Genomic DNA, 56092 nt, shown 5'->3' on the forward strand with positions numbered 1-56092 from the left:
GGATTAAACGAGGCTTGGGAGACCGACGACACCAAAATCGCTGCCGCTTGGGTGAGGTGAAAACACCCTTCCGGTAGGGTGGTCAGAACACACAGGGAACCCACGACCCGATTCACTGCCTGCTCGGTGCGATCCACCTGTGCCTCGACGAGACTGGGGGGGCGGACGGTGCGACTCTTGCGCAGTTTCTTCAGGGCTTGGGCAAACTCGTTGGCGGCAATTTGGCATTTTTCAAGATCGCTCGCCGTGGGGGTAAACTTCACCCGCAGCGTTTCAAAGCCAAGGGTATAACCAGCATCAAGCAACTTTTGTTCAATGTCATCAATGGCCTCACCACTCCAGCCGTAGGAGCCAAAGACCCCCGCCAGCTTGGTTTGGCTGCCCTCCGCCAAAATAAACCCCAAAGCGGTCTGCACCTGTGTCGGCATGTGTCCCCCTAGGGTGGGCGAGCCAATAATAAAGCCGTCGCTACTGTGGATCAGGGCTTGCATTTCTGCTGGGGGTGTGGTTTCACAGTTAATGGCCTCCACTTGCACACCGGCTGCCGTTAGGGCTTGGGCGATCGCGTTGGCTAGAATTGCTGTATTGCCATAGGCAGAGGCATAGAAAAGTGCTACCTTGGTGTCCTGTTCCGTTTGGGCTTGGCACCAGTCGCGATAGTCCTGAAAGAGGCGGCTACGGCTAAACTTGACGATCGGGCCGTGGGCGGGGGCATAGAGGCGCGGTGGCGGTGTCAGTTCTACCAAGCGATCCAAAATGCTTTCCACTTGGCGGGTTTGCGCCGCATGCAAACATTCAAAGTAGTAGGCACGATCCGCATCGAGTTTTTTCCACTGCTCATCGTAGAGGCTATCGCCACAGACATGGGCACCAAAGAGCTTATCGGTAAACACAATTTGATTCTGAGGATCAACGGTGATCAAGCCATCGGGCCAGCGGGGCGTAGCAGCAGCAATAAACTCCAGTTGGCGATCGCCCCCTAACTCTAGGGGTGTTTCCGCACGGGGAATCCAGAGATTCAATTGCTCGCCAAGGGTGGAGCGCAAGGTTACTGCCCCTGCCTTAGAGCAGACGATAATGATCTGGGGCGCTTTTTCCAGCAAAACCTTGACGGTCGCCAGACGGTTGGAGTTGACATGACTAAGAATCAGGTACCGCAGTTGACTCAGATCAATGTGCTGCTGGAGTTCCTGCAAATAAATTTGGGTAAAGGATTCCCCTGGCGGATCCAGCAGGGCGGGTTGGGGTGCTCGGATCAGGTAGGAATTGGAGGTGGTTCCCTGCTGACGGCCGTACTCCACTTCAAACTTCAGCCGATCCCAAGTGCGCGATCGCAAGACCAAAACCCCGGGCGCAATTTCTGCGACTTGAACATCACGGGGACGAGTTTCCGTGAGCATTGGACACCTCCTGAAAACCTATCTGCGGTACTGCTATCGAAAATATCGAAATAGCACTGCCACTATAACGTAGTTTAATCGCCTAGGGAATTACCAGTAAAATTTTTATTCTTGATCATTGATGTTTTATTTGATCATTTTTCAAATCGCAGGGTTATTAAAAAGGCTATTAAGTAATTGGAATTCAAGAAATTGGTTAACGCTTAAAAACTTTAATAATTTTTTTAATCTTATCAAATAAAGAGATTCAATATTATGGTTTTTAATCTTTGTTTTTATATTTGCTTTATAATACCAATTCAATTTGAAGATAGGGTTAATAAAGGCTGTGTAATAAATGACCAGCCCGTCAAAGAACGAATCACTGCCGTCGTCAGTTGTAACAATACAGCTTGCAGGTTTTGACGCAGGGCTTCCAGCGCCTCGAACGACTGCCATGCTCATGCTGCTCGCAGATTTTGCCACAACCGCTCCATGGGATTGACCTCGGGGGCAAACACAGGCACAACATTCCGTGGCTTCTTGAGTGATATTCATGAATTTTTGAGTATAGCTTATCCCTCTTGAAAATATCTCACTCCCTTTCGAAATAGCCATAGGTAACAACCAGCAGCTCGCTAATCTTACCGCGTTTGTGGCGATTGGAGTTGATCACACGGCTGGCCTTGAGTTCAATACAGTGCCAAGAGCGATACAGGTGCAGCATGGGTTCAACCCAAGCATTGCTAAGCATGACGTAGCATCCCCGTTGAGCCAACTCAGCGACAACGTTGGCCAGGGCAATCTGTTCTGCCTCGCCAAAGGGCTGATCAGTGTAACTGGTGAAGCTGGCTGTTTTAGAAAGAGGATAGTAAGGTGGATCAAAGTAGATAAAATCCCCCGCCGTTGCCCAAGTTAAGACCTCTTGAAAATCCGCCACACTCAATGTCACCTTTTGCAGAGCAAGGCTCGCTTGGCGCAGAGCCTCTGGATCAAAAATTTGGGGATTGCGATAACGACCCATGGGAACGTTGAACTGCCCGGCACGATTAACACGATAGAGGCCGTTAAAACAGGTTTTGTTCAGATAGATGAAGCGAGCTGCTCGCGTGAGGGGATCAAGTTGCTGCTGATCTAAGCTACGAATGTGGTAGTAAAAAGCTTCGCTGTGCTGTTGGCGATATGCCGTGAGTTCTTGAATTAAGTCCTCCACGCGATCGCGCACAATTTGGTAGCAGTTCATTAGTTCAGGGTTGCGATCGCTCAACCGCACCTGCTGAAACTGAAATTCCCCCTGTTGGGCTTGGCCAAAGAGATACCAGTAGAGCGCTGCACTGCCACAAAACGGCTCAGCATAACAGCGACATTGATGGGGTAAATAGGGAGCCATTTGGCTCAACAATTGCGACTTGCCCCCCGCCCACTTGAGAAATGGCTTCGGGCTGAGGATCGTTGTTGTCCCCACTAGACCGGTGGAAACAGGATGAACAACAGTCCCTGCTGCCCCACGAGCAATTCCCGTAGGAGCGTGACAATACCCACCCAGATAATGGGACTAATATCCACTCCCCCAAGGGGCGGCACAACGCGGCGAGTTGGTGCCAGCACAGGCTCTGAAAGCCAGTAAATCACTTTCAATGGCCCTTGGGTGAGGTTAATCTGGGGGTACCACGTGAGGACAATCCGCACCAGAAAGATCAGGGTAAAAATGGCGAGGATGATTCCCAGTACCCAATTGATGACAATAACCACAGGCATTGGCATCGCTTACACTATCCCAAATCATTATCCCAAAAAATGATCAAGGGCAGCTTTAAGTTCTGCGAGTTCCTGATCAATGCGTCCCTCTTGAGCGGCACGAGTCACACATTCATTCAAATGCTCATCGAGAATCAGCCGTGCCACCCGATCCAACGCTCCCCGCACTGCGGCAATTTGAATCAGTACCTCTGGGCAAGGGCGACTATCCTGCACCATCGTTTTGATACCACGCACGTGCCCTTCAATGCGCGAGAGCCGATTGACGATCGCCCGCAGCGATTCCTCACTGTGATGATGGGGATGGGAATGCAGGGAAGGAGAAGAATGGGAATGGAATTCAGTGCTCACGGCAAATAGTCCTAAACAATCAGTACAACAATCAACCTATTCAACAAAATATTCAACAGATTAGGAACTAGGGTTGTGTTGCTCCCTGTTGAAAATAATTTCTTAAATTCACTAAGCGTTGGCGATTCATAGCCGCCGGTTGTTGGCGCTGAGCAGGGCTGAGAACTTGTTGGACTTCTAAAGCAGCCGCAAAATGTGTTCGTTGCACCATCTCCCGTAAGCTCATCACCAATGCCGCCGCTCAAACGCTTGGTCTAGCCGCTTCAAGACTTGCTGCAATGCTTGGGCGTTAACCGACGCTAAATCAGGGTTGAACTGCTTTGCTTCAGTCAATCGTTGGCACTGCACGTTGAAGCTGGGGTAAGGGGCATCCGCTGGGATGATGTACTCGCTACGCACAGAGCAGGCATTGACTGGACATTTGCGCGAAGCAATCCAGTCTTTGCGTTCCCTCAGCGGATCATTCCAAACTTGGCGACACACGTCTAGATCGTGGTCGATCTGCTTGGCCTGCTGCTGGGTTAGTTTGAGTTTGTACTCGTACGTCAGGGTGAGCATGAGTGCATTATAGCGATTAGTCACGCCCGATGTTCGGTGCTAGCTCAATATATCCAGCAACAAGCTGAGATTGAGTGACTGCTCCCTGCGGTCGCCCGCCGCCTCACCACCTAACCGCTTTGCGGTATAGACGGAGCACTGCGGCGAATTTTGGTAGCAAACTTGCTAGCTGCACTTGGTTTTGGCCATGAATGTGACGGCTTTTTCCTAAATTTTCAAGTGGGCGTTTGCCTTGGGCGTCACTCCCGTAACTGTTGTCCCTAGGGAAGTCGTGATAGTATCGGGACACATCCCCCGCAGGATTCAGTGGACGAACCAACGTGACAGAACCAATTTTTTGGTTGGCGGTGTCACTGGTATTAGTGGCCGTATGCTTGGCAGCCGTTCTGGTTGCTGCGATTCCGGCGTTTATGGAATTGGCACGGGCGGCGCGCAGTGCCGAAAAGCTCTTTGATACCTTGGGGCGTGAATTGCCCCCTACCCTAGAAGCAATTCGCTTGACAGGTCTAGAGATTAGCGATCTCACCGACGACATTAGCCAAGGGGTAGAAAGTGCAGGCAATGTCGTCAAGCAGGTGGATCAAGGAATTGCAGCGGCAAAACGCCAAGTTCAAGAGGCGAAAGTGACCACCCGTAGTGTTTTTGCCGGGGTAAAAGCCGCATGGCAAACGTGGAATCGTCCCAGTCGCAAACCTTCGCGGTTGCCGCCGAGTCAATTGTCACCGCCGCCCGAGCGATCGCCCCAAGAACGCCGTGAGCAGGCCAAGGAAAGCTGAATCATCCCTTGGCGTAGAGTCGCCACTGGCTCAGCCCCTAGCTTGAGTTGATACTCCGTGGTTAAGAGAATCTGCAAACAGGCTTGAAGGGCCGGCAAAGCAACAGCGTTCACTTCTTTTTGCAGGAAATAGACCCGTTTCGGATTTCCCACTTCGGCGAGCTTGGCAATGCGTTGATGGTCGCGCTCATGGCTGAGCAACTTGACCCACAACCAGGTGCGAAATTGTTTCGTCAGGGTGGCCAAAAGGCGCAAGGGGGGTTCATTTTGGAGTAGCAAGTCCTCCAGTTGGCTCAGGGCAGTGGCTGTGTCTCCCCGCAGCAGCGTACTGGCAAGGGTGAGGCTACTTTGTTGGGTGGCATGAACAAGGGTGGTGATGTCTTCAGCGGTAAGGGGGCGATCGCCCGCAAACAAGGCCAATTTTTCTAATTCATTGTGGAGTTGGCGACTGTCATTGCCCACGGCTTCGGCAAGCAGTTGTATTCCTTCTGGGGGCAGGCGGACTGGATAGCGTTGAGTCGCCTCACGGATTTGCTGTTCAATCTCAGCGGTTTTCCAAGCGGCAATCGGACTAAATTCCTGAATCTTGCCATGCTGTTGCAGCAGCTTGACGGCTTTACTGCGGCTGTCGGGTTTTTGGCGACTGGTAAGAAGAAAATGACAGTTCGGGGGAATTTGTGGCAAGGTGAGTTCTAAATCTGCGAGTAGTTCCGCACTACAGCGTTGACCTAGCGTTGTATTCACTAGCCACACCAAGCGATCGCCTTCTCCAAAGGGCGGCGTCATCACCTGCGCCAACGCGGCTTGAACGGCCTCAGCATCCTCCCCAGCAAATTTTTCGAAGTTAAAACTCTCCCACAGGGGATCGACCACTTGTTGCCGTAGGTCTTTCACGGCCTGCTCGAGTCGGAATTGATCCTCCCCCCAATAGAAGTAAACGGGCATGATGCGGAAATTTTCCCTTATCCACTAGGATAAAGACATTGTGGCGGAGACTTTAAGGAAATGTTGCACTCTTGTTCCCGATGGCCATCCCGCCTTTTGGCGCTGGGTACACTGGGGGTAGGGTTAGCAATCGCTCCCCTCTTCTGGCAGCCCGCAGACTCCCAAGAAACGCCTTCCCAAGCACTTACCATTTTGGCCGATGTGCAGCAGGCGAATGCCGTCACAGGCGTGATCACGGCACGGGGCAATGTGCAACTGCGTTATCCCGCCCGCCAAATTCAGGCCACGGCGGCACAAGCACAATACTTTAGCCGGGAGGGGCGCATTGTCCTCAGTGGGAATGTGTATGTTTTGCAACAGGGGAACAGTCTCCGCGCTGACACCATCACATATCTTATTGAGGAAGCAAAATTTGTCGCTCTGCCCGCCCCCAGCCGCCAAGTCGAATCTATTTTAATGATCCCCGATGACCCTAACCAACAAATTCTTACACCTGTGCAGCCCTAATGGGCGGTTTGCGCTACCGACCACGCTTCGCCTAGAGGGGGTATGTAAACGGTATGGCAGTCGTTGGGTGGTGGATCACGTCAGTCTCTCGGTGGCTCGCGGAGAGGTGGTGGGTCTGCTGGGGCCCAATGGTGCAGGGAAAACGACAACCTTTTACATGGCAACGGGGATTGAACGACCGGATGATGGCCGAGTATGGCTGGATGATGAGGATATTACCCAAGCTCCCTTACATCAGCGAGCACGGCGGGGCATTGGCTATCTGCCCCAAGAACCGAGTATCTTTCGCCAGTTGACGGTTGCTGAAAATATTCTCTTGGTTTTAGAGGAGACGGGAGTGCCGCGGCGGCAGTGGCGCGATCGCTTGGATCAACTACTCACGGAATTCCGCCTCACCCACATTGCCCACACCCTCGGTCGGCGAGTCTCAGGGGGAGAACGGCGGCGCACCGAATTAGCCCGTGCCTTGGCAGCAGGTAAGCAAGGCCCCAGTTTTTTACTGCTCGATGAACCCTTTGCGGGCGTGGATCCCATTGCCGTGCATGACCTCCAGGACATGATTGCCAAGCTGCGCGATCGCCAAATGGGCATTCTCATTACCGATCACAATGTGCGGGAAACGCTGGAAATTATTGACCGCGCCTACATTTTACGGGAAGGGCAGATTTTAGCCGCAGGGAATAGCTGGGAATTGGCCCAGGATGCCAAAGTGCGGCAATACTACCTCGGTGAGGATTTTCGCTTCTAGACATGATCAGAGCACTGCGGCGGATCTGGTTGCCGACCCTTCCCAAGTTAGATCAGTATCTTCTCTCGCTACTGCTGCCGGGGTTTGTTTTTGGCGTTACAATCTTTACCACTTTGGCGCTGACCGTCGGCACGATTTTTGATCTGGTGCGACAAATTGCCGATGCTCAACTGCCCCTAACGATTTTGCTGCAATTGATTGGCTATCAACTGCCCAGCGTCTTGGTCTTGGTGTTTCCGATGGCCGTGTTGCTCGCGGTTGTGGGGGCGATGAGTCGGCTCTCAGAGGAGGGGGAGTGGATTGCGCTGCGCAGTGTGGGGATTTGTCTGCGCCGTGTCCTCGTCCCTGTGGTGGTTTTTGCATTGTTTGTGAGTGGGTTGACCCTTGCGCTCAATGAAATCGCCGTACCCATCGCCAAGTATGAATCGCAAAAACTCATGCGGGAGTTACTGCAACAGGAGCGTACCCTCGGCTCAGGCACCGATATTTTCTACCCTGAGTACGATCGCCAAGGAGATGTGCGGCGACTGTATTATGGGCATCGCTTTGATGGCAGCCGCATTCAGGGAATCACGGTTTTGGACTTTTCACAACCACAGGTGACTCAGGTCATTAGCGCTGAATCCGCTGAGTGGAATGTGCGTGAGAGTCGCTGGTTACTCTCTCAGGGGGTAGCCTATTTGATTACCCACACGGGAGTCAGCCGCAATCTCTTGCAATTTGATCAACAGGAGATCCGCTTGCCGCGGCCTGCCCAATCTCAACAACTGCGGCCAACAGATGTGGATGAACTCTCGATCACCCAAGCACGCCGTGCCCTGCAACGTCTCGATCCCAATCAAGAGCCAGAACTGGTGCGTGCCCTCAAGGTTCATCTGGCTCAGGCCTATGCCCAACCCTTCTTGGCGGTGGTCTTTGCCCTTTTGGGGGTGGGGTTTGGCCTCAGTCCCTCCCAACGACGGGGGCGCCAAGGATTTGGCATTAGTGTGGCAGTGGTGTTTGGTCAGTACGTGCTCACGTTTTTTCTCGGTGCACTGGGGACGATTGGCACCCTCTCCCCCCTTGCAGCAGCGTGGTTGCCCCACGGTATTGGCTTGGTGGTGGCGATCGCCCTACTGTGGCGCGCGGATCGTAGCTAGAGAGGTATGATGAAAAAAGTGCTGATTGCTGATCCATGCCGCAAACGTTTGATCTTCACGTTGTTGAGACGCGACCCTTGTTGACGCCTGCTACCCTGCTGGCGGATTTACCGCTGACCGAATCCCAAGCCACCCTTGTGGCCACAACCCGCGATCGCATTCGTGACATTTTTAAGGGGCGCGATCGCCGACTGCTGGTCATTGTGGGGCCTTGTTCAATTCACGATGTCAAGGCAGCCTTGGAATACGGGGAAAAGTTGGCGCGGCTGCGCGATCGCCTGCGGGATAGTCTTGAAATTGTCATGCGGGTTTATTTTGAAAAACCCCGCACCTCTGTAGGCTGGAAAGGGCTGATCAACGATCCGCACCTCGATGGCAGCTATGATATCAACACCGGCTTACGCCTCGCACGGAAGCTGCTGCTGGATTTGGCCAACTTGGGGATGCCCGCCGCTACAGAATTGCTCGATCCAATCATTCCCCAGTACATTGCTGACGTTGTGAGTTGGACCGCCATTGGTGCTCGTACGACGGAAAGCCAAACCCACCGTCAAATGGCGTCGGGTCTCTCGATGCCCGTAGGCTTCAAAAATGGCACCGATGGTCACTTAGATTCCGCAATTAATGCCATGATCGCGGCACAGCAGTCACACCATTTTCTGGGAATTAATGCTGAAGGCCGTGCCAGTATTGTTGCCACCACTGGGAATCCCGATACTCACCTTGTACTGCGCGGCGGCAAAGAGGGCCCTAACTATTCTGCCGCTCACATCGAAATGGCGGCTGCCCTCCTAGAGCGTAAGGGACTCACCCCCCGCCTGATGGTGGATTGCAGCCATGCCAACGCTGCCAAAGATGCCCAACGCCAAGTGCTAGTGTGTGAAAATCTTGCCCAGCAGGTACAGCAAGGTTCCCGTTATTTGGCGGGTGTGATGATCGAGAGCCATCTCAAGGCGGGTAATCAACCGATTCCCAAGGATCTCTCGCAGTTGGTCTATGGTCAAAGTATCACCGATCCCTGCGTGGACTTTGCGACAACAGTAACGATGCTCGAACAATTGGCTAGTGCGGTGGGGTCACAACTGGTTGCCAGATAACTGAATCGCCTATTGTAGCAGGGGAAGCTAGTTACTTGCCCCTTGGGAAGGTAGATTCAATGAAAAGAACTCTTCCTCATTTTTGAGGATGTGAAAGACCTTATCCATGCTCGTGAGTTCAAAGAGCATCATCATCTGCTTGGGAATATTGCATAGGTAAAGCTGTCCCCCACCTGCCCGGACGGTTTTTAGGGCAACAACAAGAGCGCCTAAGCCAGAACTGTCAATGAAGGTGACCTCACCACAATCCAGCAATAGGGCTTGAGTCCCCCCTTGAACCAGCTCACCAATGGTTTGACGAAATTCCTGAGCTTGGGGGCCACCAAAGACCCCAGACAGCTTAATCACTTCGACAGTATTAGCCATAACAGGATGATGGAAAGGAGTTCCCCGCTAGTATACAGCCTTTTTTTCACCGAGATTCGTCACGCGACCAACCCATAACCGCCCTTTGCTGGGTTCCAGAGATGGGGTGCTCTGTGAAATTTTGTGGAGTGAGCGTAACAGGCCGTAGTAGTCATAGTAGGCTTAACTCTAGCCGTTGAGAAATTTTTAGGACGATAACTCATGGTGCAACGTGGTTCTAAAGTCAAGATTCTCCGCCCTGAATCCTACTGGTACAACGAAGTGGGCACCGTCGCCTCTGTGGATCAAACCCCCGGCGTCAAATATCCTGTGATTGTGCGCTTCGACAAAGTCAATTACACCGGCTACAGCGGCAGTGCCAGCGGTGTGAACACCAATAACTTTGCGCTGCACGAAGTGCAAGAAGTGGCTCCGCCCAAAAAAGGTAAATAGTTTCTCAGACCGTGCCGGAATTACCGGAAGTTGAAACCGTACGTCGTGGGCTAGAGGTGGTCACCCTTGGGCAACCCATTGTGGGGGTGGAGGTGCTTCTAGCCCGTTCTATTGCGCTTCCTGAAGAGCCGCAAGCGTTTATTGATCACCTGCGCGATCGCGCCCTGCAACAATGGCAACGGCGCGGCAAGTATCTTTTAGCCACCCTAGATGACGGCAGCCACCTCGTCATTCATCTGCGCATGAGTGGTCAGTTACTGTGGCTCACTGATCCGGTGCCCCTTTGTTCCCATACCCGTGTACGCTGGTTTTTCGCAACGGGGGCGGAACTCCGCTTTGTGGATCAACGGACGTTTGGTCGCTGTTGGTGGATTCCTGCACACTGCCGCCCCGAAACGGCGATTCCCACACTGGCCAGCTTGGCACCAGAACCCCTGAGTGAGGCCTTTACAGTTTGGTTCTTGGCGGAGCGGTTGGTGCATTATCGTCGCGCGCTAAAAACGGCACTTTTGGATCAAACCGTTGTTGCCGGCATGGGGAATATCTATGCCGATGAAAGTCTTTTCTTGAGTGGTCTGCACCCCGCCCTACCCACCTACACCCTAACGATTGAGCAGATCGTTCACCTCCATCAGGTGATTCGCCAAGTGCTGAGGGAAGCGATTGCAGCGGGCGGTACGACAATTCGTAGCTTCGTCACTCCGGCGGGGGTGAATGGTCGCTATGGGGGTCAAGCATGGGTCTATGGTCGCAAGGGGGAAGCCTGCCGCGTCTGTGGCACAACGATTGAACGGCTGCGCTTGGCAGGACGCTCCAGTCACTATTGTCCCCGCTGTCAGCCGCTGTCTTCCGCAATGGGCAAATAAAGGGTGAGAATTTCGCCCGCTTGGCGATCGCGCCGTTGAATGACCTTAGCGCCGACTGCTTCTATTAAGAGTTTTGCCGCCTGAAAGTTGAGACTCAGTTGGCCGGTTGCGGGATGCCACAGGAGCAGGTGCCCCAAGGCGGCCAGATCGCTGCGGTGTTTGTACTGGGGCGATCGCAATTCTAGCTTCACGTGCTGCCCTGCCCGCTGCACCACCAATTTCAGTTCACTCTCTGGGGCAAGGGTTTGGCTATAGTATTCCACTAACCCAGTCAAGACCTGATCCAAAGACGCTGGATCACTGAGAACAAGGGGTAAATTGGGCGGATAGTCGAGAACCAATTTGACTTGACGACGCGCCGCCTGTTTTTGCCAGCGAGCCAAGTTGGTCGTGAAGAGTTCCGTCAAGTGGGTTTGCCCAAACGCAAGGGGGGGTTTGGGGCTAGGACTAGTGAAGATTTCGGCGGCATCACTCAGGAGATTAAAGCGGGTGATTTGATCCTGAATCTCTTGACCAATCTTTTGCAGATACTGGTACGTGCGCTGCGGTAGATTCTCTTGCCGTTGTAGCAATTGGATAAAGGTATTGATGGTGGTGAGGGGAGTGCGCACCTCGTGGGAAAGGGCTTGCAGCAGGCTAATATCCGCAGCCATGGGGGTAGAAGTCACAGTCAGGGGCGTGGCCGCCGGTTGACTATAGTCCAGCAGCCATTGAGCAAACTGACTCACCAAACGATAGCTGGGGGGCACCATCTCGACACTGGCCAGCCACTGATCAATGGGGTGGAGATTGGCTAAGGGAAGTTGCTGCCGCAATTGCTGCCAAAAAGCATGAATTTCCTCAGGGGCAAAGGAAAAGTGCAGTCCGCGCTCCCCTTGATAGATCAGTAAAAGATTGACCTCTGGACTCAGAAGCAGGCAAAAGGGATTCATGCCTTCTCGCGCTGCGGGCAAAAGGGTCATTGCTGGCAAAGCAGGATTGGCGTCTGTAGGGGGCAGGTAGGGCAGCGATCGCCCTTGGGGCATGAGGACATAGGTTTTTAGGGGACAATCTTGAAGAATGAGGCTGGGGAAGGAAACTAAAAAGCCCTCAATGGGATGCGTGACTGCCAATAATCTTTCTAAGGCAGCAACCCCCGCTTGCCACTGCCAAAAGCGATCGCCAGCACGGGTATCATACCGATCAATGGTGGAATGAGAGCGTCCCATAGCAGCCGATGCAACGTCCCCAACTGCCTTGACCATAGCCCCAATAATTCCAATCTGCCTAGGAGTAAAACCGTACTTAGGCAGGGATGATGCCGTACAGGTCGTAAATATCAGCAGCAGTAATCTTCACGGGGACAATTGTGCCCAAGGTGGCTCTTCCCTTCACATAGACCACACCATCAACATCGGGGGCAAATCGGGGCGATCGTCCAATCAATTCCCCAGTTTGTGGGTTTTCCTGCTCAATGAGCACAGGTACGGTTTTGCCCACTTCAGCAGCATTTTTGCGCTGGGCAATGGGTTGTTGCAGTTGCATCAGGCGATCGCGCCGCGCCATTTTGATTTCCTCTGGAACCTGATCCGGCAGATCATAGGCGGCAGTCCCTTCCTCGGCGGAGTAGGCAAAGACCCCCACATGGTCAAATTCATGGCGCTGCACAAACTGGCAGAGATGCTCAAAGTGGCTCTCGGTTTCCCCCGGAAAGCCGACAATAAAGGTCGTGCGCATCACTGCTTCGGGTAAGTCCTGCCGTAGCCGTTCAATCAGGCGATCGTTCACCCCCGCTTGCCAAGGCCGATTCATCGCCCGCAGCACCTCTGGGTGGGAATGTTGCAACGGCAAATCCAGATAGGGCAAGATATTGGGGGTTTCTCGTATCGCTGCAATCACCTCAGGCGTTAGCCCCGTAGGATAGGCGTAATGCAACCGAATCCAAGGTACATCCACCTCCCCAAGGGCACGGATCAGCGCCGCGAGTTGGGGTTGACCATAGAGATCAATGCCATAGTTGGTGGTAATTTGCGAAACAATAATGATTTCTTGGACGCCCTCGCTGGCGAGTTGATGGGCTTCCTTAACAATGGATTCAATGGAGCGCGATCGCTGGTTGCCCCGCAGATGGGGAATGATACAAAAGGCACAGCGATAGTCACAGCCCTCAGCAATCCGCAGATAGGCCACCGGTTCCGGCGTGGTGCGGTAGCGAGGAACGGTTTCATCGGCAATGTAGGTGGGCACAGCACTAATTTGTTGCACCCGCTCACCCGTTTCTACCCGCTCAATCACCTCAACAATGTGCTGGTAATCGCCACTGCCAACGACGGCCACCGCCTCAGGAAGCTCCGCCAAGAGTTCCCCTTGAAAATGCTGCGCTAAGCAGCCTGTGATCACAATCTTCTTATTGGCTTCTGCCAGTTCTACCAGTGTGCGCACCGACTCTTCGCGGGCGGCTTGGATAAAGCTACAGGTATTGACAATAACGTAGTCGGCTTCGGTTTCATCGGTACCCACCCCATAGCCCGCTGCCGCCAGCAGGCCAATCATGTGCTCCGTATCCACGCGGTTCTTATCACAGCCAAGGTGGGCAAAGGCAATTTTCGGTTTGGTTGGGTTTGGCATCTAAACGGGTCAGCACCATCTAACAGTAGGGGGTAATATCTTCACCACACTCGTCGGCCAAATAGCTGAGCGAGCGGAAGCGCAACCCCACTAATTGATCATAAAGGGGATTGAGTTTACAGAGGGGGGGAATATGGACAATCTTGCGACCAAAAAGGGTAATGTCGCGCTCAAAGGGGCATTGAGGGGGAATCAGGCGGCAGAGAAAGCGAGCCACCTTGGCATCTTTGACCTCTAAACCATCCAGCCAGTGGCGCACGGGATCCAATAGGCGCAGGGTTTGTTCATTGCTCTCGTGCTGACCATCAAGGGTGTGCTTCAGGGACTCAAGGGCAGCAATTTCCAGTCCCAAGGCGTTGCAAAAGCGTTGCAGTTCGGCATCCTCTGGTTGGGAGTAAATGCCATTGGCAAGCGCCACCATCACGGCTGTACGCACGAAATTTTCCGCAAGGGCGCGATCGCCGCCAAAGGTGGCCACCAGTTCTTCATTAGTGACTGGAGCAAAATGTTCAAGATCTATTTCTGGGGCAATTTCCTCGCGAATCAGGCTCGCAATCAGTTGCTTCTCTTCGGGATCAAAGTGACCATCGGCGCCGGCAATGCTCAAGAGACCCTTAATCCAAATGGCCGTTTGTTCCGGTGTCAGTTCTAGGGTAGATGCTGCGGTGGTTGCCATAGAGATTGCCCCAAGATTGCTGCTCACTACGACTGTACTCTAGGTCTGGGTCCTTCGTGCCATCCTGAAGGACGGATAAAATCCTTGCTACAATTGACGAAGTTTTGTTAAGCACTGTGTCCCGTCCTTGACTGTTTCGCTGTTGCCCTCCACCTGCTCAACCCCTTGGTATGCCCTTGATCCCATTTGGCAGGGGGATGCGGCGGCGATCGCCCAAGGATTACCTCATGATCTTTTAGCGCCGGCGTGGCAAATCCTGATTCTTGGGGATGGCTCCCCCACCCGCCACTTGCAACTGCTGACGGGTGAAACCACGGAAGTGGACGTGATTGATATGTCCGCCATTGGCCATGCCAGCGATCGCGCCCCGGCGCAACTGCAACTCATTCCCGGCCCGCGGCTGCGGCGTCAAGTGTGGCTACGCACCGCTTCAGGTCAACGTTTGGCCTACGCCACCTCTTGGTGGGAAGCTGCCCATGTGGATGAGTATTTGCAAAACCGTGCCATGCCCATTTGGACGAACCTCGCCCAACGCAAGGTGGAGCTTTATCGCGACATTCAGGCGGTGTATCTCGGGCACTCTGAAACCTTGGCGGCAGCCTTTGGCGAGGCGGGGCCTTTTTGGGGGCGGCATTATCTCTTTTGGCACGATCGCCGTCCCATTACGCTGATTTATGAAGTCTTTTCGCCCTACCTCTGCCGCTACCTTGGTCCGATGGGAAGTACGGCCTATTTGGCAAATTCAGGCTCAACATTAGCCTAAAGCGGCTGCCTCCGTAACGTTTTGTAAATATAATATGAACAGCTTTTTGTCCCCCTAGGGGGTTGCGTTCATCTTCGTCAGTTAGGGTAGCGTCATTCATGCGAGTTGCAATTGCCGGTGGTGGCTTAGCGGGCTTAGCTTGCGCCAAGTATCTAGTGGATGCAGGACATACCCCCATGGTGTTTGAGCGTGCCAATGTCCTTGGTGGCTTGGTGGCGGCATGGCAGGATGCCGATGGGGATTGGGTGGAAACAGGCTTGCACGCCTTTTTTGGTGCCTACCCCAATATGCTGCAACTCCTAGCGGAATTGGGGATTAGCGATCGCCTGCAATGGAAACGCCATGCCCTGATTTTTAACCAACCGGAAAAGCCGGGGGTGCTCTCGTGGTTTGATGTTCCCGATATTCCTGCGCCTTTTAATGTACTGCTCTCCATTTTGCGCAACAACGATATGCTGACGTGGGAGCAGAAATTCCGCTTTGCCTTGGGGCTGTGGCCAGCGATCGTGCGCGGCCAAAAATACGTCGAGGCAATGGACAAGTACACCCTCCTCGAATGGCTGCAACGCCAAGGGATTGATGAGCGGGTAAACTCCGACATTTTTATTGCGGCCTCAAAGGCACTGACCTTCCTGAACCCCGATGAGGTCTCGGCCACGATTCCCCTGACGGCGATGAACCGCTTTCTGCGGGAACGCTATGGTTCAAAAATTGCCTTCTTGGATGGGGCACCCCCCGAACGGTTGTGTCAGCCCATTGTGGATTATGTGACCGCGCGGGGCGGTGAAGTGCACACCAATGTGGCTCTGCGGGAGATTGTCCTCAATGAGGATCTCTCGGTGCAGTCCTTTGTCATGGCCGATCGCGAGGGACAACAGCGCTTTGAAGTCACAGCGGATGCCTATGTCTCAGCAATGTCGGTGGATGCCATTAAACTGCTGCTGCCGAAGCCGTGGCAAGACCTATCCTTTTTCCAGAAACTCAATGGCCTCGAAGGCGTCCCGGTGATTAACGTCCAAATCTGGTTTGATCGCAAATTGCCGACAGTGGATCATCTCCTCTTCTCGCGATCGCCCCTGTTGAGTGTTTATGCCGACATGAGCGAAACCTGCAAGGGCTATGCCGATCCCGACAAGTCAATGCTAGAGCTGGTATTGGCGCCTGCTGCGGAGTGGATTGGCCGCAGCGATGAGGAGATTGTTGAGGCGACCCTTGCGGAACTGGCCAAACTCTTCCCCAATCACCTACCGGAACCTGCTAAAGTGCTGAAAACGGCGGTGGTGAAAACCCCCCGCTCAGTCTATAAAGCCACCCCCGGTCGCCAAGCCTTTCGTCCGGATCAGGCCACACCCATTCCCAACTTCTTCCTTGCGGGGAGCTACACGATGCAGCCCTACCTAGGGAGTATGGAAGGTGCGGTACTTTCTGGTAAGCTGACAGCGCAGGCGATCGCGAAGCGGCTCGCAGAGAGCAACGCCCCGCAGCCCCCTAAAACCTCTATTCAAACTGCCGCCAATGCTGCAACTGCCTAGAGCCGAGTACGTCCCTCCCCTGATTTCCCTCGACGAGGCCTACGAGTTGTGTCGTCAGGTCACTGCCGCCTATGCCAAGACGTTTTACCTCGGCACGCTGTTGATGCCCCCCGCCAAGCGCCGCGCCATTTGGGCAATTTACGTCTGGTGTCGGCGCACCGATGAACTGGTGGATGGCCCCCAAGCCGCAACGACAACCATGGCCACCCTTGATGAGTGGGAAGCGCGCCTTGAGGATATTTTTGCTGGACGTCCCCACGATGGCATGGATTTAGCTCTAACGGCAACGCTGGAACAGTACCCCCTCGACATCCAGCCCTTTCGGGACATGATTGCTGGCCAGCGGATGGACTTGCACCGCAGTCGCTATGAAACCTTTGCTGAATTGGAACTCTATTGCTACCGCGTTGCCGGTACCGTCGGCCTCATGTCCCTTGAGGTGATGGGGGGAAACCCCTACAGCGATCGCCTGTGTTCCCCTTGGGTGGATCCCTATCAGGCTAAAGGTACCCTCAAGGATCAAGCCATTGCCCTTGGCATTGCCAATCAACTGACCAATATCCTGCGGGATGTGGGCGAAGATATGCGGCGGGGGCGGATTTATCTGCCCTTAGAGGACTTGGCTGCCTTTAACTACACCGCAGAAGACTTGCAGCGGGGAGTGATTGACGATCGCTGGCGGGCATTGATGCGCTTTCAAATTCAGCGGGCACGGCAATTTTATCGGGAAGCCGAAGTGGGGGTGGCTTACCTAGAGCGGGATGCCCGTTGGCCCGTGTGGTCGGCATTGATGCTCTATCGCCAGATTCTTGATGTCATCGAAGCCAACGATTACGATGTCTTTAATCGGCGCGCTTTTGTCTCTGATTGGCGCAAGCTGCTGTTTATCCCTATTTCTTGGTTCAAGGCCAGCTTCTAGCACCATGGCAGATCTGTACGTGGATTGGGACGAGTATCATCGCACCATTGAACAGTTGGCGATCGCTATCTATGAATCGGGATGGCAGTTCAATCAAATCCTCTGCTTGGCCAAGGGGGGGCTGCGGGTAGGGGACATTCTCAGCCGCTTGTTTAATCAACCCCTCGCGATTCTGGCGGTGTCCTCCTATGGCGGTGTCAATAACCAAGAGCGGGGTCGCATCACCTTTGCGCGAGATTTAACCATGACCACCGCTACCCTTGGCAGTCATGTCCTCTTGGTGGATGATTTGGTAGATTCTGGCCTTTCCTTGCAGAAAACCCTGCGCTGGCTAGAGGTCAAATATGGCTTTGCGGTGGAGGAAGTGCGCACTGCCGTTCTCTGGTACAAAGCGGCCTCTTGTATTCGTCCGGACTACTATGTTCATTACCTGCCGGAAAATCCGTGGATCCATCAACCCTTTGAACGCTACGAACAACTGACAGCGGCTGATCTTGCTCAAACCCTAACCCCCTGTCCATGACGCCTACCCTCACTCCCCCCCTCCAATGGCAGCGTCGCCACGTCCTCTCCCTGCAAGACTTTACGGTGGCGGAACTAGATATTGTGCTGCAAACAGCGCTCAGTTTTCAGGAAGTCCTGAATCGTCGCACCAAAAAAGTCCCCACCCTGCAAGCGCGGGTGGTTGCTAATCTTTTCTTTGAAAGCTCGACGCGCACCCGCAATAGCTTTGAACTGGCGGCCAAACGTCTTTCTGCGGATATTCTCAACTTTTCGCCCGGTACCTCGGCCCTGAGTAAAGGGGAAACGATCCTCGATACCGCTAAGACCCTGTGGGCGATGGGGGCAGAGTTCATGGTGATTCGCCATCAGCAGTCGGGGGTGCCCCATACGATTGCAGCAGAAATGGATCGCCTTGGCGGTCAGGTGGCGGTTCTCAATGCCGGTGATGGCTTGCACGAGCATCCCTCCCAAGCCCTGCTAGATTTGTTTACCCTTTGTCAACTCTACGATCCGCGTCAGCCCCGCTGTGCCCTGTTGCAGGGGAAGAAAATTGCCATTGTCGGGGATATTCGCCATTCCCGTGTGGCGCGATCGAACCTCTATAGCCTGAAAACGGCCGGTGCTGACGTGCATTTGGCCGGCCCCCCCACCCTCTTGCCGCCAGAATTTGCAGACTATGGAGCAACACTCCACTGGACACTGGAACCTGCCCTTGCTGATGCCGATATTGTGATGACGCTGCGCCTGCAACGGGAACGCATGGATCAGCACCTCATTCCCAGTTTGCGGGAGTACCATCAGCAGTTTGGTATCACCCATGAACGGCTGCGCCTGTGCCGGCCGGAGGTGCGGGTTTTGCATCCAGGACCGGTGAATCGCGGCGTGGAATTGAGTTCGGCATTGCTGGATGATCCGCAGTTCAGTTTAGTGAATCAGCAGGTGACCAGTGGGGTGGCGGTACGGATGGCGTTACTGTATTTGATGGGAACGTATCATGGAGGCAGGCCATGATTAAGGTCACCTTTGTGCCGGATCAGGTTTCCGTTGAGGCCGAAGTGGGTGAAAGTTGGCTGAGCGTTGCAGCGCGCGCTGGGGTCGACATTCCCACGGGTTGTTGCATGGGCAGTTGTGGCGCCTGTACGTTGGAATTGGAGGATGGCGAGGAAATTCGCGCCTGTATTTCTACGATTGCGGGCGATCGCAAGCAGGATGGCTCCATTACCGCTTATCTCTTTCGGGATCCCACATGGTAAGCCAAGGCCAGAGCTGTTAGCGCCAAATGAGAAAGCGCACAGTTAGAAAGAGTGCTGAAACCCCCAACTGCAAGGCCGTAATCGGCACCCCATAGCGCAGAAAGGTTTTGAAGCTAATGCGGCGGCCATGGAGTTCGGCCACACCCGCACCAACAATGTTGGCAGAGGCGCCCACCAGCGTGGCATTGCCGCCCAACGTTGCCCCTAGCATCATGGCATAGAACAGGGGCAGCACCTGGGGGGGCAAATCACCCCCATAACCAGGGTGGAGAATTTCTGAACCTGCTAGACCCACATCGACAAGGTATTTTTTCAGCAGTGGCACCATCGCCACCACAAGGGGGATATTGGAAATGACGCTAGAGAGAATGCCAATCGCAAATAAGAGCAGCAGGGAGCCAAAAAAGATATTTTGGCCAATGAGAATGGCGAGGAGGTGGGAGAGTTGACCAATGATGCCGGTTTTTTCTAGGCCACCGATCAAGACAAAAATGCTCATAAAAAAGATCAGGGTGGCCCAGTCCACATCCCGCAGAATGTGGGTCACCGTATCGATTTTGCTTTGATGGGATAAAAGGAGTGCAAGGGCAGCCCCCATTAAAGCGACCGCAGGGGGAGACACTTTGACGACCATGCCATCGCCAATAACAAAGAAGGTCAAGACAAAGACGATGATCACACAACCCACCGCTAGGGTGCGGGGATGATTAATTTTGGGGTGGGGCAAGTGATCAAGGGAGTTGAGTTCTTTGCGCCAAATGCGGCGAAAGAGAACCGGCAGACAAAAAACAATGACAGCGATCGCCAGTACACCCCCCAAGCTGAGACGCAGGAGATAATCGGCAAAGCTGAGATTAATGGCATCCCCGACAATATAAGTCGCTGGATCCCCGACAAGGGTCAGCAAGCCAGCGCTATTGGAGACAATCACCATCAAGATAATCAGGGGGACAAAGTCCACCCCCACTTCAGCCGCCATGGGGGGCAACAGGGGGGCAAGGAGCATCACTGTTGTGGCATTGGGCAGTACGGCACAGATGGGGGTTGTCAGAGCCACGATCCCCAGCAGCAGGCGTTTTCCCTGACCGCGGGCAAGCAGAACCATTTGGGTGGCCAGATACTCGAACACCTTAGTGGGTTCAAAGGCTCGCACCAGAACCATGACGCCGAAAAAGAGGGCAAGGGTGCCATGACTGCGGCCAATGTAGCTAATGGCCTCCCCAAGGGTCATAATGTTGAGAAAGACAAGAAGAATCGCACCCAAAAAGGCAGCAACCGTGATGTTGATCCACTCGGTGATGATCAGCAGGATCACCCCCAGAAAAATGGTGCCAGCAGCGAATGCATGCCAGTGTTCAATCAGCATTGAGATTCCTAAAAGAGTTCTAAAGTCAAAAATTCGGTCAACACCACGAAACTGCATCCTTGGAACACTGAGCAGTTGTGAAAAACAGCCAGTCTCCAACTAAATCCCGACAAGGTTAGCTGCCGGACGAGGATTTATTAGTCTGCCTTCGCGGTTGAGAACGCGCTCCCTATTAGTTAATTCCTCCGAATCTACGCCGCAAACGCTCAGATGAGGCAAAAAAAGATAAATTGGTACTCAACCTAGCATAGGCCTCTTAGAGGATTCAAGAGAAGTCCTTCTATGAAGTGAATAGAAAATCTTAATAAAAACTTTCCCAGACTGTTGCGCCGCGGTTAAATGTGTCAAAATGTTTCCTGTGTCAATTGAATAGCGGCCTACCCTTGCAAACTCCTACGGCGATCGCCCTTGGCAATTTTGACGGTGTCCATCGCGGGCACCAGGAGGTTATCCGTACGCTTGTTGAAGCAGCGCCTCCCGACTGTTACCGATCAGTGATTACGTTTTCGCCCCATCCGCAGGCATTTTTTACGGGAGAAGAGCGCCTGCTGCTGACCCCAGAGGCGGAAAAACGTGCCCTTTTGAACCACTATGGCATTGAGCAGGTGATTGTCCTGCCCTTTACCCATGCTCTTGCCCAACTGTCGCCCTTGGAGTTTGTTGAGCAGATTTTGGTACAGCAGTTGCAGGCCAAGGTATTGAGTGTGGGTTTTAATTTTGGCTTTGGCCGTGGGCGATCGGGGACAGCGGCGGATTTGCGCACCCTCTGTGCTGCCTTTGGTATTCCAGTGCATATTGTGCCCCCCTATTGTCGGGGGAGCGATCGCGTCAGTAGCTCAGCAGTAAGGGCCGCCCTCGCCGAGGGAGATGTGGGCTTGGCACGGGAGCTTTTGGGACGCCCCTACCAATTGACCGGCACCGTGATTCAAGGGGAACAGTTGGGACGGCAGTTGGGATTTCCCACCGCCAATCTAGCCCTCCCCCCAGACAAATTATTGCCTCGCCACGGCGTTTATGCTTGCCGCGTTACGGGGGCAGCGTTCGCCACTGAGCAATTGGGGGTGGTGAATATTGGGATGCGACCGACGGTGACGGGTCGGCAAGTGACCACAGAGGTGCATCTATTCAACTGGCAGGGGAATCTTTACAATCAAGAGATCACACTTCATTTAGAGGCCTTTATTCGCCCAGAGGTACGGTTTCCCAGTTTGGCTGCCCTACAGGCGCAAATTGCTGCCGATTGCCAAGTAGCGGCTGATCTTCTTGAACGAGTGGTCTCCTATGCGTGAACCCCTACAGCGACTGATCAATAACCTTGGACAGGTCATGGTGGGCAAAAAAGCTGCCATTGAACTCATGCTAGTGGGGTTGCTGGCGGGGGGACACGTTTTGCTGGAGGATGTACCGGGGGTGGGAAAAACCCTCTTGGCCAAAGCCTTGGCGCGATCGCTGGCGGGTACCTTTCAGCGCATCCAAGCCACACCCGATCTCCTGCCCACGGATTTATCGGGCACCAATATCTGGAATCCCAAAACAGCGGAGTTTGAGTTTCGCCCAGGTCCTGTCTTCTGCAATATCCTGCTGGCGGATGAAATTAACCGCGCCACACCCCGCACCCAATCGGCACTCCTAGAGGTCATGGAGGAGTACCAAGTCACCATTGATGGCGTCACCTACCCCCTGCCCCAGCCCTTTTTTGTCATTGCCACCCAGAACCCCGTGGAATACCAAGGCACCTTTCCGCTGCCCGAAGCCCAGTTGGATCGCTTTGCCCTGTGTTTTAGCTTGGGCTACCCCACCGAGGAAGAGGAACTACAAATGCTGCAACGGGTGCAGGGGGGCTTAGATGTCAATCAACTGGAACCGTGCCTCAGCTTGGCGGAGATCCAACAGTTGCGGCAGCAGGTGCTACAGGTGCGGGTAGATTCAGTGTTGCAAAAGTACATTCTTGCCCTTGTGCGGGCGAGCCGCGAGAGCGATCGCATTACCTTGGGGGTGAGTCCTCGCGGTACCGTGATGCTCCAGCGCACAGCTCAGGCCTTGGCCTTTCTCAATGGCCGTGACTATGTCCTCCCCGATGATGTCAAGCAATTGGCGCCCCATGTTCTAGCTCATCGTCTGATTACAGCAGCAGGGCGCTCAGGGCGGGCCTGTGTGGCAGAATTGTTGGAAACGGTAGCCGTTCCCTAGGGAGAGTTGGCGCGACTGTTCTCTATGAACATTTCTGCGATCGCCAACCTGTCATTGTAGTGTTAAGTCTTTTTAACATCGCGATCGCCCTCGCAACCGTCGAAGGATTTAGGCATTGATGACAACGATACTCATGACACAAGCCCTCCAACGGCAGGGAGAAATTTGGCACAACATCCTCAGCAGTCAAAACCTTACGGTCATCTGGGAAAACCTTGATGCTGACATCCTTGCTGTGCTAGAGGGCATGGAGACGGCTGGCCTAGCGTTGCCCCAATTGCTGCTGTTAGATATGGGCATGATGGGCAGCGCCGCCGTCGCTATCGTGGCTCAAGTTATTAAACTCCCCAGGCTGGATTCGAACCAGCGACCAATCGGTTAACAGCCGACCGCTCTACCGCTGAGCTACTGAGGAATATTGACGATTTTTTAATGTAGCGTAGTTCACCGCTCTTGGCAAGTCTCAACCGGACTGAAGTTTTGGCCAGCGCTGCCGCAGTTCATTCACTACGCGATCCAAGGCAACGGCATGGGAGGCCTTAAAGAGGAGGCGATCGCCCGGCTGTAAATGCTGCAGCAAATAGGCCACCAATTCTTCATGGGAAGCAAATTGCTGACTGGGAACGCGCCCTGCCCCCCGCGCAAGAGCTGCTCCCTCATCGCCCTTATCGAGAATTAAAAGGCCATCGAGGTCTAATTGGGCAACCGTGGCTCCCACCTGCTCATGGAAGGCAACCGCAAAGTCCCCCAGTTCCCGCATGGGGCCAAGAACTGCCAGATGCCGCTGACCGGGGAGCGATCGCAACAGGTGCAAGGCCGCCACCATCGATTCCAGACCCGCGTTGTAGGTTTCATCCAGTAGCCAAATATCGGGTTCGAGGCGATAGCGACCGCCCCGACCACTGGGCAATTCTAACGTCAACTGTCGGGGTAGGCGATCGCTCTTTAAGTCCAAGGCTTGCAGCACCCCAAGGGCAGCCAGAAAGTTCAAGGCATGGTGTGCCCCCGCAAGGGGAACGGTGTAGGTGCGTCCAGCCACGTGGAGGGTTTGGGGCGGTTGATAGATTCCCCGTAGGGTGCCCCCCTCAAGGCCATAGGTAATTGTGGGCCCTGACCAGACCTGCGCCGCTGTCGGCAAAAGTAGGGGACTATCGGCATTGAGCACGGCTGTTCCCCCTTGGGGCATTTCGGCAAGCAGTTCGCATTTGGCTTGGGCAATGGCTTCGCGGGAACCGAGGCGGCCAATATGGGCAGTACCCACATTGGTAATCACGGCAACATCCGGTTGGGCAATCTGGCTCAAAAGGGCAATTTCACCGCGCGCCCGCATCCCCATTTCAATCACGGCAAATTGGTGGTGGGGTTCCAGTTGTAAAAGGGTTTTGGGCACGCCAATCTCGTTATTGAAGTTGGCTTCGGTTTTGAGGACGGCGCCATAGTGACTCAGAACAGCGGCAATCATTTCCTTGGTGGTGGTTTTGCCCACGGAGCCAGTGACGGCAATGACTTTGGCTGGACATTGCTGCCGCCACCACTGTCCCAAGCGTTGATAGGCACTCAGGGTATTGGCTACCTGAAGTTGCGGCAGAGCAGAAGACACCGGCACCTCGACAATTAGGGCGATCGCGCCGGCGGCGGCGGCCAGATCGACAAATTGATGGCCATCAAAGGTTTCCCCCCGCAGAGCAACAAAGAGATTGCCAGTTGCGATTTGGCGGGAGTCAGTGGAAATGCCTGTGATTGGCAGATCTGGATGAGTTGTATCTAACCCCAAAGCTTGGGCGATCGCCCCGAGGGTGGTGTTCACGATTTTGCCCCGCCAATGTGGCTGCACTTCAAGTAAGGTTGCAGCACCGCTGGTACCCGCACCGTCCCATCGGGTTGTTGGTAGTTTTCGAGAATGGCTGCCATGGTTCGTCCAACGGCTAGGCCAGAGCCATTGAGGGTGTGGACAAACTGTGTCCCTTTTTGCTTGGCAGCTTTGAAGCGAATCTTGGCACGCCGCGCTTGGAAATCGCCAAAGTTCGAGCAACTGGAAATTTCGCGGTAACAGCCGGCAGCGGGCAGCCACACCTCTAAGTCGTAGCACTTCATGGCGCCAAAGCCCAAATCGCCAGTACACAGTTCAATCACTCGATAGGGCAACTTCAGGGCTTGGAGAATATACTCGGCATCGGCCACAAGGGCTTCATGTTCAGCGGCAGAGGTTTCCGGGTGAACAAACTTGACCAACTCCACTTTGTTGAATTGGTGTAGGCGAATCAGGCCGCGTGTATCTTTGCCATAACTCCCCGCTTCACGGCGAAAACAGGGGGTGTAGGCACAGTGGTAAATGGGCAATTGATCGGCAGCTAAAATTTCATCGCGGTAGAGATTCGTCACCGGCACTTCCGCTGTCGGAATCAGCCAGAGATCATCATCGGCACAGCGAAAACTTTCCTCGGCAAATTTGGGTAACTGCCCCGTTCCCGTCAGTGAGGCACTATTGACCAACAAGGGCGGCAAGACCTCCACATAGCCGCGATCGCGGTGCGTATCAAGCATGAATTGGATCAAGGCTCGCTCAAGGGCAGCCCCCATGCCCAAGAGGGTAACAAAGCGACTCTGCGCTACTTTCACCGATCGCTCCACATCCCAGAGTCCCAATTGAGTCGCAATGTCCCAGTGGGGCTGACAAGGCTGGCTCGGTTTATACTCCTCACCCCAGCGGCGTACCTCAACGTTTTCGGTTTCATCGCGGCCAATGGGGGTGGTCTCACTGGGGGGGTTGGGAATCGTTAGCAGCAGGCGTTCCAATTCTTCCTTAAGTTGCCGTTCTTGGGGTTCAAGATCACTGAGTTGCTGCTTGAGATCGTTGGCCTCGGCCTTGAGGGCTTGAATTTCGGGGTCAGTGGCGGCAACGCCGGACTTGATCTTTTTGCCGACGAGGGCACCAATTTCGTTACTGCGGGCTTGGAGGTGCGATCGCTGTTGTTCAAGCTGTCGCTGCTGGGCATCCAATTCTAAAATGCGGTCAAGGTCAAAGTCACCGCCGCGCCGCCGCAGGCGATCGCCAAAGGCTTGGGGATTTTCTCGCAGTTGTTTGAGATCAATCACAGGTGAACGAAAACCAGTGCAAACCGCATTGATCCTATCACCAAGGGAGCAGATTGGCTCTAGGGGGCTGTCTTGCTGTGGTTTGCCATCGACACCGCTAAATTCCTCTATCAACCGTCGAGATTTTGATCAGGAGTGGCGTCAACAAGGGGTCGCCGTCCTCTAAAATGAGGGATGTATTAAGCGGTGTTAGCAATATGAGTGTCATTAGTCAGGTTCTTCTTAAAGCGGACGATGAATTGCGCTACCCCACCACGGGCGAACTCCAGACGATTAGTGACTTTTTCCAAACGGGTGAGCAACGCCTCCGCATTGCCACGACACTGGCCGAAAATGAGAAACGCATTGTTGAGCAAGCCAGCAAACAACTGTGGCAGAAGCGGCCTGACTTCATCTCACCGGGGGGCAATGCCTACGGCCAGAAACAGCGTGCCCTCTGTCTGCGTGACTATGGCTGGTACATGCGCCTGATTACCTATGGCATCCTCGCGGGTGACAAAGACCCCATTGAGCGCACGGGTATTATTGGGGTGCGGGAAATGTACAACTCCCTTGGTGTGCCGATGACAGGGATGGCAGAAGCCATTCGTTGCCTCAAGGACGCCTCCTTGGCACTGCTCAGCACTGAAGATGCTGAAGTGGCGGCACCCTACTTTGACTACATTATTCAAGAAATGTCTTAGGGAGACTGACGGCAGCCAATTTTGCATTCAAGGGGAACATAACCCATGACATCTCCCCTTGAAATTGTGGTTGTCAGCAATGGCCCCGGTGAACTGGCCACTTGGGTGTATCCCTTTGTAACAACGCTGCGGCAACAGGTCAGAGAGGGGCTGCGGGTTTCAGTGGTCATTGTTCCCTGTCCCCATGCCAGTGGTCAAGAAGCGGAGATTGCGCGCCGCTATGCGGGGGTGGATCGGGTGCTGCCCGCGGCAGAGTTCTGGCACCTCCTGCGCACAAAGACCACCCGTAGTAATTGGGATTGGTTTGCCCAAGGGGTTGTGGTCTTCTTGGGGGGCGATCAACTCTTTGCGGTGCTGTTGGCCAAGCGTCTGGGCTATCGTTGTGTGCTCTACTGTGAGTGGCAGGCACGCTGGCAAGGGTGGGTGGATGGCATTGGGTTGCGGCGTCCTCTCCCCGTGGGCAAAACAAGAGCTAAGGTGGCGGTGGTGGGGGATCTGATGACCGATGTGCAAGCCCTTGTCCTCGATTCTCTGCCTGATGTGCGCCAACAGTTAGGCGTTGCTGCAGATGCTCCCCTTGTGGGTCTGATGGTGGGTTCCAAGCCCAATAAGCTCAAGCTGGGGGTGCCCCTTTCGCTGGCGATCGCCGACCATTTAGCTGCTGCTCATCCCCCGATTCAGTGTGTGATTCCCGTGGCACCCACCCTGACGCTCAAGACCCTCAGTTGCTACGCCGATCCCCGCTTTAACCCCGAACTCAAGCACGTTGAGGGCACGACGGCAACACTCATCCAACCCAGTGAGGGGCTACCCTATCTGGAGACGCTGAGGGGTACGAAGGTCTATCTCTGGCAGCAGTTACCCAACTATCCCCTGCTGCGGCAGGTTGCCCTCTGTGTGACGACCGTTGGCGCCAATACCGCTGAACTGACCGCCTTGAATGTGCCGATGATTGTTCTTTTGCCGGCCCAACAACTGCGGGTACAGCGGGCACACCCTTGGGATGGGTTAGCCGGGTTGCTGGTGGGCTTGCCAGCGATCGGGCGACAGTGGACGGCATTGGTGTTTTGGGCACTGGTGGCCAAGGGATTGGGCTGGCGGCGATTTTGGCAGTTGTGGCGATCGCCAGAGATGGATTGGGACTTAGTGAAACAGGGTCTCGGCTACAAGGCGTGGCCGAATATCTGGGCAGGCAAAGAAATTGTACCAGAACTGGTGGGTCCGATTGAGCCGGCGGTGGTTGCTGATCAGATTAAGTCTCTATTGAGCCATCCTCAGAAATTGCATCAGATGCGGCAGGATTTGCGGCAGCAGGTGGGGGCGGCGGGGGCAGCGGCAAAATTGGTGGATTTGACCCTGCAGGTGGCGGGCTGGGCTGCCAGCGATCGAGAATGTCCTTGAGCACAATTTCTGTAAACCAAATTTGACCCACAATCACCAGAGGCAGTGCCAGCAGTAAGCCCAGAAAGCCAAAGAAAATGGCAAAAATAATTTGTGAAACCAGCGTCACAGCGGGCAGTAGAGCCACCTGTTTGGCCATGACGACAGGCACCAGCAGGTATTGCTCCAACTGTTGAATCACAATGTAGGCAATGAGAACGGCCACCGCCCGCCACGGATTGTCAATAAAAGCAATGATCATCGGCGGAATCACACTCAGGGCAGGGCCAATATTGGGAATCGCCTCCAGCAGACCGGCCAAGAAAGCATTGGCCAAGACCAACCGCACCCCCAGTAGCGCAAGAGCAATGCCACTGACCACACCAATGGCCAGCATATTCAAGCCTGTGCCCGCCAGCCATGCCAAGAGCGCCTGTTCACTTTCGGTGAGAATCGTGTCAATGCGAGACCGATAAAACGCTGGAAAGAGGCGAATGAATCCCCGACGGTAGGACTGAGGATCAATCACTAGCATCACCGTCAGCACCAAGACCAACAGCGTATTTAGTAAGACCGCCAGTGTATTGGAAAAGAGGGCAAGGAAGTTATTAAAGATTTGCTCAAGGAATGGCTCTAACTGGGTAATCAGCCGATTAATGACAGGGGTATCATCAAAGCCGCTACTTGGCAAAAGGTAAGCCATCTCATCCAGCCATGCTTCCACCCGTCCTAACCCCTTGGGAATCAATACACCCAGTTGCTGCGCTTCCTGCAAAAAGGGGGGAATGATCATCCAAAAGAAACCAAAGATGATCAGGAAAGTCAAGCTAATACTGATGGCGATCGCCCGGCCTCGTTGTAGTCCCCAGCTCTGGAGTCGCAGTTGCAGCCAGTTGAGTGCCGTTGCCAAGACCACTGCCAAAAAGACCAAGAGTAACACTTGGCGAATTTCCCAGAGGATGTAAAGACACACCCCCAGTACCAGCAAGCCAATCCACTGACCAAACGTCACTACTTTGCGTCCAATTCGTGCCTCAACCCCCTATTAGAGCAGGTTTTGGGACTCTACCATCCCAACCAAAGGAATTGCGAGGTGCTAAATGACAAAGACCGTATTGTTGTCCCGCAGCTGGGGATACTCCGCTGGTGCTCTGTGGTTAAACTGAGCAAAGTAGGCGGCCAAGGGTTCGGGTAGGGTCGGTAGTGTGACTTGGGTATCTCCTTGGGCAATTTCTGGCCAGAGGGACGATAGGGCTTGGGCGAGGGGCTGGGCCTCAGTTTCCGATAAATTAAAGGGCGGTAAGGTGAGAAAGCGCACCATAAACCCCGCACCCCGCTGCAGCATCCATTGGCGGGAGAGATCACTCAAGGTGGGATAGGTCTTCAGAGATTCAATGCGGTAGGATTCCACATCCACTTGCCAGCCCCCTTGGGGATGTTGCTGCAAAATGAGCCGGCGATAGGGATGGGGATAGCTGACGAGGGAACCCGTCGTTAGATCAAACAGCCCCTGCTCATAGGCAATGTCTTGGACATGGAGATGTCCGGTTAAGACCAAGGCCACCCCCGCCGATCGCAGGAGGTTGAGGAGTTCCACCCGATTCTCCAAGAGGTAGCGCTGCCCCATTGGACTTTGGCTCTGTTGTGGCCAATGCTCAAGGACATTGTGGTGAATCATTACAAGGCGCAGTCCGGCAAAAGGTTTTGCCAATAGAGCCGCCAACCATGCCAGTTGTCCTTGATCGACTGCCCCCATCTGCTGACCTGTCGGGCTAAATTGGTTGGAATTCAGGGCAATCAGTTGTAGGTTGTCTGCAAGCAGGGTTTGATAGTAATGCTTGGCGCCCTTGCCATAGCCCGCATGGGGATACCACTGGGGAAAGTCAGCCCAACCAATACGCTTGTGATCTCCTAGCGGCAGAGGCACATCGTGATTCCCCGGAATCACATAGCAGGGAATGGGCAGGGTTTGCAGATAGCGACTGAGCCAGCGGTGGTTAACGACTTCGCCATCCCGCGTCAGGTCACCGGGCATCAACAAAGCATCAATACCCAGATCAAGAAGATGAGTGACGGCTGCTTCAAAAGCAGGAATACTCACTTCATAGAGAAAAATGGGGGGATGATCCGTCGGAATCGTCTCCGGCAGAGCAATGTGGGGATCACTGATAATACCGAGCCGCACCGCCATCGCTATTTCCTAGTGGCGGAAGTGTCGCCGGTTGGTAAAGACCATGGCAATTCCCGCTTCATTGGCTGCTTGGATAGACTCATTATCCCGCAAACTGCCCCCCGGTTGAATAATCGCCGCAATACCAGCAAGGGCAGCGGCTTGCACAGAATCGGCAAAGGGGAAAAAGCCATCACTGGCCAGTACAGCGCCGCGGGCAGCCTCACCGGCCTCCCTGAGGGCAATGTGTACAGCACCCACCCGATTCATTTGACCGGCGCCAATGCCGCGGGTTTGGCGATCGCGACTGACAACAATGGCATTGGACTTAACGTGTTTCACCACTTTCCAAGCAAAGATCAGTTCTGCCATCAACTCTGGACTGGGTGCGGTGGCGGTGACCACTTGCCACGCCTCTGGATCAATGGGGACGGGGTGAATATCTTGGACAAGAAAGCCGCCAGCAATGGTTTGAATCGCCGTCGTGGGAGCCGTCTGCAACTCAGGTAAGGTGAGAACCCGCATCTTGGGTTTGGTTTTCAGGATCGGTAGCGCTGCTTCCTCACAGGCGGGAGCCACCACACACTCTAAAAAGGTACGGGTTAAGGCTTCAGCGGTGGCCACATCCAAGGGGCGATTCAGGGCAACAATGCCGCCAAAGGCAGAAACACTGTCGGCTGCAAAGGCACGTTCGTAGGCTTCCACAAGGGTTTTGCCCTCAGCCACGCCACAGGGATTGGTGTGTTTAATAATGACGGCAGCGGGGGCACCCTCCCCTAAAAATTCACTGATCACTGCCCGTGCCGCTTCTAGATCTAGCAGGTTGTTGTAGCTAAGTTCTTTGCCCTGAAGCAGGTCGGCGGCTGCCCAACCACTGGGGTGTGCCCCACTGATGTACCAAGCAGCCCGTTGATGGGGATTTTCGCCATAGCGCAGGACTTGTTTTTGCTGCCCCGTCAGGTGGAAGACCGGCGGCAGAATTTCTGGTTCAGTACCAGGGGACGTGATTTCTTGGAGATACTCCGCGATCGCCTGATCGTAACTGGCCGTCAGCGCAAACGCCCGCTGGGCACAGGCAAGGCGAAAAGCAGGTTGAGCTTCCCCGTGTAATCGTAATTCCTGAAGGTAAGTTTCATACTGGCTGGGATCCACCAATACTGTCACATGGGCATGGTTTTTGGCAGCAGCGCGAATCAGCGTCGGCCCACCAATATCAATTTGCTCGATCGCCTCGGCAAGGGTCACGTTGGGCTGGGCAATTGTTTCGGCAAAGGGATAGAGATTGACAACCACCAGATCAATCGGATGAATCCCTTGGGCTTGCAGATCAGCCGCGTCTTCGGGGCGATCGCGCCGTGCCAAAATACCGCCGTGAATTTTGGGATGCAGGGTCTTGACCCGCCCACCAAGGATTTCCGGTGCCCCTGTGTACTCCGAGACCGTTGTCACGGGAATCCCCGCTGCCTGTAAGGTCTTTGCGGTGCCACCACTACTCAGGAGCGTAAAGCCAAACTCCTGCACCAAGGCCGTAGCCAACGCCACCAGTCCCTGCTTATTGCTGGTGCTGAGTAAGGCCATTCGCCCCATGCCTGCAATCCTCCTAGGCGACTAAGAACACCTATTTTAGCGGTTTTAGCGGAACATACTGCTCACAGAGCTATCTTCATGGATGCGCCAAATGGTTTCGCCGAGAATACTCGCCACCGACAGCACCGTGAGTTGGGGAAAGCGTTGCGTCTCCGGTACAGGAATCGTGTTGGTGACAATCACCTCTTCAAAATCCCCTCCTTGGAGTCGCTCGATCGCTGGCGGTGAAAAAACCGCATGGGTGGCACAGGCATAGACTTCCTTGGCACCTTCCCGCCGCAGTAACCGTGCTCCTTCTAAAATCGTGCCGGCCGTATCAATCATGTCATCCACGAGCACCGCTGTCTTGCCCTTAACATCCCCCACCACGTTCATCACTTCAGCCACATTGTGGGCTTGGCGTCGTTTATCAATAATGGCTAGGGGCGCATCATTGAGCTTATTGGCAAAGGCACGGGCACGAGCCACCCCACCCACGTCGGGGGACACCACCACAATATCCTCAAGATTTTTGCTGCGCAGGTAGTCAAGGAGCACGGGTGAACCATAGACATGATCCACGGGAATGTCAAAATAGCCTTGAATTTGCGCTGAGTGCAGATCCATGGCCAGAACGCGACTCGCTCCCGCTTGAGTAATCAGGTTGGCTACTAGTTTAGCGGTAATGGACTCGCGGCCAGCGGTCTTGCGATCGGCACGGGCATAGCCATAGTAGGGAATCACCGCAGTCACTTGGCGGGCTGAAGCGCGGCGGCAGGCATCCACCATGATCAGCAGTTCCATCAGGTGGTCATTGACGGGTCGGCAACAGGGCTGGATCAGATAGACATCACAACCGCGAATGGATTCTTGAATCTGCACATACAGCTCGCCATCAGCAAATCGCTTGCGCACCATTGGGCCGAGATCAATACCGAGGTAGCGGGCAATTTCCTGAGCAAGGGCAGTGTTGGCAGAACCCGAAAACAGCTTTAGACGACTATGATCAGAAATGTGAGAGGGGGTAGTCGTGGGCAATGGCGCAGTGTGAATCACAGCATCTCCCCAAGATGGCGTGCATTTTGATTTTGATCTTATCATTTCCAATTTTGGGAGCCACTACCCTAGGATTGAATTTATAGAAAGATGAATTTTGAGGTCATCAGCTTTGCCAATGGCGCGATCGCAACTCCCACGATTGGGGGATGTTTTTTTGTCACCGATAGGAGTCGCTTGGTTATTCCTTTTACCTGCACTTTTGTTTCTGACAATTTTTGTTTTTTTGCCGATTTTGTACCTTGTCTATCTTAGTTTTACGACGGGGAGTTTTAGTCAAGAAGGGGTGCGTTGGGTTGGCCTGCAAAATTATCAGCAATTGCTCCTGAGTCCAGACTTTTGGCAGGTGATTGGCAATACCGTTTATTTCACAGGGGCAACGGTGCTCCCCACGATTGTGCTGCCCTTACTCTTGGCGGTGGGTCTCAACCAAGGGATCAGGGGACGGGATCTGCTGCGCACGGCCTACTTTTTGCCAACAATGACCTCGATTGTGGCGGTGGGTTTAGGGTTTCGTTGGCTGTTTCAAACCGATGGCCCGGTGAATCAACTGGTGCAAACCTTAGGGGGGCAGCCGATTGCTTGGCTGAGTGATCCCACTTGGGCAATGCCAGTGCTAATTTTGCTCAGTAGCTGGAAGCAGTTGGGGTTTAATTTAGTGGTCTTTTTGGCGGGGTTGCAAACGATTCCTCGCGATCGCTATGAAGCGGCACTTCTCGATGGTGCCAATGCTTGGCAACAGTTTCGCTACATTACGCTGCCGGGGTTGCGACCCACCTTAATTTTGGTGTTTGTCACAACAACGATTTTCACATTGCGCAGTTTTGAACAGGTCTATGTGGTGACCGGTGGCGGCCCCTTAGATACAACAAACCTGCTGGTATTTTATATTTACCAACAGGCGTTTGCGTTATTTGACTTTGGCTATGCCGCTGCCGCAGCAACGGTTCTTTTGGGAGTCACCCTAGGACTGATCTGGCTACAATTGCGTACGCGCCAAGACCCCAATCTTTAGAGAGAGGAGCCAAGACCAGCGTAAGCACCGTAGAAGAACAGCCCGACAATCACAATGACCCCCATGCCAGCCACCGTGGCCACAACCCATAGGGGAATGCGTCCGCCTTCAGACAACATGATCAATTCCTCCTAAGCAGATTCAGTTATAGAGAAGAAATTTAGTTAAAGAAGTAGCTTGAAAAGAGCAACGCAAGGACGAAGATCAGCAACAACCCTAGGTACAGGGATGTGCGATTCAGTTCGACCGGCTGACGATTGGGATTCGGTTCCATGGCTGCACCTTCCTAACGTTGGATAAACTGCATAGCCGCGATCGCCCCGAGGAAGAAAATCGTGGGCACAGCAAGGGTGTGAACGGCCAACCAGCGGACCGTAAAAATTGGGTAAGAAACGGGTTCTTGATTGGGGGTATTACTGGTCATGGCAATCCTACTTCACCTGTTCTAAGAAGGTTTCAACTTGTTGTTTAGCTTGAAAGCGATCGGTCACCAGAGGAATCGACCGCTGTTCCTGAGCATAGTAGCTATCGGGGCGTGGTGTGCCAAACACATCATAGGCCAAACCGGTGCTGACAAAGAGCCAGCCAGCAATGAACAACGCCGGAATGGTGATGCTATGAATCACCCAATAACGGACACTGGTAATAATGTCGGAAAATGGTCGTTCTCCTGTCGTTCCAGCCACGTTGCGATGCCTCCAAAGTGTCTAATGTTAAAAAAAGGAAACGGTACTATCTATCATACAGCCTTTTTTCACAACGATTGAGCCGCCTAAATAAGAACTGCAAGTCCCCTGTACAGCGCTAAAACTTTGGTCTATAGGCCTAAAGTCCAGCCTTGGCCAAATCGGTGAGCACTTCTGCAGCACTCTGGTAGCGATCGCGAAAGTTATACTTGATCATTTTATTGATAATGGCAACAAACTGCGGCGAAAGATGCCGTCCCGGCTGCCAAATCATATCACCCGTGTTGCGATCAGAGGGCAAATCCATCGGGGCGAGTCCCGTCAGACCTTCAACAATAACCATGCCCAAAGAGTAAATATCACTGGCAATCACCGGTCGTCCTGCCATTTGCTCGCTAGGGGCATAGCCACGGGTACCAATGGAGATCGTATATTTGCCGTGCTGGAGCAAATCCTCGGGCTGGACATGGCGTACCGCCCCAAAGTCAATCAAAAACAGTTGTTGATCACTGCGGCGGCGCATGATATTAGCAGGCTTAATGTCGCGATGCACCACCCCAAACTGATGCACATACTGCAAAATTTCCAGAATACTCTTGAGAATGGTGAGGGCTTCGGCTTGGGAGAGGGTAATTTTCTTTGCAAACTCCTCCTTGAGGGATTCCCCATCCACATACTCTTGGGTGAGATAGAAATATCCCCCCTCTTCAAAGTAAGCCAGTAATCGAGGGATACGCTCGTGTTGACCCAATTGGGCTAAGGTTTCTGCTTCCCGCTGAAAGAGGCGACGGGCAATGGCCAAAAAACGTTCATCCTTGCGGGAGGGCACCAACTGCTTGACCACGCAGATCGGATGATCCGGCAGGTGTAAATCCGCAGCCAAGAACGTGCGCCCAAATCCCCCTTCGCCTAGTTGACTCAGGACACGGTAGCGTCCCCCCACAGTTTGTGGTAAGGGTTCACTGGCTTCTTCGCTGATGTCAGAAATGACGGTGGTTTTGGGTTGGGTGCCGCTCGGTGTTTGTGTCTCTGTGGTTGGGGGGGGCGGCGAGGGGACTGTCGTGGTGGGAATCACCTCTGGCCGCTGGGTGGCATCCACAGGCGCCGCGGTTAAGGGGTCAGGGTTGGATCGCTGGGTTGCTGGTAGGTCTCCCTTGGGGGTGGCTGGGATTGACAATTGGGTTTCGGGCAAATCTGCGCTGGTTGTAAATTGGGTGGGTGGAGTTGAGGTGATGTCCGGTGCCGTCTCAGGAATGGATAGTTGCGTTTCGGGCAAATCTGCGCTGGTTGTAAATTGGGTGGGTGGAGTTGAGGTGATGTTCAGTGGTGTTTCAGGAGTGTCCCCATCGGGAGTTGAGGTGACTTCTGCTAGACTCACGGTCTCAGGTACTGATAGTTGGGTTTCAGGCAAGTCCACACTGGTTGCAAATTGGGTTGAGGGCGTCGAGGTCAGTTCTGGGGTAGTTAGTGGCTCAGGTAGGGTGAGTTGCGTTTCGGGTAAGTCAGGGCGCAGTGTCGAGGGGATCTCTGAGGGAACTGTTGGCTGCGGGGTAGGAACCACCCTCTGGGTTTCAGGAAGCTCAACATGGGTAGGTTCAGGAGCAGTTGTGGGAGTTTCTGGCAATTCGGTGGCGGCAGTGGCAGCGTCCTCAGGGTGAACCACTAAGAAGGTTTCCCTCTCAGTGATGGATTGTGGTGGTGTCTCGCGGATCTCTGTGGGGGGAATTTGATCAACGACGGAGGTGAGGAGGGTAGGTGCGGTGTGGGGTTTATCTCCAAGGGGTGGGGTGGGTTCGATGGGGGTAAAGGAAATTGCTGTTTCCGGTTGCAGCACCGTTGCATTGGCATCCGTCTCTAGGCGAGAGACTTCCGTTGGCGAGGTTTCGGGGATTTCCAGAATGGGGGCTGATTCAGGTGTGGTTGATTGACTGATGCCTTCAGTCATGAACTCCAAGGGAGTTGCTGAGCGGCCACTGGGGACAGCTGTCGGTGTAGAGGGGGTAGGGGTGGATTCTCCAGGACTGAAGGCACGATAGCCCAGCATCAAAACCGCCGCACTGCCAAAGCCAACCAGAGGTGCCACCAGCGGAAGCCAACTCCCCTGTAAAAAGAGGAGGAATGTCAGGCCACTGAGACCCAGTCCCCCAGCAACCAACAGTGGCACAATCACCCAGCGCTGTCCCTTGGCGATGATCAGGGCACCAAGGCCAGACCAAGCCAGAATCCAAAGGGAGATCGCCTCCTGTGGCCATGTACCAATTGGAAAACGGTTATCCAGAGCCGCTGCTAGCAAATCTTCAAGGATCGCTGCTTGAACCACAACACCGGGGGTGAGGCGGTTGGTTTGCCCCGGCAGGGTAATCGGAATCAAAAACTTATCGTTACTACTACTGCCAGTGAGGCCAATGAGGACGGCGCGATCGCGCACCTTGGAGGGCAGCACTTGACCCGTCAGCACTTCGCTCAGGGTGACGGTTTCATAGGGCTGGGTCGGGTGGGCATAGTTGATGAGGATTTGAAACCCTGCGGCATCTAGGTTGTTGTAGCCCCCCCAGTTGCTGGTTAAGGCCTGAAAGCGAGCCGTTCCTAAGTCAAGGCGGTTCTCAGTCACAGCTTGGGGATGAATCCCCAGAAAAACACGCGCCAAGGCAAGGGCAAAGGATTGAGGGGTGGAGCAGCGATCGCTGGCTTCGGGTTGAGTTGCCAAAATCGCCCGCCGCACCACGCCATCCTCATCAATGGGAATGTCCGCAAATCCCACCTGATCATTGAGCAGTCCAGCGGGAGGGGCAATTCCGGCATCCGTTTCGCCCCCCACTTTACAGACAATAACGGTGTTGGGCTGGGTCATCATCACCCGTCCGAGGGAGGGCAGCACATCGGTTGGCGGCTTGAAGCGATCGGACACCGGAAAATCGCGAAAAATGTCAATGCCAATGACCTTGGGTTGGTACTCCTGCAATTCGTTGACGGCCTGAATGAGCACTTCGTCAGGAATTGGGTACTGCTTGAGGGTTTGAATATCAGCCTCGGTAATCTCAACAATCAGCAGTCGCTGGGACGTGGCCGGTGTCGATCGCCAGCGCAGCCATTGGTCATAGACTCTTAATTCCAACGGTTCCAGCAGGCCACCCACTCGCAGCGCAAGGACACCCACGGTGGCGATCGCCGTGGCAATGGCCGCCGGTAGAGCGCGTTTAAGATAATCAGGGATGGAGACAGGGGTCATGGCACAAATTGGGGCTGTTCTGCTGAGGCTGAAAGATGCTAAGAGCAGTTTCGCTTCTATCCTGACCTACACCACGGGCGATCGGCAAATTTACGAGGACAACTTTTAACATCCTGCCCACTCCAGAGGGCAACATGATCCCCCTAGGTGGCGGAAGGTGAAACGACTATAATCATTGAGGTGATTGCTGAGCACAACAAGCGCTATGACGGAAACCCCCGATTCAACGACGACTTCAACATCCCCAGAAAGTACAACGGCAGCCGCACGTCAACTGCTGGGCATGAAGGGCGCCAAAAGCGGCGAGACCAATATCTGGAAAATTCGCCTGCAACTAATGAAGCCGATTACATGGATCCCCCTCCTTTGGGGCGTGGTCTGTGGTGCAGCCTCGTCGGGGGGATTTACTTGGAGTCTGGAGGATGTGCTCAAGGCAGCGACCTGTATGCTGCTGTCGGGGCCTTTGATGGCGGGCTATACGCAAACGCTCAACGATTACTACGATCGCGAGATTGATGCGATTAACGAACCCTACCGTCCCATTCCTTCAGGGGCGATTTCCCTTAACCAAGTGCGGGCGCAGATTATCTTCCTCGTTGTCGCAGGTTTGGGTCTAGCTGTTCTACTCGATCTATGGGCTGGCCATCCCACGTTCCCTGTGACCAAAATTGCTTTGCTGGGAGGCTTTTTGGCGTATATTTATTCCGCACCGCCCCTGAAGCTGAAAAAGAATGGTTGGCTGGGGAATTATGCCCTAGGGGCCAGCTACATTGCTTTACCGTGGTGGGCAGGTCACGCCCTTTTTGGCGAATTGACACCGACGATTGTGATCTTGACGTTGATTTACAGTTTGGCGGGCTTGGGTATTGCCATTGTCAATGACTTCAAAAGCGTTGAGGGCGATCGCCAACTCGGCTTGGCTTCCTTGCCGGTGATGTTTGGCGTTACTACCGCCGCATGGATTTGTGTTCTGATGATTGACATTTTCCAGTTGGCAATAGCTGGTTACCTGATGGCGATCCATGCCAATCTTTATGCAGTGCTGCTGATTTTGCTGATTATTCCCCAAATTGTCTTTCAGGATATGTACTTCCTGCGAGATCCCTTGAAAAACGATGTCAAGTACCAAGCCAGTGCTCAGCCCTTTCTCGTCTTAGGGATGCTAGTGGTGGGTCTAGCCCTTGGACATACGCTGGGGTAGTTGAGGGGCATGGCGACATCCCTAATCTTCAAGGTAGAACAGGGGGGCGATCGCCTCGATACGTTTCTTGCACAGCAGCATCCTGAACTCTCGCGATCGCGCTGGCAGCAGCTGATCCAACAGGGACATGTGCGTATGAATGGCCAAGTGTGCGATCGCAAAAATCAGCCCCTCAGTGGTGGGGAGGTACTAGAGGTGGTGCTCCCTGAGCCAGAGCCATTGGATTTAATCCCTGAATCCCTACCCCTGAGTATTCTCTATGAGGATGATGAGTTACTAATTCTCAATAAACCCGTGGATCTAGTGGTGCATCCTGCCCCCGGTCATCGCCACGGCACCTTGGTTCATGGTCTGTTAGCCCATTGCCCTGAGTTGACAGGCATTGGCGGTGTCCAGCGACCGGGGATTGTGCATCGCCTAGACAAAGACACCTCTGGGGTGATGGTTGTTGCCAAAACGGAGTTTGCCCTACACCATCTGCAACAGCAATTGAAAGCACGGCAAATGCAGCGCCACTACCTTGGTGTTGTCTATGGTCAACCCCCTGAGGACACTGGAACCGTCATTGCGCCCATTGGTCGTCACCCGGTAGATCGCAAAAAGATGGCGGTGGTGCCCCCTGAAAAAGGCCGCACAGCAATTACCCACTGGTACGTGCAGGAGCGCTTCCGCCACTGTGCCCTTGTGGAGTTTCGCCTTGAAACCGGTCGCACCCATCAAATCCGCGTTCATGCTGCTCACCTTGGTTGGCCGCTGTTGGGGGATCCTGTCTATGGCCGCGGTGCACCGCTAAAAGTAAAACTGCCCGGCCAAGCGCTCCATGCCTATCGCTTACAGTTGCAGCATCCACGTACAGGTGAGGAGATCGTGGCGATCGCCCCTCTGCCAGAGCATTGGCAAAAACTACTGCGACTACTGCGCCAGAATAACACTTCGTGACCCGCTGCTTTCACCACTGCCTGAATCGCCCTTTTCGGATGAATTGGTGCATTATCCATCATCAACAACGATCCCTAACGCCGGCAAACAGTATTGACTCAGCCGAATACTGTGATGGCAAACGTGGTCATGGTGTCTGACCACCTTGCTGTGTGATTACGGAAAGGTTGGGTATATTCTGGAAGTCTTTCTCGTTATGAGTAACGAGCGGCACCTGATAGCACAGCGCACAAGCAGCGATCCAAGCATCGGCAAAGGAAATCGGCTTACCGATACGCTTTCGTCCTGCAACAATCTCGCCGTACCTTTTTGCGATTTCGTAGTCATAAGGAATCACCACAAAGTTACGGAGCACGCTCTCAAGCTTCTTTCGCTTCTGCTCTCCCCACCCAGCGTATTCTGCCCCTGCCCAAAGTTCGCCAACAGTGATGAAGGAAATCGCCAAGGTTGTGCCGAAGAGATGATTCTCATAAAGCCTCGCCTCTGGCGCACCTTTCATGATGTACGAGAGAATGTTAGTATCCAAGAGCAGATAGGCGGATGTCACGAGCCATGCCTCCCGATGACATTGCCTTGTCGCAATTCTTGAATAAACTCCTCAAAGCCATCGTTGCGTTCGCCGGGCCAAGTGCCATATAAAGTAGCAAGATTAGCTACAGGCTGGACGCCCTGCATTTGGGCAAGTTCTTCCAGTGTCCTTGAAGTCCAGAAATCATAAACTTCTGCTGGAGCGAGCGGAATTTCCTCTATCGCCTCCGTGAGTTCCTCTAAAGGTTCGATGTCGTGGATACGCACTCGGTTAATCTTGCCGGTCTCAGGATCGCTGAGTGCTTCACCGATTATGCGGACGCGACGCAGAAGATTCTCAAGTACCTCTTCCTTTTGCTCCTCATCGAACACGCATACGACTGGATCACCAACAGGAGGATGAACCCGTAACCGCATACCTTCTTCTTTGAAGTCCGCCATAAGCAAGCGGCCTTCAATGGTGGTGAGGTGAGTTTTGGGTCCCTGAATCCGCTGCTGGATTACCTGGAACGCTTGGGGGGTGTACTGAACCCGTAGCGGACTTGGACGATGATTGAGTTCAAAAGTTATTGAATATACTTCTTTCTGGAAAAGCCTGCCGACATCACGCCATGCAAGTAAGACTCCCCGATCAAATCCACGAGGAAGGACATCAGCCGGCTCTTGGACTTCGCGTATGCCTGTAAGAGCAGTCTCTAAGATGTGAAGTAAAAAATCCTCTTCGGGGAACAAGCTTGGTTCAGCTCGCCTGTCGAAGCGGAGTAGGGTTGATGGGCTTCCGTGGTTAATCTCAATAAGGTCTAATTCCAGAAGCTGCTTGAGCTGTTTCGACTTGGGTCCTTTGCGAATACTATCGGTTTCGCCTAAGAGCACTTGGCCTGTTCGGTAAAAGACTTTTTGAAGGCTCGACAAAAGCTCTGAAAGCTGTGAAACAGCTATTCGACCTGAGCGGACAAACCTGCCTTCTAAAATCAGGGTCAATAGTGAAGTTTTCCCGTTCATGGTGCGCACCTCCTCATGACTAGGCTAATTTATTAAGCATTTATCATTAAGCATTTATCGAGCGTTGTGAACTGCTGACAAAATTATTTCCCGATACCATCGCCAGAAGCTGGCGCAGGTCTTCAGTATATTTCCTCCTCTAGCTCCAGCAGGCGATTGATGAGCACCTCCGGCTTTTCGTGCTCGACGGCCTCGGCTTGGTGCCGGCAGTAGCGGCGTGCGGTCGGGTTGTAGTCGGTGGCGCGAATCTGGTCTATCGTTGCCCACGACGCCGTTGGGCAGGCTGATGACCGCTAGGATCTCGAACTGCTCCACAAGCTTGTGGCAGATATGGCGCAGCATCTTCTTGGAGTCCAATGGAGTCAAATAGTAGCCCTTCCTTTAGCACCACAGCGGCGCGCTCAGCGGGGCGCAGGGCATTCATCATGTGCTGGATAAAGAGCGTCTCATAGAGCTTGATGTGGTATTCGAACTGCGCCAGCAAGCGCTCAATTCTGAATCAATCCCTCTAAATGCTTACTTCGGGCAGGGATGAGGGGCAGTTTCCGCGACGGAGGACGGTATCATACAAGCCGATGTCTTCCCCTTCATGCTTATTGATCCCTGTATAGGCCAAGCTCGGGTCTTCATATCTTTTGAACTTATACACCGCATCGTTCATCAGAGCACTGTTGAATACCCCCAAGCTGACGAGCAGTTCAAAGTCTTTGACCGTCAACCCTGTGACCTTCTTGAACAACCCAGGCTCCAGTTGCGTGATCACATCCCGCAGGGTTCGTTCTCGGTAATCGGTCAGGTACATGAAAATGGGGATGCGGGTGGCAAGTTTGATAAGTTTTTCCTGAATTTGCTTGCGCTTGCTCTTGAATTCCTTTTCTTCTTCCGTGAGCTGCTTTTTCTCTTGAGAGGAAAGTTTCTGGTCATTTGCCTCTTTCTTCGCCTTCTTGACCGCTTCAGATTTGTTGATGATGGTTTCGATCTCCTGATTGAGATTGCGAAACCCCTCGATGCGCATGAGAGCCTGCATCGCCTCTTTATTGTTCATCAACCGCCGCAGGGTGTCGTCGTCCACGTTCACCAGTAGCGCGCTTTCCCAGCGGCGGGCCAACAGGGTTGCCGTGGTACCGGCCATCGCCATATCGAGCACACCGGCGGCGTCAATCTGCCTCATGGAACTGCCGTCGTAGGCCAACACCGGCAAAAATTGGATAAATTCTGCCACCTTCTTTTCTGGGTCTTCCCCGTTGACGTTGAGGCGGCAACTGTAGTCGGCAATCTGGCGCAAGGCCCGATCGGGCGCAAAATCGAAGACGTAGCACTCCTCTTTGAGGATCAGTTCCTCATTAGGTGAAACGCCGTCGGGATTTTGGATCGTCCACGGACTTTGCACGCGAAAGGCGGCCTGAAAGTAGGTCTCTGGGCTGGAGGTGTTGCGCAGCATGAAGATCCCTGTCCAAGGCCGCACCGTCACGCCGGTGGTGAGCTTGCCGCAGGTGAGGGTGATGGTTTTGGTCTTGAGGGGATCACCCATTGCTTTGAGAACAGGCGGCAGAGCATTGACCCCAATACCCGCGGCTGCGCCGGCAGCAACGATGACTTTGTAATCGTGGTAGAATTTATTTTGGCTCTTTGCCAGCAGATTCTGCATAGCGTAGCAAGAGGCAACGCTGGGCAAGAACCACAGGGTATGCGAGAGCACATTCAACAGCCGCATATCCGAGAAAGGCAGCGGCGGTTTCTCCGCACCCAGTTTTAAGTTGTCTAAACTCGTGGGGAGATAGGCGCCCCGAATCAGATCGAGCCACTTCTGTACTTCCTCTTCATACGTGAACCGCGCCTGATCGTCGACGCCTTCCGCCGCTTTGCGTTCCTGTTCGTCTTCGGATTCAAAAAGGTCTTTAGCTTTCTCCCGCCAAGCGCCGAAGTGATATTCATCGAACATCACGCAGTCCCAGTGTGTGGTATGCACCGATTCATTCTTGGTTTTAATCCCGCCGGTGCTCGGATTGCGGCCCAGATAATCCTGAAAGGAACCGAAGCAGACGATGGGTCTGTTCTTGTCCGCCTGTTCGTAGGTGAGGCCGCCGGGTTTGATGAATTGCCAGCCCTGAAAATCCACGTGACAGCGCAGGTCTTCTTCCCAAGCGCTTTGCACTGCCGGCTTGAAGGTGAGCACCAGCATCTTTTTCCAGCCCATGCGCTTGGCCAGTTGGTAGGCGGCGAAGGTCTTGCCAAAGCGCATCTTGCAGTTCCAGAGGAAATGGGGCGGCTTGTCGTTTTCCCGGCGGCAGGTCTGGAAATAGGCGACGGTTTTTTGAATCGCGGCTTCCTGCTCGGGACGCAAGCCGAAACTCAGCGATCGCTGTTCTTCCATCAATTGACCTGCCCGCACAGCATTGATAGCGGACTGCACATCTTTGTCCGTGCAGCGGAACCACTCGCCGCCGGCATGCGGGATGCCGTTGATGCGCAGCATCCGGTGCACGTCGTGGTCGGTAAAGCCGGTGCCGTCGTTGCGGATAGCCGGCTCATCCACCACGATGCGATAGGGCTTCTCGCCAGGACGGAGCGTAGGATACTGCTGCGCCACCCGCTCCTGCACGCTCTTCGTGGTGTAGCCGATCTTGAGCAGGCCCGCATATTGGGGATTCGTATCCTCGTAGGCGTAGATTTTCGGCTCGATTCTGGGCCGTTGTGGAAAGAAATCTTTATGCGTCATGGGTCAAAAGCCTCTCCAATTCTTCCTGCAATTGTTTTTTGTCTGGCAAATAAAGCTGATATTTGCTCACGAAGAGTTTATTACTGATGTTTTGGGTAGCATATTCCACCAGGATATGGTCTTTGTAAGCTCCAAGCACGATGCCGATGGGCGGATTATCGCCTTCGACATTTTCCTCTTTGGCAAAATAATTCAGATACATGTTCATCTGCCCGATGTCGGTGTGCTCGATTTCCCCACGCTTGAGGTCGATCAGCACAAAGCACTTGAGTATGCGGTGATAAAACACCAAATCCACATAAAAATGGCGGTTTGACAGCGTGATTTTGTATTGCCTGCCAACGAAGGCAAATCCCTTGCCCAACTCCAGTAGGAATAACTCCAGGTTTTGAATAAGCCTTTGCTCCAGTTCGCCTTCCAGATATTGGTGTTGGGGTGGAATGCCAAGAAATTCGAAAATATAGGGGTCTTTAATCAGGTCTTCGGCATGCTGAACATCGCTGCCCTTTTGAGCAATCTCAAGTACGCCGGCCTTGTCCTTACTCAGAGCCAGACGGTGAAAGAGCATGCTCTTCATCTGCCGCTTCAATTCACGCACGCTCCAGCCCTCTTTCTCGCATTGTTTTGCATAAAAACTGATCTCAAGGTCACTGTCTGCTTTTATAATTTCGACATAGTGACTCCAGCTTAATTGTCCAGACAGTGTCTGGATTTTTGGAAACTTGAGATAAAATTGTCGAATCTGGAACAAATTTGAGCGGCTAAACCCCTTGCCGAATTCCGCGGTCAGGTCTTTTGATAGCCGATCGAGCAGTTCGCTGCCGTACTCGGCTTTCACATTTCCTTTTTGTTCGAACTCTACGATGTGTCGGCCGATCTGCCAGTAAGTCTGCACAAGAATTGTGTTGATGGCCCGGCCCGCCTGAATCCTTCCCTGACGGAGCAGTTCACCAATTTGCGTCTTTAACTGCTCATAGGGATTTGACGCAAGATGGCTACTCATCGGCAGGCTCCGTTTCTTCGTTTTTTGCGCCGTTTTCTTTAGTCGCCGGCATCGGGCGAATTTTCGACTCAATAAAGGCAATTTCTTCTTCCGTAAGCCCGTATCGCTCGTAAAGCTTTTCGTCGGTCCACTCGGTGTTCATGTCGAGGATGGGCACGAAGGCGTAGGCCTCTTTTGTAATGTGATGGGAATACATGAACTGGGATACCAAGAAACGGAAAAACCGAGTCTTCATATAAGCGACCAAATGTTCAGCCTGCTTTTGGGAAGCATAAGCCCCAATTACCAGATACGTTTCTGTGCAGATGGTTCTCGGAGGTAGTATGTCTATTTTGGAGAAAACCCTTCTCCTTCCGTCTGATCCTGGATTTCCGGCATGGTCATAGCCCACGTAGGATGTAATAACCTTCCATTTGTCGATCATTTCCACGCCAACGGTTATGTCCTCCCTTTTGTACGATCCTTCGCCGTTTTGCCAGCGCAGGATGAGATCGCCAGCTTTTTGGGGTCGAGCATTGGTAGGTACTCCAAAAGGTTTTCTGCTGGACACCTGTTCGCTCAATCTCCTTTCTTTCTTAGCGAGTACTTTTCTCACAATGGACACGGCCTGACTATGGCGGATGAAGGTTGGGAATTCATCGAGTTTTCGTATCGAAACGACGTTCTCTCCTTTGTGCATATTGATCACTTCGCAGGGCCCACGCGCGTCCCGTTCCCAAAGGAAATAACACACACCGCCGGCAATATCTACGCCGGGGAAGACCTCTGATGCATCCTCGAAGTCCACCAGTTTTCGGATGCGATCATCGCCAAGCATCTCGGCTCGGAAGGAATCCAAGCCCTTACCGCCTGCAAACCAGCGGGAAGGGATGATCATCAGCAAGTAACGTGGATTCAGTTTTTTTGCTTGATGGACAAACTTGTTGTAAATCGGCGTTGCGCTTCTACCAAACCCCCCGTCGCTCAACTGATACGGCGGATTGCCAATGATGACATCGAATTTCATCTTAAAAATCTCCTCCGGGTTTTCCGTGTGGATGAACTCATAGGCGTGGGTTTCCAGTTCCTCGCCGCGGGCGTAGTTGGCTTCATTAGCGCCGCAAAAGATGCAGCGGCCGTTTCGCCAGGTGTGTTCGGTGCGTCGGTAGCGGATGTTGCCTTCTTCGGTGTTAAAGGCGGTGCAAATGGAGTATTTGCCGTTGGCGTGTTTGGAGCAGTAGAGCGTGCGCCGCGCGATGAGCGCCGTCAGTTCGGTGATGGCGATGCCGAAGAGCTGGTGCTTCATGATGTGGTTGATGCGCGCTTGGCGATCGGGGATTTGGGTTTCCAGGCCCTTGTCGAGCCGCTTGGCGATCTCGCGCAGAAACACTCCGGACTTGCAGGCTGGGTCAAGAAAGCGGGCGTCGGGGTTGCTCCAGAGATCGGGCGGCAGCAGATCCAGCATCTGGTTAGCCAGCGCCGGCGGGGTGAAGACCTCGTCGCTGGAGAGATTGGCTAGGCACAAGAGCACGTCCGGGTTGTGGCTACTCATCGTAGGCATGGGCAACCTCCAGAAAATGCACCGGTGGGTAGTCTTTGACCGGTTCAGGGATGAACACCTCCTCGCCGGCATCCGAAAAGAGCGGCAATTCCCGCATCGCTCCCTGGTTCACCAGTTCATGGAAGGCAAAGTCCCGCCGCTTGAGCAGGCTGCCATTGACCAGCGACCATTCAGGAAAAATAATCGGTTGGGGGTTCGCCCCTACGGTTTTCAACGTCAGCGCGTCGCCGTGGACAATGTTTTTGCTGAGGATATAGCGCACCGTTTCCCGGCAGGGCGCTTTGGCCTTGTCTTTGAAAAGCCGCGTGTAGGCTTCATCAAAAACGGCAAACAGCCGCTGCCGGCATTCCGCAGCGTTGTCTTCCAGAATGTCAATCCCGTAGAGCGACGACACGGCCAGGATGGCGTAGCGCTCGTATTCCAGTTGGACCCTAGCATAGCGCGCTTCCACCACGCGTAGTTTCCGGTTCAGGATTTCGACGAGAAAGTTCCCCGTGCCGCAGGCCGGCTCTAGGAAGCGCGAATCAATGCGCTCCGTCTCCTGCTTGACCAGATCGAGCATGGCGTTGACGATATGCGGCGGCGTCAGAACCTCGCCGTAATCCACAACCCGCTGTCTGGATTTTGTCATGGTTCTCATCGCTCACCAACATGGAAGTCAAACCTGAATCTCGACCTGTGGGCAACGGTTCGGCCTGTGGGTCGGTCTGGAAGGGAGGATTAAGCGCTCCTTGTTTCGGGTGGATGCGATCGCGGGTGCCATGGTTCATTGCAGTGCTAATTTGAAGTGACAGCCTATACTGACTGCACCCCTCGGTCTAACAAAAAGTATGGTTTGCGTTTCCACTGGAGCTAAGCGGATTCGAACCGCTGACCCCTTCAATGCCATTGAAGTGCTCTACCAACTGAGCTATAGCCCCGCATCAGCAGAACTTTATCATTGCGCAAAATGCTGCCCTTTGTCAACTCCTGCCCCCAAAGTAACCCTCTGCCTAGGATGGACAGCCATGGTTGCCCCTCGCGATCGCCCTCTCGCTCAAAGGAAGTATCAAGTACCCAGTGTATAGTGGGTGTGAGTGCTGAGCAGGTCGGACTTTGGGAGTCTCATCGTCCCCCTTGCAGTTGATACGGGTACCAATGAATCGCGATCGCTCCCCCCTCCATCCAACGCTGAAGTATGCGGGTGTGCTGCGGCAAGTTTCCCCTGAAATGGGGCAGTTTTGGCTGTCTCAGGAGGAGGTGACCATTATTGGTCGTGACCCCGCTACCTGCCACATTGTCCTTGACGCTCACATCTATACTTCTGTTTCCCGCCACCATGCCCAACTCACCTGTCAAAAGCGTGGCAGTATTCCCGTGTGGGCGATCGCTGACCTCGGCAGTGTCAATGGCACCTATGTCAATCAACAGCGAGTGCAAACATTAACTGTGCTCAATGCGGGCGATCGCATTCAATTGGGGCGCCAAGGGCCTGAATTTGTCCTAGAATATCTTCCCCTCACCGAAGTCGTGAGTACCCAGCCCGATCAACCCCTCACCCTTACCCAACTCCTGCCTATTTTTGCCATTCATCCCGACTGGGTACGCAAAGCCTATCTGGTACCGGGGACTGTTACGGTTGTTGCGGTTATCCTCCTTTTCGCCACGGCTGGCTCCCCCGATGCCTTCAAGGTCATCTTGGCGCTCTATTTGGGGAGTGCTGCTTATTACTTTATCTATCAACTCTGTGGCAAACGCAAACCCGCATGGGTTCTACTGGGCACGTTGACGCTGGAAATGTTGATTCTGCAAAGCCCAATTTTGCCAGCCATGATCTATCTCTTTCGCACCATTTTACCCGGCCAACTGCATCCGCCCCATCCTTCATTTTGGGTGTTATTCAGCCGCAACTTCATTGGTGCCGGCTTAATGGAAGAACTCCTCAAGGCGTTACCCATTGTTGTGGCCTATGGCTTAGGGCGATGGCTGCCGAGTCCGTGGAAACAAAAGGTGGGCGTATGGGAACCCCTCGATGGCATTCTCTTGGGAGCGGCTGCCGGCCTCGGTTTTACTTGGATAGAAACCCTTGGGCAGTATGTCCCTAGTATTGCCGGTCAATTTGGTAATTTAGCTGGTCTGCAAGTACTGATTCCTCGGGTCTTGGGATCCCTAACGGGGCACATGGCCTACACGGGCTACTTGGGCTATTGTGTGGGATTGAGTGTATTGCGCCCCCATCGAGCGCCCTTGATTTTAATGGTTGGCCTAGGTCTAGCGGCCTTTCTGCATGCCCTTTGGAATACGGCTGCCGCCCGTTTTGGTCCGATGGGTTTGGCAGTGGTGGGGATTTTGGCCTATGTATTTCTCACCGCCGCGATTTTGAAAGCGCGTCAACTGTCCCCGACGCGATCGCAAAACTTTGCCACCCGGTTCTATGGTTATCGCTAGGCAGGTGTATAAAATATATTCATTTTGATTCCTTCATCCACTGGCGCGATCGCAACAGCGCAGCGCAACTGTCTCGCCCTTAACTTCGATGATCTAAATGGTTGGCTATCTCATTTCCCTTGGTATCTTTACTGCCACCTTTGCCCTTTTTAGCTTGGGGCTGAATTTGCACTGGGGCTATACGGGGCTAATTAACTTTGGCCATGTTGGTTTTTTGGCCATTGGTTCCTACACCACGATTTTGTTGGGAATTGCTGGCGTCCCCATGTTCTTTGCTGTCCTTGCTGGCGTGGTGCTGGCGATGGGACTGGGCTTTTTAATGGGGATTGCGACGCTGCGGCTGCGGGAAGATTACCTCGCAATTGTGACGATCGGCATGGCGGAAATTGTCCGCTTGATTGCCCTCAATGAGGATTGGCTAACCCGAGGCGGTCGGGGGGTGTATGGGTTTCCGCTGCCCCTTGCTCAGTTCAATCCCAATCTGCCGACCAAACTGGGGATGATTGCTCTTTTTTGGGCTGTGGTGGGGGCGGCTGCAGGGCAGTGGTGGCAATGGCTACAGCGGCAGTATGGGCGATCGCACCCCCGCTGGTTACTGCCTAGCTATGCAGCTTTATTCATTGCCGGTACCCTCAGCCTTTGGGCCACGTTGCTCCCCTTGAGCTTAGGCCGGGGGATGGCCATTTTTCCTCTTGGGTTGACACTGGTGACGCTGGGTGGGGCGATCGCCCTTGTGAGCTATTATTGCCATCCAGAAAAACGAGCCGTGGTTCCCATTGCCCTGAATACCTTGGCCGCTGCTTTGGTGGGTCTGGTGGTCAAAGCCCTGACCCTTGGTCTGTGGGCCTTTAGCTACCGCGCTGGGTTGTTGTGGCTGCTGGTATTGGTGCTTGCTTTGGTGGTGTGGCAGTTGGAGCGTTTGATCCGTTCTCCTTGGGGACGGGTGCTCAAAGCCATCCGTGAGGATGAAGAAGTGGCCAAGGCCTTGGGTAAAAATGTCTTTGCCTACAAAATGCAATCCTTCCTTCTGGGGGGGGCGATCGCGGCGGTGGCCGGGTCGTTTTATGCGTGGCAGCTGACCTTTATTAACCCCGACGGCTTTGTATCCCTGATTACATTTCAGGCGTGGACCATTGTGGTTTTGGGGGGCGCAGGCAATAACATGGGTACCCTCCTCGGCGCTGCCCTCTTTTGGGCCTACACTGCCCTGACCCGCTTTATTCCCCTTGATGGCGGTCGCCTAGAGGCCTTGCGGATGATGCTCATTGGCCTTGTCCTCATTATCTTGATGATGTGGCGACCCCAAGGTATTTTGGGCAAAAAGGAGGAACTCAGCCTTGGTCGATGAATCTTCTCTTGCGCCCGTCTCTAGCGGTGTCAGTCAAGTCTTGCCTTCGGATCTCCTAGTGGCCACGGGGCTGTGCAAAAGTTTTGGTGGTATTCGCGCTGTCGATCATGTGGAAATTCGGGTTGCCCGCGGCAGCATCACCGGTCTCATTGGCCCCAATGGTGCGGGCAAAACCACCCTATTCAACCTGTTGTGCAACTTCCTCATCCCCGATCAAGGCCGCGTGATCTTTGACGGCGTCCCGATTAGCCATTTGCCCGCCCACCAAGTTGCTCTCCAAGGACTCCTGCGAACATTCCAAGTGCCCCGTGTGCTCTCGCGCCTCTCGGTTCTCGAAAATATGCTCTTGGCCGCGCCGCTGCAAACAGGGGAGAAATTCTGGAATAGTTGGCTACAACCACTGCGCATTCGTCAAGAGGAACAAAAGCTGCGGCAACGGGCGTGGGAGATTTTGGAGTCTGTGGGGTTAACCGCTAAGGCCCATGACTACGCTGGCGCCTTGTCGGGAGGACAACGCAAACTGCTCGAAATGGCACGGGTGATGATGCACCATCCCCGCATGGTGCTCCTCGATGAGCCAGCAGCAGGTGTTAACCCCACCTTGATCCATCAAATTTGTGAGCACATTGTGCGGTGGAACCAACAGGGCGTGACATTTTTGATTATTGAACACAATATGGACGTGGTCATGTCCCTGTGTCAGCACATCTGGGTCTTAGCAGAGGGGAAAAATCTGGCTGATGGTTCCCCCACTGAGATTCAAACCAATCCTGAGGTTCTGACCGCTTACCTCGGACAGTAGTTCCTACTCCCATTAAGGGCTACAGCTTTGGGGATCGTTGGCACCCCTGAGGCTCTCCACAGCTTTGAATCCTCCCCCTCCTGAAGGGCGGCGCATTGGGCCAAAACCGCTAAAAAAGCTAAGGTCGAGGCAAATGGGCAGGCAACAGCGCCGCAAGGATCAGGCTGAGAAATAAAAATGCTGAGCCTGTTTCCAGCAAGGCAACGTTTTTTATGGCTGTGTTTCTGTACCAGTTGGCTTGCCAAACAATGAGGCCAAACTTGAGCAGTGCAATGGCAAAGGCCGCCGCTGCCAAGGGGGGCAACCACCCTAGCCACCACAAAAGACCAATGAGGAGAGCGGCAACACTGTGATAAATCAAACCAGGGAGCCAAAAGGCGGTTTTGTGCTTACGCAGCTTCACAGCAAAAATCGCACTGCCAAAGAAAAGGGTATTCAACAGCCATAATCCAACAGACAGGAAAGAGACCTCTTCAGTGGTGGCCATCTCCGTTAGGGGAGCCACCAAGCAGACCCCTGCAAAGGTGAGTAACTCGTTCCAGATGGCTTTGCGTTGACGATAAACTACGGCAATACTATCAATCATAAAAATGGCGATCGCCCCTAGGTAAATCCAAAGTAAGCGTGGCACCTCAAGGTAAAGATAAAAAGCAATGCCAAGGGCAAGGGCACTATAGACGCCTCCCCACATCAGGCAACGGGGTTTCCAACTTCGCCGCTGCTTGATTTGTAGTGTTAAGGGATGCTCCGCCTGAAAGGCACTAAAGGCAGTCACCAGAGCCAGCGTGGTTCTCCAACTCCAGTGCTGCGCTGCTGCTGCCCCCGTGAGAAACGCCACAATCAACATCACATAAACCCCATGTTCTGGGGAGAAGGTGGGCACGTACCAAGGTGTTCCCCTCCTTGCTGCTGATGCAGTTTCCGCAACCGCTGATGGCTCTGAAATGGTCATAATTGCATCCTCCACTAAACCAATCCCCCTAGACGAATACCAACACCAAAAATAGTCAACAGAACAGCCAGAACTGTGACCCCCATAATGTGAAACCCCAGCCGGGGCAGTGTTTCTGCTGTCAGCTTGGGCAAAATGAACCACCGAGCCTGTACAGCGAGGGCAAGGGTTGCCAGCAACAGTCCCAACTTCACGAGAACATATTGGGAGACCACAGACTGCGGTGGCCAAAATCCCACCCCGCCGGGAAAATAAATGAGGGTTAGGGCAATACCCGTCAGCACCTGCAGCAATAATGCCCCCAGACCCAACCTTTCAAAAGGCTGCTCAAACTGCTGGATGGGCGTTGCATCCTGCTGCCTGAGGGCCTTGGGCAGAACGGTTAGGGCAAGAATAAGGTGCCCGCCCACCCATACAGTTGCGCCGAGGGTATGGAGAATCACCAGGAGTTTGAATAACATCACGACGCACAGGCTAGACGCTTGGCTTCAAGGAGGGCGATCGCCTTGGGAAACAGGAGATTGTTTTCCTTGTGGATATGCTGGTGCAAGTCTTTCTCAAGGCTCAACAGCCCTGCCAAAAGCACGCGGTACGTATTGCAGGCCCACTCAGGCGGCGTAAAACCATCGCTCAGGCGCCGCAACTGGGTGAGGGCTACGCCCGTCTCTGCATGCTCCCGTTGCATACAATCAATCGCAGCTGGGATCAAGACATTGACTGCCTGATCATAGTTTTTCTCCAACTGCCGCAGCCTGGGGAACAGAACTTGCTCCTCTTTTTGGAGGTGGGTTTTTAGCTCTGCGGCCAAGGCCACGACGGTTGCGTGCAGTTGCTGGAGACGGGCATCCCGCGAGCCGTGAACGGCCGCCACCTTCTCCGCCTGCGCCTCGAGACGGGGAAGTTCCCGCTGCAAGTAGGCATGGTGCACTGTTTCAATGTGGTCAACGAGGGCGGTCAGTGAAAGGTCAGCGATCGCCGGCTCAGGAGCAGTTTCTATGGCAACTTCTAGCTCCTTAAGGAAGGTTTGGGCATCGATGCCCCGCTGGGCACAGGCTTCAGCAAGGGTTTGCCGACCGCCACAGCAGTAATCAATCTCTGCCGTCTCAAACAAGGCCGCTAAGGAAGGGTAATCCCGCACAAGGGCACCCACCGTATCCGTCAGTTGTAAAGATGTCATGGTCAGACCTCCAAATGCAAGGTGGAGAGAGAATCTAGCGGGTAAGGTCGAGGGAGACCGCAACAGTGGGCTGCCGCCAAATCCCCCAGAGGGCGCGTCCTACGCCATAGATGAGCAGTCCGGCACCAACGGCAAAGATGACATCCCCAGGAATCCGCAGCCAGACGGTCCATTCCATCCAGGGGGAGTGAATGACGGCTCCACTGCGGGCATACCAAGTACCGTGGTTAATGGATTGCACCAGCTGATAGAAGCCATTGGGAATCAGACCGAGCACCAGCATGCCCACCAAGCCACCGTTGAGCCACCAAAATGCCCAGTTGAAGGTCTTTTCATCCCAAGCAGTTTCCGGGGTGATTTCCCGCAAAACAAAGAGCATTAAGGCGATCGCCAGCGAGCCGTATACGCCGTAGAGGGCGGCATGGGCATGAATTGGCGTCGTATTCAGTCCTTGGGAATAGTAGAGAACTATCGGTGGATTGATTAGAAAACCAAAGACCCCTGCCCCCAGCAAATTCCAAAAGCAGGTAGCAATGAAAAATCGCAGGGGTAGCCGATAGAACCCTTGGGCTTCTTGGGAAAGCTGCAGCGACTTCAGAACCTCAAACCCAATCAGGGTCAAGGGAACCACTTCCAACGCTGAGGCCACAGCGCCCAAAGCAGTGATCAAAACCGGTGTACCCGCAAAATAGAGGTGATGGAGTGTGCCAATGACACCACTGCCGAGGTAGAGAATGGTGGTCAAGTAGGTGGCCCGCAAAGCTGCGGAGCGCCTTAGGAATCCCAGTTCACTGCACAAGTAGGCGATCGCCACCGTGGCAAAGACCTCAAAGAAGCCCTCTACCCACAGATGAACCACCCACCAGCGCCAATACTCGGCCACACTGAGAGGGGTATGGTTGGTGTACATCAGCCCTGCCCCATAAAAGAGGGGAATGGTAATGGCGCTGTAAAGGAAAAAGTGGTTGAGGCCTGTCTTGCTCCCTTCTGCCTGAAGGGCAGGTCGCAGCGCCCGAAACATCAACCATAACCAAAATACCATGCCACCAATCAGCAAGAGTTGCCAAAGTCGCCCTAGCTCCACATACTCATAGCCCTGATGGCCCAACCAAAAACTCCGGGCACCCAGATAGCCCTGAACGGCTGCCCAAGCTCCCCCAAGGGAACCAAGAACCACTACGGTGAGGGCAATCAGAAGCCCCATGTTTCCCCAAGCCTGAAACTTCGGTTCATGGCGCGCAAAGCGAGGGCCAAAGTATAGACCGGCCGCCAGCCAACAGGTGGCAATCCAAAAGACCGCCAGTTGCAGGTGCCATGTCCGTGAGGCAGCGTAGGGGAGATACTGCTGAATCGGCACACCATAAAATCCATCCCCTTCCACGGCATAGTGGGCAGTAACCATGCCCATGAGGATCTGCAGGAGAAACAGACCCATGGCCACCCCAAAGAAAAGGGTAGTCACTTTTTGGCTGGGGGTGGCAAGGCGGATGGCGGGGCGTTCTGTTACCGCTTGAACCGCATCCTCCCCTTGGAGCAGATAGACAACGAGAAAGCCGGCGATCGCAGCAATTAACACAACGACTGAGACAATCGACCAAATGACAAACTGCCCTGGGGGTTGGTTGCCCACCAGTGGATCATGGGGAAAATTCGCCGTGTAGGAAAAGGGCGCCAAAGGACGAGTGGCGACTGCTGCCCAAGCGGTCCAGGCAAAAAAAGCAGTCACATCGCGGATTTGCGCGGGATCAGTAAACCAGTTGCGCGGAATAGAGTGCGCCGCAGCACCTTGGGATAGCAGTGTTTTGTACTGCTCAAAGACGTGGCGCAGTCCTTGGGCTTGAGCACGGGTGAGCGTCAGCACTCCTGTTTCAGGATTGTAACGGTTGGGCTTAAATTGCTCTTGCACTTGCACCTGTAGTTGAGCCCGCTCAGAGGCAGAGAGTGCCTCCCAATCTGCTTGGCTAAAGCTCGCATCGCCGCGGTAGAGAATTCCAGCCGTGGCTAGACCCCAGCGGTGCAGCACATCCGCTGTCCAGTCTGGAGCCAGATAACTGCCATGACCCCAGATGCTGCCAATGTGCTGGCCGCCCCGTGCCAAATACAGTTCTTGACCTCGCTGTATGTTCTCACGGCTAAAAAGCACCTCCTGTTGGGGCGAGACAATCGTTGTCGGTATCGGCGGGGCATGCCGGTAAATAACGGCGCCTGCTGTCAGCAGCACACTAAAGGTAATGACACAGACTAGCACTAACCAAGCGGGCAGCCGCAAGTGCCACCCTCGCTCTAGGTGAGCTGCTTGAGTAATATTGAAGGGGACGTTTGCCATAGACACTTCCTCTCGGCAGCTATTGAGACTTAAGGTAGCTGCGGCTTGGGGGGTAGCGCCTTGACTTAGGTCAAAAGGAACCTTGAGAAATATTTAACTTTTACGGTGGGTCATGAAAGCGGGTATTGAGGAATGTCTGCGCCAGTCACCAATGTTTAGTGAGCTTTCGCCACCCCAGCTAGGGCGGTTGGTTGCAATTGCACAGTTACAGACTTGGCAACGGCAGCAAATCATTTTTAGAAAAGGCGATGCCGCTGCGGGGTTTTTTGTTGTGAAAACCGGGCGGGTCAAGGTCTTTAATCTCTCAGCGGCAGGGAAGGAGCAAATCCTAAATATCTTTGAACCGGGCGACAGCTTTGCGGAGGTGGTGGCCTTCGATAACCAGCCCTATCCTGCCTCGGCAGAAGCAATTGAATACGTTGAACTGATCTTTCTGCCGCGGTTCGCCTTTTTGAATTTGCTCCACCAAGATGCGGATCTAACTGTTCGTTTGCTAGCTAGCTTTGCTAGGCATCT

At 53.9% G+C, this 56092-nt stretch carries 57 protein-coding genes, 2 tRNA genes and 1 pseudogene (2 of these 60 cut by a window edge); 23 read left to right on the top strand and 37 right to left on the bottom strand.

Features of this window, described 5'->3' with window-relative positions:
• From RHJ80_RS02615 to RHJ80_RS02645, 7 genes and pseudogenes are all read right to left on the bottom strand, one after another.
• A protein-coding gene (locus tag RHJ80_RS02615) for a diflavin flavoprotein (protein WP_310743335.1) crosses the window boundary here: on the bottom strand, positions 1–1400 show its 5' portion. Its footprint begins 337 nt before the window's first position; only the first 1400 of its 1737 coding nucleotides appear in the window; the start codon lies at positions 1398–1400; its stop codon lies beyond the left edge, outside the window.
• 141 nt (positions 1401–1541) lie between these two features.
• Positions 1542–1997: a hypothetical protein gene (locus tag RHJ80_RS02620; protein ID WP_310744057.1), complete on the bottom strand. Its 456-nt coding sequence runs from the start codon at positions 1995–1997 to the stop codon at positions 1542–1544.
• On the bottom strand, positions 1975–2844 hold the full coding sequence (locus RHJ80_RS02625) for a DNA adenine methylase (RefSeq protein WP_310437981.1): 870 nt from the start codon (positions 2842–2844) through the stop codon (positions 1975–1977). Before RHJ80_RS02625 ends, RHJ80_RS02620 begins: the two co-directional genes overlap by 23 nt.
• Entirely contained in the window at positions 2844–3137 is a 294-nt protein-coding gene (locus tag RHJ80_RS02630) for a YggT family protein (RefSeq protein ID WP_315863358.1), read from the bottom strand. Before RHJ80_RS02630 ends, RHJ80_RS02625 begins: the two co-directional genes overlap by 1 nt.
• A 27-nt stretch (positions 3138–3164) precedes the next feature.
• On the bottom strand, positions 3165–3488 hold the full coding sequence (locus RHJ80_RS02635) for a metal-sensing transcriptional repressor (protein ID WP_310744059.1): 324 nt from the start codon (positions 3486–3488) through the stop codon (positions 3165–3167).
• A 67-nt stretch (positions 3489–3555) separates the two neighbouring features.
• A complete protein-coding gene (locus RHJ80_RS02640; protein WP_310801410.1) occupies positions 3556–3699 on the bottom strand; it encodes a hypothetical protein in 144 nt (47 codons plus the stop codon).
• A 29-nt stretch (positions 3700–3728) separates the two neighbouring features.
• A pseudogene (locus tag RHJ80_RS02645) lies at positions 3729–4046 on the bottom strand (helix-turn-helix domain-containing protein); the annotation flags it as partial.
• Between the two features lie 320 nt (positions 4047–4366).
• On the opposite strand from RHJ80_RS02645, the gene RHJ80_RS02650 reads away from it, so the two are divergent.
• Entirely contained in the window at positions 4367–4822 is a 456-nt protein-coding gene (locus RHJ80_RS02650) for a hypothetical protein (RefSeq protein WP_206200953.1), read from the top strand.
• On the opposite strand, the gene holA is transcribed toward RHJ80_RS02650, so the two are convergent.
• Positions 4759–5766 carry a DNA polymerase III subunit delta gene (holA, locus tag RHJ80_RS02655; protein WP_302678780.1) on the bottom strand — a complete coding sequence of 336 codons (1008 nt, stop codon included), beginning with the start codon at positions 5764–5766 and terminating at the stop codon, positions 4759–4761. The two genes, RHJ80_RS02650 and holA, sit on opposite strands and share 64 nt — an antisense overlap.
• Before the next feature lie 60 nt (positions 5767–5826).
• On the opposite strand from holA, the gene RHJ80_RS02660 reads away from it, so the two are divergent.
• From RHJ80_RS02660 to RHJ80_RS02675, 4 genes are read left to right on the top strand one after another with little or no spacing between them, the layout of a single operon-like run.
• Positions 5827–6273, top strand: coding sequence for an LptA/OstA family protein (locus tag RHJ80_RS02660; protein WP_302677271.1), 447 nt, complete (start codon positions 5827–5829; stop codon positions 6271–6273).
• Positions 6233–7021, top strand: coding sequence for an LPS export ABC transporter ATP-binding protein (gene lptB / locus RHJ80_RS02665; RefSeq protein ID WP_302677272.1), 789 nt, complete (start codon positions 6233–6235; stop codon positions 7019–7021). Before RHJ80_RS02660 ends, lptB begins: the two co-directional genes overlap by 41 nt.
• Before the next feature lie 2 nt (positions 7022–7023).
• Positions 7024–8160 carry an LptF/LptG family permease gene (locus tag RHJ80_RS02670; protein WP_206200956.1) on the top strand — a complete coding sequence of 379 codons (1137 nt, stop codon included), beginning with the start codon at positions 7024–7026 and terminating at the stop codon, positions 8158–8160.
• 35 nt (positions 8161–8195) lie between these two features.
• On the top strand, positions 8196–9257 hold the full coding sequence (locus RHJ80_RS02675; RefSeq protein WP_206200957.1) for a 3-deoxy-7-phosphoheptulonate synthase: 1062 nt from the start codon (positions 8196–8198) through the stop codon (positions 9255–9257).
• Between the two features lie 27 nt (positions 9258–9284).
• Here the strand turns inward: RHJ80_RS02675 and RHJ80_RS02680 are convergent, their stop codons facing one another.
• Positions 9285–9623, bottom strand: a complete 339-nt coding sequence (locus tag RHJ80_RS02680) for an STAS domain-containing protein (protein ID WP_206200958.1) — start codon at positions 9621–9623, stop codon at positions 9285–9287.
• Between the two features lie 201 nt (positions 9624–9824).
• Here RHJ80_RS02680 and RHJ80_RS02685 point away from each other — a divergent pair, with 201 nt between their 5' ends.
• Positions 9825–10055, top strand: coding sequence for a photosystem I reaction center subunit IV (locus tag RHJ80_RS02685; protein ID WP_011057407.1), 231 nt, complete (start codon positions 9825–9827; stop codon positions 10053–10055).
• An 11-nt stretch (positions 10056–10066) separates the two neighbouring features.
• The gene (locus tag RHJ80_RS02690) at positions 10067–10921 is read left to right on the top strand and encodes a DNA-formamidopyrimidine glycosylase (RefSeq protein WP_206200959.1); all 855 of its coding nucleotides are present in this window, start codon (positions 10067–10069) and stop codon (positions 10919–10921) included.
• Here RHJ80_RS02690 and RHJ80_RS02695 read toward each other — a convergent pair.
• From RHJ80_RS02695 to RHJ80_RS02705, 3 genes are all read right to left on the bottom strand, one after another.
• Positions 10891–12129 carry a sensor histidine kinase KdpD gene (locus tag RHJ80_RS02695; protein ID WP_302678781.1) on the bottom strand — a complete coding sequence of 413 codons (1239 nt, stop codon included), beginning with the start codon at positions 12127–12129 and terminating at the stop codon, positions 10891–10893. The two genes, RHJ80_RS02690 and RHJ80_RS02695, sit on opposite strands and share 31 nt — an antisense overlap.
• Before the next feature lie 76 nt (positions 12130–12205).
• Positions 12206–13528, bottom strand: a complete 1323-nt coding sequence (gene rimO, locus RHJ80_RS02700) for a 30S ribosomal protein S12 methylthiotransferase RimO (RefSeq protein WP_310744061.1) — start codon at positions 13526–13528, stop codon at positions 12206–12208.
• 19 nt (positions 13529–13547) lie between these two features.
• Entirely contained in the window at positions 13548–14204 is a 657-nt protein-coding gene (locus tag RHJ80_RS02705) for a Mo-dependent nitrogenase C-terminal domain-containing protein (protein WP_310453236.1), read from the bottom strand.
• 127 nt (positions 14205–14331) lie between these two features.
• Here RHJ80_RS02705 and RHJ80_RS02710 point away from each other — a divergent pair, with 127 nt between their 5' ends.
• The 6 genes from RHJ80_RS02710 (at position 14332) to RHJ80_RS02735 (ending at position 19175) form a co-directional block, all read left to right on the top strand.
• The gene (locus RHJ80_RS02710; protein ID WP_302678784.1) at positions 14332–14967 is read left to right on the top strand and encodes a chorismate lyase; all 636 of its coding nucleotides are present in this window, start codon (positions 14332–14334) and stop codon (positions 14965–14967) included.
• A gap of 98 nt (positions 14968–15065) precedes the next feature.
• Positions 15066–16499: a 15-cis-phytoene desaturase gene (gene pds, locus RHJ80_RS02715; RefSeq protein WP_206200964.1), complete on the top strand. Its 1434-nt coding sequence runs from the start codon at positions 15066–15068 to the stop codon at positions 16497–16499.
• Positions 16483–17418, top strand: a complete 936-nt coding sequence (locus RHJ80_RS02720; protein ID WP_206200965.1) for a phytoene synthase — start codon at positions 16483–16485, stop codon at positions 17416–17418. Before pds ends, RHJ80_RS02720 begins: the two co-directional genes overlap by 17 nt.
• A 4-nt stretch (positions 17419–17422) precedes the next feature.
• On the top strand, positions 17423–17941 hold the full coding sequence (locus tag RHJ80_RS02725) for a phosphoribosyltransferase (protein WP_149820490.1): 519 nt from the start codon (positions 17423–17425) through the stop codon (positions 17939–17941).
• Positions 17938–18933, top strand: a complete 996-nt coding sequence (locus RHJ80_RS02730; protein ID WP_310453237.1) for an aspartate carbamoyltransferase catalytic subunit — start codon at positions 17938–17940, stop codon at positions 18931–18933. The genes RHJ80_RS02725 and RHJ80_RS02730 overlap by 4 nt, the downstream gene beginning before the upstream one ends.
• Entirely contained in the window at positions 18930–19175 is a 246-nt protein-coding gene (locus RHJ80_RS02735; protein ID WP_206200968.1) for a 2Fe-2S iron-sulfur cluster binding domain-containing protein, read from the top strand. Before RHJ80_RS02730 ends, RHJ80_RS02735 begins: the two co-directional genes overlap by 4 nt.
• 16 nt (positions 19176–19191) lie before the next feature.
• Here RHJ80_RS02735 and RHJ80_RS02740 read toward each other — a convergent pair whose 3' ends face one another.
• Entirely contained in the window at positions 19192–20541 is a 1350-nt protein-coding gene (locus RHJ80_RS02740) for an ArsB/NhaD family transporter (RefSeq protein WP_310801412.1), read from the bottom strand.
• A 383-nt stretch (positions 20542–20924) separates the two neighbouring features.
• Between RHJ80_RS02740 and RHJ80_RS02745 the strand changes: the two genes are divergently transcribed.
• Together RHJ80_RS02745 and RHJ80_RS02750 are read left to right on the top strand one after the other, a co-directional pair.
• Positions 20925–21830: a bifunctional riboflavin kinase/FAD synthetase gene (locus RHJ80_RS02745; RefSeq protein ID WP_225901629.1), complete on the top strand. Its 906-nt coding sequence runs from the start codon at positions 20925–20927 to the stop codon at positions 21828–21830.
• Positions 21823–22731, top strand: a complete 909-nt coding sequence (locus RHJ80_RS02750; RefSeq protein WP_206200971.1) for a MoxR family ATPase — start codon at positions 21823–21825, stop codon at positions 22729–22731. The genes RHJ80_RS02745 and RHJ80_RS02750 overlap by 8 nt, the downstream gene beginning before the upstream one ends.
• A gap of 343 nt (positions 22732–23074) precedes the next feature.
• On the opposite strand, the gene RHJ80_RS02755 is transcribed toward RHJ80_RS02750, so the two are convergent.
• From RHJ80_RS02755 to serS, 3 genes are all read right to left on the bottom strand, one after another.
• Positions 23075–23146 (bottom strand) — tRNA-Asn (locus tag RHJ80_RS02755).
• A gap of 48 nt (positions 23147–23194) precedes the next feature.
• On the bottom strand, positions 23195–24538 hold the full coding sequence (gene murF, locus RHJ80_RS02760; protein WP_310437986.1) for a UDP-N-acetylmuramoyl-tripeptide--D-alanyl-D-alanine ligase: 1344 nt from the start codon (positions 24536–24538) through the stop codon (positions 23195–23197).
• A complete protein-coding gene (gene serS, locus RHJ80_RS02765; protein ID WP_310743341.1) occupies positions 24535–25827 on the bottom strand; it encodes a serine--tRNA ligase in 1293 nt (430 codons plus the stop codon). The genes murF and serS overlap by 4 nt, the downstream gene beginning before the upstream one ends.
• Before the next feature lie 197 nt (positions 25828–26024).
• On the opposite strand from serS, the gene apcD reads away from it, so the two are divergent.
• Complete coding sequence (gene apcD, locus RHJ80_RS02770; protein WP_190278062.1) at positions 26025–26510, top strand: allophycocyanin subunit alpha-B; 486 nt, start codon at positions 26025–26027, stop codon at positions 26508–26510.
• Between the two features lie 1252 nt (positions 26511–27762).
• On the opposite strand, the gene RHJ80_RS02780 is transcribed toward apcD, so the two are convergent.
• The 4 genes from RHJ80_RS02780 to RHJ80_RS02795 form a co-directional block, all read right to left on the bottom strand.
• Positions 27763–28902: an AI-2E family transporter gene (locus RHJ80_RS02780; protein ID WP_206200973.1), complete on the bottom strand. Its 1140-nt coding sequence runs from the start codon at positions 28900–28902 to the stop codon at positions 27763–27765.
• A gap of 84 nt (positions 28903–28986) precedes the next feature.
• Positions 28987–30081 carry a metallophosphoesterase gene (locus RHJ80_RS02785; protein WP_206200974.1) on the bottom strand — a complete coding sequence of 365 codons (1095 nt, stop codon included), beginning with the start codon at positions 30079–30081 and terminating at the stop codon, positions 28987–28989.
• Positions 30082–30090: 9 nt separating this feature from the next.
• A complete protein-coding gene (purH, locus tag RHJ80_RS02790) occupies positions 30091–31647 on the bottom strand; it encodes a bifunctional phosphoribosylaminoimidazolecarboxamide formyltransferase/IMP cyclohydrolase (protein ID WP_310743343.1) in 1557 nt (518 codons plus the stop codon).
• Positions 31648–31692: 45 nt separating this feature from the next.
• Positions 31693–32727 (bottom strand): ribose-phosphate pyrophosphokinase, encoded by a 1035-nt coding sequence (locus RHJ80_RS02795; RefSeq protein WP_315863340.1) that lies wholly within the window; start codon positions 32725–32727, stop codon positions 31693–31695.
• A 73-nt stretch (positions 32728–32800) separates the two neighbouring features.
• Between RHJ80_RS02795 and RHJ80_RS02800 the strand changes: the two genes are divergently transcribed.
• On the top strand, positions 32801–33697 hold the full coding sequence (locus tag RHJ80_RS02800; protein WP_315863341.1) for a sugar ABC transporter permease: 897 nt from the start codon (positions 32801–32803) through the stop codon (positions 33695–33697).
• On the opposite strand, the gene RHJ80_RS02805 is transcribed toward RHJ80_RS02800, so the two are convergent.
• From RHJ80_RS02805 to RHJ80_RS02825, 5 genes are all read right to left on the bottom strand, one after another.
• On the bottom strand, positions 33694–33813 hold the full coding sequence (locus tag RHJ80_RS02805) for a photosystem II reaction center protein J (protein WP_099798822.1): 120 nt from the start codon (positions 33811–33813) through the stop codon (positions 33694–33696). The genes RHJ80_RS02800 and RHJ80_RS02805 overlap by 4 nt on opposite strands.
• Before the next feature lie 44 nt (positions 33814–33857).
• Entirely contained in the window at positions 33858–33971 is a 114-nt protein-coding gene (locus tag RHJ80_RS02810) for a photosystem II reaction center protein L (RefSeq protein ID WP_149820459.1), read from the bottom strand.
• Positions 33972–33983: 12 nt separating this feature from the next.
• Entirely contained in the window at positions 33984–34121 is a 138-nt protein-coding gene (gene psbF / locus RHJ80_RS02815) for a cytochrome b559 subunit beta (RefSeq protein WP_099798824.1), read from the bottom strand.
• A 7-nt stretch (positions 34122–34128) separates the two neighbouring features.
• Positions 34129–34383, bottom strand: a complete 255-nt coding sequence (gene psbE, locus RHJ80_RS02820) for a cytochrome b559 subunit alpha (protein ID WP_149820457.1) — start codon at positions 34381–34383, stop codon at positions 34129–34131.
• Between the two features lie 139 nt (positions 34384–34522).
• Positions 34523–37612, bottom strand: a complete 3090-nt coding sequence (locus tag RHJ80_RS02825; protein ID WP_310801416.1) for a CHASE2 domain-containing protein — start codon at positions 37610–37612, stop codon at positions 34523–34525.
• Positions 37613–37817: 205 nt separating this feature from the next.
• Here RHJ80_RS02825 and chlG point away from each other — a divergent pair, with 205 nt between their 5' ends.
• Together chlG and RHJ80_RS02835 are read left to right on the top strand one after the other, a co-directional pair.
• Positions 37818–38813, top strand: coding sequence for a chlorophyll synthase ChlG (gene chlG, locus RHJ80_RS02830; RefSeq protein ID WP_149820455.1), 996 nt, complete (start codon positions 37818–37820; stop codon positions 38811–38813).
• Between the two features lie 9 nt (positions 38814–38822).
• Positions 38823–39752, top strand: coding sequence for an RluA family pseudouridine synthase (locus RHJ80_RS02835; protein ID WP_149820453.1), 930 nt, complete (start codon positions 38823–38825; stop codon positions 39750–39752).
• Positions 39753–39879: 127 nt separating this feature from the next.
• Here the strand turns inward: RHJ80_RS02835 and RHJ80_RS02845 are convergent, their stop codons facing one another.
• The 8 genes from RHJ80_RS02845 to RHJ80_RS02880 all read right to left on the bottom strand — a co-directional run bounded on the left by RHJ80_RS02845 (position 39880) and on the right by RHJ80_RS02880 (position 47464).
• A complete protein-coding gene (locus RHJ80_RS02845; protein WP_149820451.1) occupies positions 39880–40299 on the bottom strand; it encodes a type II toxin-antitoxin system VapC family toxin in 420 nt (139 codons plus the stop codon).
• Positions 40296–41282, bottom strand: a complete 987-nt coding sequence (locus RHJ80_RS02850) for a hypothetical protein (protein WP_286668667.1) — start codon at positions 41280–41282, stop codon at positions 40296–40298. Before RHJ80_RS02850 ends, RHJ80_RS02845 begins: the two co-directional genes overlap by 4 nt.
• 253 nt (positions 41283–41535) lie before the next feature.
• Positions 41536–41766: a hypothetical protein gene (locus tag RHJ80_RS02855; RefSeq protein WP_310801417.1), complete on the bottom strand. Its 231-nt coding sequence runs from the start codon at positions 41764–41766 to the stop codon at positions 41536–41538.
• Between the two features lie 24 nt (positions 41767–41790).
• Positions 41791–44001, bottom strand: coding sequence for a GIY-YIG nuclease family protein (locus tag RHJ80_RS02860; protein WP_310801418.1), 2211 nt, complete (start codon positions 43999–44001; stop codon positions 41791–41793).
• Complete coding sequence (locus tag RHJ80_RS02865) at positions 43991–45004, bottom strand: PDDEXK nuclease domain-containing protein (protein ID WP_310744071.1); 1014 nt, start codon at positions 45002–45004, stop codon at positions 43991–43993. The genes RHJ80_RS02860 and RHJ80_RS02865 overlap by 11 nt, the downstream gene beginning before the upstream one ends.
• A complete protein-coding gene (locus RHJ80_RS02870; protein ID WP_399384450.1) occupies positions 44997–46544 on the bottom strand; it encodes an Eco57I restriction-modification methylase domain-containing protein in 1548 nt (515 codons plus the stop codon). Before RHJ80_RS02870 ends, RHJ80_RS02865 begins: the two co-directional genes overlap by 8 nt.
• Complete coding sequence (locus tag RHJ80_RS02875) at positions 46528–47184, bottom strand: DNA methyltransferase (protein ID WP_315863342.1); 657 nt, start codon at positions 47182–47184, stop codon at positions 46528–46530. The genes RHJ80_RS02870 and RHJ80_RS02875 overlap by 17 nt, the downstream gene beginning before the upstream one ends.
• A gap of 207 nt (positions 47185–47391) precedes the next feature.
• Positions 47392–47464 (bottom strand) — tRNA-Ala (locus RHJ80_RS02880).
• A 175-nt stretch (positions 47465–47639) separates the two neighbouring features.
• Between RHJ80_RS02880 and RHJ80_RS02885 the strand changes: the two genes are divergently transcribed.
• The 3 genes from RHJ80_RS02885 to RHJ80_RS02895 all read left to right on the top strand — a co-directional run bounded on the left by RHJ80_RS02885 (position 47640) and on the right by RHJ80_RS02895 (position 51121).
• On the top strand, positions 47640–48971 hold the full coding sequence (locus RHJ80_RS02885; protein WP_310801420.1) for a PrsW family glutamic-type intramembrane protease: 1332 nt from the start codon (positions 47640–47642) through the stop codon (positions 48969–48971).
• Between the two features lie 97 nt (positions 48972–49068).
• Positions 49069–50319 carry a branched-chain amino acid ABC transporter permease gene (locus tag RHJ80_RS02890; RefSeq protein WP_310801421.1) on the top strand — a complete coding sequence of 417 codons (1251 nt, stop codon included), beginning with the start codon at positions 49069–49071 and terminating at the stop codon, positions 50317–50319.
• A complete protein-coding gene (locus RHJ80_RS02895; protein ID WP_310445728.1) occupies positions 50309–51121 on the top strand; it encodes an ABC transporter ATP-binding protein in 813 nt (270 codons plus the stop codon). The genes RHJ80_RS02890 and RHJ80_RS02895 overlap by 11 nt, the downstream gene beginning before the upstream one ends.
• 118 nt (positions 51122–51239) lie before the next feature.
• Here RHJ80_RS02895 and RHJ80_RS02900 read toward each other — a convergent pair whose 3' ends face one another.
• The 4 genes from RHJ80_RS02900 to RHJ80_RS02915 are packed head-to-tail and all read right to left on the bottom strand — an operon-like array spanning position 51240 to position 55576.
• Positions 51240–52073 carry a YwiC-like family protein gene (locus tag RHJ80_RS02900; RefSeq protein WP_310801422.1) on the bottom strand — a complete coding sequence of 278 codons (834 nt, stop codon included), beginning with the start codon at positions 52071–52073 and terminating at the stop codon, positions 51240–51242.
• Positions 52074–52087: 14 nt separating this feature from the next.
• Positions 52088–52534: a CopD family protein gene (locus RHJ80_RS02905; RefSeq protein WP_302677304.1), complete on the bottom strand. Its 447-nt coding sequence runs from the start codon at positions 52532–52534 to the stop codon at positions 52088–52090.
• Positions 52534–53250 carry an iron-sulfur cluster repair di-iron protein gene (gene ric / locus RHJ80_RS02910; protein WP_310801423.1) on the bottom strand — a complete coding sequence of 239 codons (717 nt, stop codon included), beginning with the start codon at positions 53248–53250 and terminating at the stop codon, positions 52534–52536. Before ric ends, RHJ80_RS02905 begins: the two co-directional genes overlap by 1 nt.
• Before the next feature lie 34 nt (positions 53251–53284).
• Positions 53285–55576, bottom strand: coding sequence for a nitric-oxide reductase large subunit (locus tag RHJ80_RS02915; RefSeq protein ID WP_310801424.1), 2292 nt, complete (start codon positions 55574–55576; stop codon positions 53285–53287).
• Between the two features lie 187 nt (positions 55577–55763).
• Here RHJ80_RS02915 and RHJ80_RS02920 point away from each other — a divergent pair, with 187 nt between their 5' ends.
• Positions 55764–56092, top strand: partial view of a Crp/Fnr family transcriptional regulator gene (locus tag RHJ80_RS02920; RefSeq protein WP_310744077.1) — the 5' portion only. 274 nt of this gene lie beyond the right edge of the window; the window shows 329 of its 603 coding nt (coding positions 1–329); its start codon is at positions 55764–55766; the stop codon falls past the right edge of the window.

The organism is Thermosynechococcus sp. QS41, assembly GCF_031583515.1.
In the GTDB taxonomy this organism is placed as follows: domain Bacteria; phylum Cyanobacteriota; class Cyanobacteriia; order Thermosynechococcales; family Thermosynechococcaceae; genus Thermosynechococcus.

What these genes read in the sequence shown, in the direction of transcription:
- RHJ80_RS02670 (WP_206200956.1), top strand. Translation starts at nt 7,024, where the DNA reads ATGATCAGAGCACTGCGGCGGATCTGGTTGCCGACCCTTCCCAAGTTA.
- RHJ80_RS02875 (WP_315863342.1), bottom strand. Translation starts at nt 47,184, where the DNA reads ATGAGAACCATGACAAAATCCAGACAGCGGGTTGTGGATTACGGCGAG.
- holA (WP_302678780.1), bottom strand. Translation starts at nt 5,766, where the DNA reads ATGCCCGTTTACTTCTATTGGGGGGAGGATCAATTCCGACTCGAGCAG.
- RHJ80_RS02735 (WP_206200968.1), top strand. Translation starts at nt 18,930, where the DNA reads ATGATTAAGGTCACCTTTGTGCCGGATCAGGTTTCCGTTGAGGCCGAA.
- RHJ80_RS02865 (WP_310744071.1), bottom strand. Translation starts at nt 45,004, where the DNA reads ATGAGTAGCCATCTTGCGTCAAATCCCTATGAGCAGTTAAAGACGCAA.
- RHJ80_RS02725 (WP_149820490.1), top strand. Translation starts at nt 17,423, where the DNA reads ATGGCAGATCTGTACGTGGATTGGGACGAGTATCATCGCACCATTGAA.
- RHJ80_RS02835 (WP_149820453.1), top strand. Translation starts at nt 38,823, where the DNA reads ATGGCGACATCCCTAATCTTCAAGGTAGAACAGGGGGGCGATCGCCTC.
- RHJ80_RS02795 (WP_315863340.1), bottom strand. Translation starts at nt 32,727, where the DNA reads ATGATAAGATCAAAATCAAAATGCACGCCATCTTGGGGAGATGCTGTG.
- RHJ80_RS02660 (WP_302677271.1), top strand. Translation starts at nt 5,827, where the DNA reads ATGTTGCACTCTTGTTCCCGATGGCCATCCCGCCTTTTGGCGCTGGGT.
- chlG (WP_149820455.1), top strand. Translation starts at nt 37,818, where the DNA reads ATGACGGAAACCCCCGATTCAACGACGACTTCAACATCCCCAGAAAGT.
- RHJ80_RS02685 (WP_011057407.1), top strand. Translation starts at nt 9,825, where the DNA reads ATGGTGCAACGTGGTTCTAAAGTCAAGATTCTCCGCCCTGAATCCTAC.
- RHJ80_RS02695 (WP_302678781.1), bottom strand. Translation starts at nt 12,129, where the DNA reads ATGGGACGCTCTCATTCCACCATTGATCGGTATGATACCCGTGCTGGC.
- RHJ80_RS02730 (WP_310453237.1), top strand. Translation starts at nt 17,938, where the DNA reads ATGACGCCTACCCTCACTCCCCCCCTCCAATGGCAGCGTCGCCACGTC.
- lptB (WP_302677272.1), top strand. Translation starts at nt 6,233, where the DNA reads ATGACCCTAACCAACAAATTCTTACACCTGTGCAGCCCTAATGGGCGG.
- RHJ80_RS02810 (WP_149820459.1), bottom strand. Translation starts at nt 33,971, where the DNA reads ATGGAACCGAATCCCAATCGTCAGCCGGTCGAACTGAATCGCACATCC.
- pds (WP_206200964.1), top strand. Translation starts at nt 15,066, where the DNA reads ATGCGAGTTGCAATTGCCGGTGGTGGCTTAGCGGGCTTAGCTTGCGCC.
- RHJ80_RS02825 (WP_310801416.1), bottom strand. Translation starts at nt 37,612, where the DNA reads ATGACCCCTGTCTCCATCCCTGATTATCTTAAACGCGCTCTACCGGCG.
- RHJ80_RS02680 (WP_206200958.1), bottom strand. Translation starts at nt 9,623, where the DNA reads ATGGCTAATACTGTCGAAGTGATTAAGCTGTCTGGGGTCTTTGGTGGC.
- RHJ80_RS02785 (WP_206200974.1), bottom strand. Translation starts at nt 30,081, where the DNA reads ATGGCGGTGCGGCTCGGTATTATCAGTGATCCCCACATTGCTCTGCCG.
- RHJ80_RS02640 (WP_310801410.1), bottom strand. Translation starts at nt 3,699, where the DNA reads ATGGTGCAACGAACACATTTTGCGGCTGCTTTAGAAGTCCAACAAGTT.
- RHJ80_RS02720 (WP_206200965.1), top strand. Translation starts at nt 16,483, where the DNA reads ATGCTGCAACTGCCTAGAGCCGAGTACGTCCCTCCCCTGATTTCCCTC.
- RHJ80_RS02850 (WP_286668667.1), bottom strand. Translation starts at nt 41,282, where the DNA reads ATGAACGGGAAAACTTCACTATTGACCCTGATTTTAGAAGGCAGGTTT.
- psbF (WP_099798824.1), bottom strand. Translation starts at nt 34,121, where the DNA reads ATGACCAGTAATACCCCCAATCAAGAACCCGTTTCTTACCCAATTTTT.
- ric (WP_310801423.1), bottom strand. Translation starts at nt 53,250, where the DNA reads ATGACATCTTTACAACTGACGGATACGGTGGGTGCCCTTGTGCGGGAT.
- RHJ80_RS02890 (WP_310801421.1), top strand. Translation starts at nt 49,069, where the DNA reads ATGGTTGGCTATCTCATTTCCCTTGGTATCTTTACTGCCACCTTTGCC.
- RHJ80_RS02705 (WP_310453236.1), bottom strand. Translation starts at nt 14,204, where the DNA reads ATGGCAACCACCGCAGCATCTACCCTAGAACTGACACCGGAACAAACG.
- RHJ80_RS02740 (WP_310801412.1), bottom strand. Translation starts at nt 20,541, where the DNA reads ATGCTGATTGAACACTGGCATGCATTCGCTGCTGGCACCATTTTTCTG.
- RHJ80_RS02900 (WP_310801422.1), bottom strand. Translation starts at nt 52,073, where the DNA reads ATGACCATTTCAGAGCCATCAGCGGTTGCGGAAACTGCATCAGCAGCA.
- rimO (WP_310744061.1), bottom strand. Translation starts at nt 13,528, where the DNA reads ATGCCAAACCCAACCAAACCGAAAATTGCCTTTGCCCACCTTGGCTGT.
- RHJ80_RS02750 (WP_206200971.1), top strand. Translation starts at nt 21,823, where the DNA reads ATGCGTGAACCCCTACAGCGACTGATCAATAACCTTGGACAGGTCATG.
- RHJ80_RS02860 (WP_310801418.1), bottom strand. Translation starts at nt 44,001, where the DNA reads ATGACGCATAAAGATTTCTTTCCACAACGGCCCAGAATCGAGCCGAAA.
- RHJ80_RS02870 (WP_399384450.1), bottom strand. Translation starts at nt 46,544, where the DNA reads ATGCCTACGATGAGTAGCCACAACCCGGACGTGCTCTTGTGCCTAGCC.
- RHJ80_RS02620 (WP_310744057.1), bottom strand. Translation starts at nt 1,997, where the DNA reads ATGGCTATTTCGAAAGGGAGTGAGATATTTTCAAGAGGGATAAGCTAT.
- apcD (WP_190278062.1), top strand. Translation starts at nt 26,025, where the DNA reads ATGAGTGTCATTAGTCAGGTTCTTCTTAAAGCGGACGATGAATTGCGC.
- RHJ80_RS02675 (WP_206200957.1), top strand. Translation starts at nt 8,196, where the DNA reads ATGCCGCAAACGTTTGATCTTCACGTTGTTGAGACGCGACCCTTGTTG.
- RHJ80_RS02915 (WP_310801424.1), bottom strand. Translation starts at nt 55,576, where the DNA reads ATGGCAAACGTCCCCTTCAATATTACTCAAGCAGCTCACCTAGAGCGA.
- RHJ80_RS02630 (WP_315863358.1), bottom strand. Translation starts at nt 3,137, where the DNA reads ATGCCTGTGGTTATTGTCATCAATTGGGTACTGGGAATCATCCTCGCC.
- purH (WP_310743343.1), bottom strand. Translation starts at nt 31,647, where the DNA reads ATGGGGCGAATGGCCTTACTCAGCACCAGCAATAAGCAGGGACTGGTG.
- RHJ80_RS02905 (WP_302677304.1), bottom strand. Translation starts at nt 52,534, where the DNA reads ATGTTATTCAAACTCCTGGTGATTCTCCATACCCTCGGCGCAACTGTA.
- RHJ80_RS02800 (WP_315863341.1), top strand. Translation starts at nt 32,801, where the DNA reads ATGGCGCGATCGCAACTCCCACGATTGGGGGATGTTTTTTTGTCACCG.